Origin of the sequence: Mesorhizobium sp. 113-3-3 (genome assembly GCF_016756495.1) — a bacterium.
In the GTDB taxonomy this organism is placed as follows: domain Bacteria; phylum Pseudomonadota; class Alphaproteobacteria; order Rhizobiales; family Rhizobiaceae; genus Mesorhizobium.
Window position 1 is genome coordinate 3,884,389 of the sequence record NZ_AP023243.1, and the last position, 56,504, is coordinate 3,940,892.

50 protein-coding genes and 1 pseudogene (2 of these 51 only partly in view) are annotated in these 56,504 nt (G+C 63.4%); 28 read left to right on the forward strand and 23 right to left on the reverse strand.

Annotated elements, in window-relative coordinates:
* Positions 1 to 403 carry the final stretch of a hypothetical protein gene (locus JG746_RS18875; protein WP_202354179.1) on the forward strand. The gene continues 599 nt to the left of window position 1, outside the view, so 403 of the gene's 1,002 nt are visible here — the last part of the coding sequence; the start codon falls outside the window, past its left edge; it ends in the stop codon at positions 401 to 403.
* Here the strand turns inward: JG746_RS18875 and JG746_RS18880 are convergent.
* The 7 genes from JG746_RS18880 to JG746_RS18910 form a co-directional block, all read right to left on the reverse strand.
* The gene (locus JG746_RS18880; RefSeq protein ID WP_244730326.1) at positions 400 to 807 is read right to left on the reverse strand and encodes a GNAT family N-acetyltransferase; all 408 of its coding nucleotides are present in this window, start codon (positions 805 to 807) and stop codon (positions 400 to 402) included. The genes JG746_RS18875 and JG746_RS18880 overlap by 4 nt on opposite strands.
* Before the next feature lie 29 nt (positions 808 to 836).
* A complete protein-coding gene (locus tag JG746_RS18885) occupies positions 837 to 1,628 on the reverse strand; it encodes a molybdopterin-binding protein (RefSeq protein ID WP_202354180.1) in 792 nt (263 codons plus the stop codon).
* 1 nt (position 1,629) lies between these two features.
* Positions 1,630 to 2,511 (reverse strand): cytochrome b/b6 domain-containing protein, encoded by an 882-nt coding sequence (locus JG746_RS18890; protein ID WP_202354181.1) that lies wholly within the window; start codon positions 2,509 to 2,511, stop codon positions 1,630 to 1,632.
* A gap of 97 nt (positions 2,512 to 2,608) precedes the next feature.
* Positions 2,609 to 3,286 carry a DUF1345 domain-containing protein gene (locus JG746_RS18895; RefSeq protein ID WP_202354182.1) on the reverse strand — a complete coding sequence of 226 codons (678 nt, stop codon included), beginning with the start codon at positions 3,284 to 3,286 and terminating at the stop codon, positions 2,609 to 2,611.
* A gap of 31 nt (positions 3,287 to 3,317) precedes the next feature.
* Entirely contained in the window at positions 3,318 to 3,785 is a 468-nt protein-coding gene (locus JG746_RS18900; protein ID WP_056572226.1) for a YaiI/YqxD family protein, read from the reverse strand.
* Between the two features lie 62 nt (positions 3,786 to 3,847).
* Positions 3,848 to 4,417 carry an S-(hydroxymethyl)glutathione synthase gene (gfa, locus tag JG746_RS18905; protein ID WP_096446550.1) on the reverse strand — a complete coding sequence of 190 codons (570 nt, stop codon included), beginning with the start codon at positions 4,415 to 4,417 and terminating at the stop codon, positions 3,848 to 3,850.
* A 67-nt stretch (positions 4,418 to 4,484) separates the two neighbouring features.
* A complete protein-coding gene (locus JG746_RS18910; RefSeq protein ID WP_096446548.1) occupies positions 4,485 to 5,612 on the reverse strand; it encodes an S-(hydroxymethyl)glutathione dehydrogenase/class III alcohol dehydrogenase in 1,128 nt (375 codons plus the stop codon).
* Between the two features lie 199 nt (positions 5,613 to 5,811).
* Between JG746_RS18910 and JG746_RS18915 the strand changes: the two genes are divergently transcribed.
* The 3 genes from JG746_RS18915 to JG746_RS18925 all read left to right on the forward strand — a co-directional run bounded on the left by JG746_RS18915 (position 5,812) and on the right by JG746_RS18925 (position 12,374).
* Positions 5,812 to 7,824, forward strand: coding sequence for an acetyl-CoA carboxylase biotin carboxylase subunit (locus JG746_RS18915; RefSeq protein ID WP_202354183.1), 2,013 nt, complete (start codon positions 5,812 to 5,814; stop codon positions 7,822 to 7,824).
* 166 nt (positions 7,825 to 7,990) lie between these two features.
* Positions 7,991 to 11,518 (forward strand): DNA polymerase III subunit alpha, encoded by a 3,528-nt coding sequence (dnaE, locus tag JG746_RS18920; protein ID WP_202354184.1) that lies wholly within the window; start codon positions 7,991 to 7,993, stop codon positions 11,516 to 11,518.
* A gap of 52 nt (positions 11,519 to 11,570) precedes the next feature.
* Complete coding sequence (locus tag JG746_RS18925; RefSeq protein WP_202354185.1) at positions 11,571 to 12,374, forward strand: ion channel; 804 nt, start codon at positions 11,571 to 11,573, stop codon at positions 12,372 to 12,374.
* An 11-nt stretch (positions 12,375 to 12,385) separates the two neighbouring features.
* Here the strand turns inward: JG746_RS18925 and JG746_RS18930 are convergent, their stop codons facing one another.
* A complete protein-coding gene (locus tag JG746_RS18930) occupies positions 12,386 to 13,267 on the reverse strand; it encodes a DMT family transporter (protein WP_202354186.1) in 882 nt (293 codons plus the stop codon).
* 193 nt (positions 13,268 to 13,460) lie between these two features.
* Here JG746_RS18930 and JG746_RS18935 point away from each other — a divergent pair, with 193 nt between their 5' ends.
* Positions 13,461 to 13,967, forward strand: coding sequence for a hypothetical protein (locus JG746_RS18935; RefSeq protein WP_202359402.1), 507 nt, complete (start codon positions 13,461 to 13,463; stop codon positions 13,965 to 13,967).
* A 140-nt stretch (positions 13,968 to 14,107) separates the two neighbouring features.
* Here the strand turns inward: JG746_RS18935 and JG746_RS18940 are convergent, their stop codons facing one another.
* A complete protein-coding gene (locus JG746_RS18940; RefSeq protein ID WP_202354187.1) occupies positions 14,108 to 15,436 on the reverse strand; it encodes a DNA polymerase IV in 1,329 nt (442 codons plus the stop codon).
* Between the two features lie 66 nt (positions 15,437 to 15,502).
* Here JG746_RS18940 and JG746_RS18945 point away from each other — a divergent pair.
* Positions 15,503 to 16,089, forward strand: a pseudogene (locus JG746_RS18945) (N-acetyltransferase family protein).
* A 95-nt stretch (positions 16,090 to 16,184) separates the two neighbouring features.
* Positions 16,185 to 17,780 carry a hypothetical protein gene (locus tag JG746_RS18950; protein WP_244730895.1) on the forward strand — a complete coding sequence of 532 codons (1,596 nt, stop codon included), beginning with the start codon at positions 16,185 to 16,187 and terminating at the stop codon, positions 17,778 to 17,780.
* A gap of 64 nt (positions 17,781 to 17,844) precedes the next feature.
* On the opposite strand, the gene JG746_RS18955 is transcribed toward JG746_RS18950, so the two are convergent.
* A complete protein-coding gene (locus JG746_RS18955) occupies positions 17,845 to 18,498 on the reverse strand; it encodes a hypothetical protein (protein WP_202354189.1) in 654 nt (217 codons plus the stop codon).
* Positions 18,495 to 18,794: a DUF3572 domain-containing protein gene (locus JG746_RS18960; protein WP_027052046.1), complete on the reverse strand. Its 300-nt coding sequence runs from the start codon at positions 18,792 to 18,794 to the stop codon at positions 18,495 to 18,497. The genes JG746_RS18955 and JG746_RS18960 overlap by 4 nt, the downstream gene beginning before the upstream one ends.
* Positions 18,795 to 19,041: 247 nt before the next feature.
* Here JG746_RS18960 and JG746_RS18965 point away from each other — a divergent pair, with 247 nt between their 5' ends.
* From JG746_RS18965 to JG746_RS18975, 3 genes are all read left to right on the forward strand, one after another.
* Positions 19,042 to 19,413 (forward strand): response regulator, encoded by a 372-nt coding sequence (locus tag JG746_RS18965; protein WP_013531932.1) that lies wholly within the window; start codon positions 19,042 to 19,044, stop codon positions 19,411 to 19,413.
* A gap of 33 nt (positions 19,414 to 19,446) precedes the next feature.
* Positions 19,447 to 20,820, forward strand: a complete 1,374-nt coding sequence (locus JG746_RS18970; protein ID WP_202354190.1) for a PleD family two-component system response regulator — start codon at positions 19,447 to 19,449, stop codon at positions 20,818 to 20,820.
* A gap of 512 nt (positions 20,821 to 21,332) precedes the next feature.
* Positions 21,333 to 22,802 carry an FAD-dependent monooxygenase gene (locus JG746_RS18975; protein WP_202359403.1) on the forward strand — a complete coding sequence of 490 codons (1,470 nt, stop codon included), beginning with the start codon at positions 21,333 to 21,335 and terminating at the stop codon, positions 22,800 to 22,802.
* 9 nt (positions 22,803 to 22,811) lie between these two features.
* Here JG746_RS18975 and JG746_RS18980 read toward each other — a convergent pair whose 3' ends face one another.
* On the reverse strand, positions 22,812 to 23,759 hold the full coding sequence (locus tag JG746_RS18980; protein ID WP_202354191.1) for a GlxA family transcriptional regulator: 948 nt from the start codon (positions 23,757 to 23,759) through the stop codon (positions 22,812 to 22,814).
* Between the two features lie 88 nt (positions 23,760 to 23,847).
* Here JG746_RS18980 and JG746_RS18985 point away from each other — a divergent pair, with 88 nt between their 5' ends.
* The 7 genes from JG746_RS18985 (at position 23,848) to JG746_RS19015 (ending at position 30,918) form a co-directional block, all read left to right on the forward strand.
* Positions 23,848 to 24,540, forward strand: a complete 693-nt coding sequence (locus JG746_RS18985) for a DJ-1/PfpI family protein (RefSeq protein WP_202354192.1) — start codon at positions 23,848 to 23,850, stop codon at positions 24,538 to 24,540.
* A 123-nt stretch (positions 24,541 to 24,663) separates the two neighbouring features.
* A complete protein-coding gene (locus tag JG746_RS18990; RefSeq protein WP_202354193.1) occupies positions 24,664 to 25,398 on the forward strand; it encodes a FadR/GntR family transcriptional regulator in 735 nt (244 codons plus the stop codon).
* The gene (locus JG746_RS18995) at positions 25,395 to 26,582 is read left to right on the forward strand and encodes a PLP-dependent transferase (protein ID WP_202354194.1); all 1,188 of its coding nucleotides are present in this window, start codon (positions 25,395 to 25,397) and stop codon (positions 26,580 to 26,582) included. Before JG746_RS18990 ends, JG746_RS18995 begins: the two co-directional genes overlap by 4 nt.
* Before the next feature lie 29 nt (positions 26,583 to 26,611).
* Positions 26,612 to 27,889, forward strand: coding sequence for an ABC transporter substrate-binding protein (locus tag JG746_RS19000; protein ID WP_202354195.1), 1,278 nt, complete (start codon positions 26,612 to 26,614; stop codon positions 27,887 to 27,889).
* A 191-nt stretch (positions 27,890 to 28,080) separates the two neighbouring features.
* Positions 28,081 to 29,004, forward strand: coding sequence for a carbohydrate ABC transporter permease (locus JG746_RS19005; RefSeq protein WP_202354196.1), 924 nt, complete (start codon positions 28,081 to 28,083; stop codon positions 29,002 to 29,004).
* Positions 29,004 to 29,852 (forward strand): carbohydrate ABC transporter permease, encoded by an 849-nt coding sequence (locus tag JG746_RS19010; RefSeq protein ID WP_202354197.1) that lies wholly within the window; start codon positions 29,004 to 29,006, stop codon positions 29,850 to 29,852. The genes JG746_RS19005 and JG746_RS19010 overlap by 1 nt, the downstream gene beginning before the upstream one ends.
* A 4-nt stretch (positions 29,853 to 29,856) precedes the next feature.
* Positions 29,857 to 30,918 carry an ABC transporter ATP-binding protein gene (locus JG746_RS19015; RefSeq protein WP_202354198.1) on the forward strand — a complete coding sequence of 354 codons (1,062 nt, stop codon included), beginning with the start codon at positions 29,857 to 29,859 and terminating at the stop codon, positions 30,916 to 30,918.
* Between the two features lie 98 nt (positions 30,919 to 31,016).
* On the opposite strand, the gene rpmG is transcribed toward JG746_RS19015, so the two are convergent.
* From rpmG to JG746_RS19055, 8 genes are all read right to left on the reverse strand, one after another.
* A complete protein-coding gene (rpmG, locus tag JG746_RS19020) occupies positions 31,017 to 31,184 on the reverse strand; it encodes a 50S ribosomal protein L33 (RefSeq protein WP_006201775.1) in 168 nt (55 codons plus the stop codon).
* A gap of 154 nt (positions 31,185 to 31,338) precedes the next feature.
* Positions 31,339 to 31,797 carry a hypothetical protein gene (locus JG746_RS19025; RefSeq protein ID WP_202354199.1) on the reverse strand — a complete coding sequence of 153 codons (459 nt, stop codon included), beginning with the start codon at positions 31,795 to 31,797 and terminating at the stop codon, positions 31,339 to 31,341.
* A 112-nt stretch (positions 31,798 to 31,909) separates the two neighbouring features.
* Positions 31,910 to 33,088 carry an MFS transporter gene (locus JG746_RS19030; RefSeq protein WP_202354200.1) on the reverse strand — a complete coding sequence of 393 codons (1,179 nt, stop codon included), beginning with the start codon at positions 33,086 to 33,088 and terminating at the stop codon, positions 31,910 to 31,912.
* Positions 33,089 to 33,171: 83 nt separating this feature from the next.
* Positions 33,172 to 33,912, reverse strand: a complete 741-nt coding sequence (locus tag JG746_RS19035) for an NUDIX hydrolase (protein WP_202354201.1) — start codon at positions 33,910 to 33,912, stop codon at positions 33,172 to 33,174.
* A gap of 73 nt (positions 33,913 to 33,985) precedes the next feature.
* The gene (locus JG746_RS19040; RefSeq protein WP_202354202.1) at positions 33,986 to 34,438 is read right to left on the reverse strand and encodes a DUF983 domain-containing protein; all 453 of its coding nucleotides are present in this window, start codon (positions 34,436 to 34,438) and stop codon (positions 33,986 to 33,988) included.
* The gene (gene rnr, locus JG746_RS19045) at positions 34,438 to 36,744 is read right to left on the reverse strand and encodes a ribonuclease R (RefSeq protein WP_202354203.1); all 2,307 of its coding nucleotides are present in this window, start codon (positions 36,742 to 36,744) and stop codon (positions 34,438 to 34,440) included. The genes JG746_RS19040 and rnr overlap by 1 nt, the downstream gene beginning before the upstream one ends.
* A gap of 6 nt (positions 36,745 to 36,750) precedes the next feature.
* Positions 36,751 to 39,372 (reverse strand): type I DNA topoisomerase, encoded by a 2,622-nt coding sequence (topA, locus tag JG746_RS19050; protein ID WP_202354204.1) that lies wholly within the window; start codon positions 39,370 to 39,372, stop codon positions 36,751 to 36,753.
* A 367-nt stretch (positions 39,373 to 39,739) separates the two neighbouring features.
* Positions 39,740 to 40,117, reverse strand: a complete 378-nt coding sequence (locus JG746_RS19055; protein ID WP_202354205.1) for a COG4315 family predicted lipoprotein — start codon at positions 40,115 to 40,117, stop codon at positions 39,740 to 39,742.
* A gap of 177 nt (positions 40,118 to 40,294) precedes the next feature.
* Between JG746_RS19055 and JG746_RS19060 the strand changes: the two genes are divergently transcribed.
* From JG746_RS19060 to JG746_RS19080, 5 genes are all read left to right on the forward strand, one after another.
* The gene (locus JG746_RS19060; protein ID WP_202354206.1) at positions 40,295 to 41,041 is read left to right on the forward strand and encodes a cytochrome c biogenesis CcdA family protein; all 747 of its coding nucleotides are present in this window, start codon (positions 40,295 to 40,297) and stop codon (positions 41,039 to 41,041) included.
* A gap of 33 nt (positions 41,042 to 41,074) precedes the next feature.
* Positions 41,075 to 41,242, forward strand: coding sequence for a hypothetical protein (locus JG746_RS19065; protein ID WP_244730329.1), 168 nt, complete (start codon positions 41,075 to 41,077; stop codon positions 41,240 to 41,242).
* A 124-nt stretch (positions 41,243 to 41,366) separates the two neighbouring features.
* Positions 41,367 to 42,743 carry a bifunctional UDP-N-acetylglucosamine diphosphorylase/glucosamine-1-phosphate N-acetyltransferase GlmU gene (glmU, locus tag JG746_RS19070; RefSeq protein WP_202354207.1) on the forward strand — a complete coding sequence of 459 codons (1,377 nt, stop codon included), beginning with the start codon at positions 41,367 to 41,369 and terminating at the stop codon, positions 42,741 to 42,743.
* A 200-nt stretch (positions 42,744 to 42,943) separates the two neighbouring features.
* Complete coding sequence (gene glmS / locus JG746_RS19075; protein WP_202354208.1) at positions 42,944 to 44,767, forward strand: glutamine--fructose-6-phosphate transaminase (isomerizing); 1,824 nt, start codon at positions 42,944 to 42,946, stop codon at positions 44,765 to 44,767.
* Between the two features lie 91 nt (positions 44,768 to 44,858).
* Positions 44,859 to 45,611 (forward strand): DUF502 domain-containing protein, encoded by a 753-nt coding sequence (locus tag JG746_RS19080; protein ID WP_202354209.1) that lies wholly within the window; start codon positions 44,859 to 44,861, stop codon positions 45,609 to 45,611.
* On the opposite strand, the gene recG is transcribed toward JG746_RS19080, so the two are convergent.
* Positions 45,563 to 47,671, reverse strand: a complete 2,109-nt coding sequence (gene recG / locus JG746_RS19085) for an ATP-dependent DNA helicase RecG (protein ID WP_202354210.1) — start codon at positions 47,669 to 47,671, stop codon at positions 45,563 to 45,565. The genes JG746_RS19080 and recG overlap by 49 nt on opposite strands.
* Positions 47,672 to 47,763: 92 nt before the next feature.
* On the opposite strand from recG, the gene JG746_RS19090 reads away from it, so the two are divergent.
* The 4 genes from JG746_RS19090 to JG746_RS19105 all read left to right on the forward strand — a co-directional run bounded on the left by JG746_RS19090 (position 47,764) and on the right by JG746_RS19105 (position 53,896).
* A complete protein-coding gene (locus JG746_RS19090) occupies positions 47,764 to 48,051 on the forward strand; it encodes a succinate dehydrogenase assembly factor 2 (RefSeq protein ID WP_202354211.1) in 288 nt (95 codons plus the stop codon).
* A gap of 72 nt (positions 48,052 to 48,123) precedes the next feature.
* Positions 48,124 to 51,621: a transcription-repair coupling factor gene (mfd, locus tag JG746_RS19095; RefSeq protein WP_202354212.1), complete on the forward strand. Its 3,498-nt coding sequence runs from the start codon at positions 48,124 to 48,126 to the stop codon at positions 51,619 to 51,621.
* Positions 51,622 to 51,756: 135 nt separating this feature from the next.
* Entirely contained in the window at positions 51,757 to 53,130 is a 1,374-nt protein-coding gene (locus JG746_RS19100) for a class II 3-deoxy-7-phosphoheptulonate synthase (RefSeq protein WP_202354213.1), read from the forward strand.
* 196 nt (positions 53,131 to 53,326) lie between these two features.
* Complete coding sequence (locus tag JG746_RS19105) at positions 53,327 to 53,896, forward strand: DUF4337 family protein (RefSeq protein ID WP_244730332.1); 570 nt, start codon at positions 53,327 to 53,329, stop codon at positions 53,894 to 53,896.
* A 96-nt stretch (positions 53,897 to 53,992) separates the two neighbouring features.
* On the opposite strand, the gene JG746_RS19110 is transcribed toward JG746_RS19105, so the two are convergent.
* Positions 53,993 to 55,063 carry a GGDEF domain-containing protein gene (locus tag JG746_RS19110; protein ID WP_202354214.1) on the reverse strand — a complete coding sequence of 357 codons (1,071 nt, stop codon included), beginning with the start codon at positions 55,061 to 55,063 and terminating at the stop codon, positions 53,993 to 53,995.
* Between the two features lie 417 nt (positions 55,064 to 55,480).
* Here JG746_RS19110 and JG746_RS19115 point away from each other — a divergent pair, with 417 nt between their 5' ends.
* Both JG746_RS19115 and JG746_RS19120 read left to right on the forward strand, forming a co-directional pair.
* Positions 55,481 to 55,897: a GFA family protein gene (locus JG746_RS19115; protein ID WP_202354215.1), complete on the forward strand. Its 417-nt coding sequence runs from the start codon at positions 55,481 to 55,483 to the stop codon at positions 55,895 to 55,897.
* 78 nt (positions 55,898 to 55,975) lie between these two features.
* A complete protein-coding gene (locus JG746_RS19120) occupies positions 55,976 to 56,335 on the forward strand; it encodes a diacylglycerol kinase (RefSeq protein ID WP_010909685.1) in 360 nt (119 codons plus the stop codon).
* Positions 56,336 to 56,364: 29 nt separating this feature from the next.
* Here the strand turns inward: JG746_RS19120 and JG746_RS19125 are convergent, their stop codons facing one another.
* Positions 56,365 to 56,504, reverse strand: the 3' portion of a protein-coding gene (locus tag JG746_RS19125; protein ID WP_202354216.1) for a DedA family protein. It continues 448 nt past the right edge of the window; 140 of the gene's 588 nt are visible here — the last part of the coding sequence; its start codon lies off the right edge, out of view; it ends in the stop codon at positions 56,365 to 56,367.

The window sequence follows — 56,504 nt, forward strand, 5'->3', positions numbered from 1 at the left end:
CGACCTGTTCGTCAAGGCGATCGCCAATTTCGTCATGTGCTCGGCCGGCTATGAAGCGCCGACCCGCGACGTGGCGCTGCGCCAGGAAAACTTCCTCGAACGCGCCGATCCGCAAATCGGCGGCTTCTTCAGCCGTATGGTCTCCGGCGGCCTTGCCGGCATCATCGAGGCCTACCGGTCGCCCGATGACATCGAGGCCGAATGGGAAGCCAAGAACAGGGCGGCCGAGGCCTTGGCCCGCCGTGCCGAGACCATAGATGCCGGCGAAGCCAAATGGCTGGTCGAGCATATTGGGGCGAACCGACCCTTGTATGAGAACGAGCGTGCACTGCTGACCCTGATCAAGCATGCCTCGCCGGAGATCCATCCGGCGCTGAGGCCGCTGCTCGAGAAAGTCGCCTAAAGCGCGCCGTCGGCTGCTATCGTTTTACAAAGGATGATGTTGGAGTGGCCTTCGGGCCATTCCGAGAGTTCGGCGATGCGCTGGAAGCCAGCCTTCTCATAGAGACCCGGCGCCTGGAAGTCGTGGCTGGAGACCCAAATTCTCCTGACGCCGCGATCGATTGCCTCAGCGACAAAAGCGCTGAGCAACTGGCTTGCATAGCCGCGACCTCGATAGGCCTCGTCAATCCACATCAATGTCAGCTCGGACGTATTCGCCCAAGAGTAACCGGCAGCAACGCCGATCGCGTTTCCCGCGCCGTCGCGAATAACGAAAGTCAGCCCCCGGTCATCGGCGCGGTCTGTCGCGCGCCGGTTGTCGTTGTGGAGGCGTTCCTCGAGCCAACTCAACTCGATCGGCGACAAATCGTGCTCGGCGTGTATGCGAGCGGTCATCAAATTCCGCCATACCAGTCGTAGCCATTGTCTTCCCAATAACCGCCGCGGCCGCCGCCGACATTGGCGAAGCCGTCGACCAGTTCGATCTTGTAGAGATATTTCGGCATCTTGTAGCCGAGCTGGCGCTCGACGCGGACGCGCAGCGGCGCGCCATTCTCGACCGGCAAGGGTTTGCCGTTCAGGCCATAGGCGAGGATCGTCTGCGGATGGCGGGCGTCGATCAGGTCGATCGTGCCGTAATATTTGATGTCGCCGGACAGGCTGCGGTCGATCGTGTCGAGGCAATGGAACATGACATAGCGCGCCTCAGGCTTGACCACCGCCTGGTCGAGCACCAGCGACAGCGGCGTGCCCGTCCATTTGGCGATGCAACTCCAGCCCTCGACGCAGTCATGGCGGGTGATCTGGGTGCGGCTCGGCATGTTCTGAAGCTGTTCGCGGCTGAGCGACAGCGGCTTTTCGACGAGGCCCGAGACTTCCAGCCGCCAGTCGGCGAAATTGTTGGCGAGCAGACCCTTGTAGGTGTCATCGTCAGGCGCGGTGACGCCGTTCGGCCGCTGCGGCTGGCGGATATCGGCCTCGGTGAATTCCGGCGCCAGAGCGTCACGGCCGGCAAGCAGGCGCTGCGCGCGATATGTCAGGCCATTGGCGTTTTCGAGGAAGCTGCGCAGGCCGCTGCCGATGCTCAACTGGCTGTCGAAGGCGTCGCAACCCGACAGCATGATGCCGGAGGCGCCAAGGCTGGCTGCGGTCAGGAATTTCCTTCGACTGATCTGGAATTTCGCCATGTCAGGCACTCCTCTCGGTGGTCTTGTCGTCATGCGCGGGAGGGTCGGTGCGGTACCAGCCGGTGATGATCGAGCGCAATTCGTTGATCGGGCCGGCGGCCAGGATCATCAGGATGTGGATGATGAAGAAGCCGACGAGCAGCAGCATGACGGTGAAATGGATGGTCCGCGCCGTCTGCCGTCCGCCGAGCACCTCGTTGAGGAAGGGCAGCACCGAATTCATGCTGGGCGACATGGCAAGGCCGGTGATGATCATCAGTGGCAACAGCACGAACAGCACCCCGCCATAAGCCATCTTCTGCAAGGTGTTGTATTCGCGCGTATGGTGGAATTTCAGCTTGGCATGGTCGACGATGTCGCGTGGCAGCCGCTTGAGCTCGTCGAGGCGCGGGGCGAGATCGCGCCTGATATGGCCATTGACCAGGCCGGCGACCAGCCAGACGAGCAAGGTCGTCGTCAGGATCCAGGCGAAGAAGAAGTGGATGACGCGGGCGGTGCCGAGATCATAGTAGGACGGGATGGTCGCCCAGGACGGGAAGCCGCGCGCCGTCTCGTTGCCTGGCGGACCCGACCAGCCAAGCACGCCGGTCGTGTCGAAGCGGTGCCCGAAGATTGCCGTGTAGCCGCGCGGCCCGGTGCTCGTGTTTTCGGCGCCGATTTCGAAGATGGTGTTGTTGTAGCCGAAGCCGGATTGCTTGCCGATGTAGAGCTGCGGCCGGGCGTTGAAGATCTGCAGGCCGGAAAGCAGCATGAAGAACAGCGAGATGGCCCAGATCCAGTGCGTCAGCCGCGTCCAGCGCGATTGCCGGTAGATCAGCGTGCTGTCGCTCGACACGGGAGCGTCCGGCCCGGTGGCGGATTGGCTTCTGGCAACGGATTCCATCTTGTCTCGTCTCCCGGCGTCACGGCGTGGCCTGCGCGTTCATTGTCCTCCTGATACGTCGCGATCCAAACCGATGTTTCACCCGATCACGGATTTATTACGGACCGCCCAGGCTGACAGCGAGATTGACGGCCGCGGCGACAATGACGGTGTTGAAGAAGAACGACAGGATCGAGTGAACGAGCACGACACAACGCATATGCGTGGTCGATATGTTGGTGTCAGCGGTTTGCGCGGTCATGCCGATGACCGTCGAGAAATAGAGGAAATCCCAGCCTTCCGGGCGCTTGTCGCCTGGAAACAGCAATCCGCCGACCGGGATTTTCGTCTTGGTTTCGGCGTCGACCGCATCGCCGTCCATCCAATAGACATGCGCATAGTGAAGTGCGGCCATGGCATGGATGGTGAACCAGCCGAGCGGGATCGACAGCAGCGCGAAACCGAGCTCGACGGAGTTGCCCCTGTTCTTCTGATTGATCAGGAGGAACAGTGAGATAACTGCGACCACAACGACGACGAACGTCACGGCGAAGATGACCAGCACCGGCTGGTCGGTTGCGCGGGCATTCTTGCTCAGATATTTGCCGGTGAATTTGGGCATCTGGCTGACGACGAGAATGACGTAAGCGGCGAAAAAGGCGTTGGCGCCGATCGAATAGGCCAGCTGGGCATGCAGCAGCAACGCGACAAGGAACGCAAGCGCACCGAAGCACGCCGACATTGCAAACAGCATATGCCGCTGCATGGGTTTTGGGATCGGAGGTTCGGCGGCCATGGCGGTCTCCACCCTGGATGGCGCTCTGTTTCTAGCTGGGTGTGGCGGATTTCAGGGCGCGCCGCAAGATACGGTCGAGTTCGCCGAGGAACCGCGAACGGTCCTGCGGCGCGAAAGAGGCATTGTAGCCCTTGCTCTCGCCGGTTTCGCGCAAATGCTGCTTGAGGTCGCGCATGGCCACCGCCATGCCGATGGTTTCGGGCGTGAATGGCCGTCCGGTTGGCCCGAGCACGTGGGCGCCGAGCGCTACCGCACGAGCGGCGAGCGGAATGTCCGCCGTCACCACGACATCGTTGGATTTGGCGTTCTCGACGATCCAGTCGTCTGCGGCGTCGGCTCCCTTGGAGACCACGACATTGCGGATCATCGGGTCGCGCGAGGGCCGCAAGCCGCCATTGGAGACGTAGGTGACGACGACGCCAAGGCGCTCGGCGACTTTTTCGACCTCGGCCTTGACCGGGCAGGCGTCAGCGTCGACGTAGATGGCAGGTGCGGGCATAGTCTCTCCGAAACGGACAGGGGCCGGAACGTGTCCGGCCCCTGCTTGAAATCTTATAGCGTTCAGGCCGGCAAGGCGCCTGACTTCTTCGCCGTCCAGGTGGCGATATAGTCCATCAGGCCGGGGTTGAGGCAGTCATAGGGTTCGAGCCCGATCGACTTCAACTGCGCCCGGATGCCGTCCATCCGTTTCGGGTCGACGCCGGATTCGATGATCGACGAGACGAAGGCGGTGAAGCCCGGCGGTGACCAGCCATCCTCGACGAAGCGCTCGGGGTGGATGAAGGACAAGCCCTTGAACGGATGGTCGCGCTCGACCGGACCGTGCATATGGACGCCGCAGCCGGTGCAGGCATGGCGCTGAATCAGGGCCGAGGGGTCGACCACTTTCAGCTTGTCGCCGTTCTCGGTGACGGTGACGTCGCCGGTTCCGGCAACGGCCACCACCGAGAATATGGCGCCTTCCGGCTTCCAGCATTTGGTGCAGCCGCAGGCGTGGTTGTGGGCGATCTGGCCCTTGACCTTCACCTTGACCGGCTTGCTGGTGCAGGCGCAGACCAGCGTGCCGCCGGCAAAGCTCGCGCTCTCCTTGGGCAGGCCATTGTCGATTTTCGGATGCAGTTTCTCCGCCATTCTTTTCTCCTCCCAGTTTTGAACCACAGAGGTCGCTGGCCGGTCGGTCGGCGGCGTGTGGCTTGCTTCAATAAACGACGACGCTTCGGATCGACTTGCCCTCATGCATGAGGTCGAACCCCTTGTTGATGTCTTCCAGTTTCAGCAGATGGGTGATCATCGGATCGATCTGGATCTTGCCGTCCATGTACCAGTCGACGATCTTCGGCACGTCGGTGCGGCCGCGCGCGCCGCCGAAGGCGGTGCCCATCCAGGTGCGGCCGGTGACCAGTTGGAACGGGCGCGTCGAAATTTCCTGGCCGGCGCCGGCGACGCCGATGATGACCGACTTGCCCCAGCCGCGGTGCGAGGCTTCCAGCGCCTGGCGCATCACCTTGGTGTTGCCGGTGCAGTCGAACGTGTAGTCGGCGCCGCCGATCTGGTCGGCGCCGCGCTTGGTCATGTTGACGAGGTGAGGGACGATGTCGCCGTCGATCTCCTTCGGATTGACGAAATGCGTCATGCCGAACCGTTCGCCCCATTCCTTCTTGTCGTTGTTAAGATCGACACCGATGATCATATCGGCGCCGGCCAGTTTCAGGCCCTGGATGACATTGAGGCCAATGCCGCCCAGGCCGAAGACCACCGCGGTCGCGCCTTGCTCGACCTTGGCGGTGTTGATGACGGCGCCGATGCCTGTGGTGACGCCGCAGCCGATGTAGCAGATCTTGTCGAAGGGGGCGTCCGGGTTGACCTTGGCTACCGCGATCTCGGGCAGAACGGTGAAGTTGGAGAAGGTCGAGCAGCCCATATAGTGGAAGATCTTGTCCTTGCCGATCGAGAAGCGCGACGAGCCGTCGGGCATCAGGCCCTGGCCCTGCGTGGCGCGGATCGCCGTGCACAGATTGGTCTTGCGGGACAGGCAGGACGGGCACTGCCGGCATTCCGGCGTGTAAAGCGGAATGACGTGGTCGCCCTTCTTGACCGAGGTGACGCCCTTGCCGACATCGACCACCACGCCGGCGCCCTCATGCCCCAGGATCGCCGGAAACAGGCCTTCCGGATCGGCGCCCGACAGCGTGAACTCATCGGTGTGGCAGATGCCGGTCGCCTTGATCTCGACCAGCACCTCGCCCTCGCGCGGACCGTCGAGGTCGACCTCCATTATCTCCAGCGGCTTTCCGGCGGCGACAGCGACAGCGGCGCGGGTTTTCATCAGGCGTCCTCCAATGCGAATTTTTTTCCAAGGTTTCAGGTTTTATCGACACGATCAACTGGAAGCTGGTTCCGAGACTGGGCCACAGCGAAGAATTGGAATCGCAAATCGATTGAAAGCCAGTGATTTGCATGGCCGGCTTGACCCCGCAAGCACAGGTCATAAAAGGAACGACCGACCGGAGGGGAATGACCTCAGCATGTTCACGAAAATCCTGATCGCCAATCGTGGCGAGATCGCCTGTCGCGTCATCAAGACGGCGCGCAAGATGGGGATTGCCACAGTCGCGGTCTATTCCGATGCCGATCGCGATGCCGTGCATGTTGAGATGGCCGACGAGGCGGTGCATATCGGGCCTTCGCCGGCCGCGCAGAGTTATCTTGTCCCTGAGAAGATCATCGCGGCTTGCAAGGAAACCGGGGCTCAGGCTGTGCATCCCGGTTATGGCTTCCTGTCCGAGCGCGCTGCCTTCTGCGAAGCGCTGGAGAAGGAAGGCATCGTCTTCATCGGCCCGAAGCCCAAGGCGATCAAGGCGATGGGCGACAAGATCGAATCGAAGAAGTTCGCCAACGCGGCCGAGGTTTCGACCGTGCCCGGCTGGCTTGGCGTCATCGAGAATGCCGACCACGCCGAAAAGATCGCCGGCGAGATCGGCTATCCCGTGATGATCAAGGCCTCGGCCGGCGGCGGCGGCAAGGGCATGCGCATTGCCTGGAACCAGTCCGAAGTGCGCGACGGTTTTGACCGCGCTCGCTCCGAGGCCAAGAGTTCGTTCGGCGACGACCGTGTGTTCATCGAAAAGTTCGTTGTTGATCCGCGCCATATCGAGATCCAGGTGCTGGCCGACGCGCATGGCAACGCGCTCTATCTCGGCGAGCGCGAATGCTCGATCCAGCGCCGCAACCAGAAGGTGGCGGAAGAGGCGCCGTCGCCGTTCCTCGACGCCAAGACGCGCAAGGCGATGGGCGAACAGTCGGTGGCGCTGGCCAGGGCCGTCGACTACCAGAGCGCCGGCACGGTCGAGTTCATCGTCGACAAGGACAAGAACTTCTATTTCCTTGAAATGAATACACGATTGCAGGTCGAGCATCCGGTGACCGAGCTTGTCACCGGCATCGATCTGGTCGAGCAGATGATCCGCGTCGCCGCCGGCGAAAAGCTTGGCCTGAAGCAAAGCGACATCAAGCTGGATGGCTGGGCGGTGGAAAGCCGGCTCTATGCCGAGGATCCCTATCGCAATTTCCTGCCGTCGATCGGCCGGCTGACGCGCTACCGGCCGCCGGAGGAAGGGCAATTCGGCGATGTCGTCATCCGCAACGACACCGGCGTCACCGAGGGTTCCGAGATTTCGATGTTCTATGACCCGATGCTCGCCAAACTGTGCACCTGGGCGCCGACACGGCTCGAGGCAATCGATGCCATGTCGGAAGCGCTCGACAGCTTTGTCGTCGACGGCATCGAGCACAACATTCCGTTCCTGGCGGCGCTGATGCAGCATCCGCGCTGGCGGGAAGGGGCGATATCGACCGGCTTCATCGCCGAGGAATACCCCGACGGTTTTGCGCCCGTCGTGCCGAGCGGCGAAGAAAAGGCCGTTCTCGCCTCGATCGTGACCGCGGTGGAACTGTTGCGCCGCGACCGGCTCGACCGGCTGGGCGGGCGGCTGGCACCGCATTCGGGCGTGCTCAAGCGCGACTGGGTGGTGAAGATCGGCGAGGACCATCTCCAGGCGTCCATCCTCGAAGGCATGATTTCCATTCCGATGGAGATCGACCTGTCGATCGACGGCGGCAAGGCGCTGACCGTTTCATCCGACTGGCGGCCGGGCGACCTGATCTGGCGCGGCACGGTCGGCAAACGCTCCGTCGTCGCCCAGATCCGGCCCGTCGCCAACGGTCTTCGCATCGCCTGGAAAGGCATGTCGGTGACCGCGCGCGCCATGCTGCCGCGTATCGCCGAGCTCGAAAGACTGATGCCGGAAAAAGTGGCGCCGGACACGTCGAAACTGCTGCTGTGCCCGATGCCCGGCCTCGTCGTGTCGATCGCCGTCGCCGAAGGCCAGGAGGTCAAGGCCGGCGAGACCTTGGCCGTGGTCGAGGCGATGAAGATGGAAAACGTGCTGCGCGCCGAACGCGACCTGGTCGTGTCGAAGCTCAACGCCAAGCCGGGCGACAGCCTGGCGGTGGACGCCGTGATCATGGAATTCGCCTGAGGTCTGTTGATATTCGGGTGAGGCCGGCCTGACCTGAATCTCAACAGACCTTAGCCGGCAGGCCGCAGCAAGCCTGTGGCTGACTGTCGTTTGTGCTGGACTGGTATCGTCGGGTCCCGGACAATACATCTCCATCGACTCAGAGCCTTCGGCAGCGCGAGAAACCATGGCGGATGACAGACTTCCACGCGATCCTCTGAAGCGCGAAGCCGCGATTGCGGCTGCGCGTCCGGAGGTGCCGGCGCGGCCCTTCGTGCATCTGCGCGTGCATTCGGCCTATTCGCTGCTCGAGGGCGCGCTTCAGCTCGGCAAGATCGTTGGTCACGCGGTGAAGGACGAGGCGCCTGCGATTGCCGTCACCGACACCAACAATCTTTTCGGCGCGCTGGAATTCGCGCAGAAGGCGGTCAAGGACGGCATCCAGCCGATCATCGGCTGCCAGATTGCGCTCGCCTTTTCCGGTGAAAACAGCGACGGCCAGCGCGATCGCCGCCGGCAAGGCCCGGAGATGCGGCCGGTCGTGCTGCTCGCCGCGACCGAAGCCGGATATTCCAATCTGGTCAGGCTGGTCAGCCGCGTTTATCTGGAAACGCCGCCCGGCGAGGCCGTGCACCTGACAACCGAGATGCTGGAGGGTAAGGCCGATGGGCTGATCTGCCTGAGCGGCGGGCCGCGCGGCCCGATCGGCAACGCCTTGAAGGAGGATCGCCGCGATCTGGCCGAGGTGCGGCTTTTGGCGCTCAAGGCACTGTTCGGCGACCGGCTCTATGTCGAGCTGGACCGGGTCGCGGGCTACGATCGGGTCATCGAGCATCAGACGATCGATCTCGCCTATGCGAATGAGCTTCCGCTGGTCGCCACCAATGAAGCGTTTTTCTCGTCGCGCGACGATTATGAGGCGCATGACGCGCTGATTGCCATTGCCGAGGGCTCCATTGTTGCCGTCGACACCCGCCGCCGGCTGTCGCCGGACAATTTCCTGCGCAGCCAGGCCGACATGGCAAAGCTGTTCGCCGACCTGCCGGAAGCGATCGACAACACGGTCGAGATCGCGCAGCGCTGTTCCTATTATCCGAAGACCCGCAGCCCGATCCTGCCGCGCTTCACCGGCGGTGATGCCTCCGACAAGGACGCGGCCGAAAAGGCCGAGGCCGCCGAGCTCGCCCGCCAGGCGCGGGAAGGGCTCGACGCGCGGCTCGCCCTGCACGGACCGACGCCGGGCTACACGGTCGAGCAATATCGCGAGCGGCTCGAATTCGAGCTCGGCATCATCGAGAAGATGAAATTCCCGGGCTACTTCCTGATCGTTGCCGACTTCATCAAATGGGCCAAGGCGCAAGGCATTCCGGTCGGGCCGGGCCGTGGTTCGGGCGCCGGGTCGCTGGTCGCCTATTCGACGACCATCACCGATATCGATCCGCTGCGCTTCTCGCTGCTGTTCGAGCGCTTCCTCAATCCCGACCGCGTGTCGATGCCCGACTTCGACATCGACTTCTGCCAGGATCGTCGCGAAGAGGTGATCCGCTACGTCCAGCAGAAATACGGCCGCGACCAGGTCGGACAGATCATCACTTTCGGTACGCTGCAGGCCCGCGCCGTGCTGCGCGACGTCGGCCGCGTGCTGCAGATGCCCTATGGCCAGGTCGACAAGCTGTCGAAAATGGTGCCGCAGAACCCTGCCAATCCGGTCAAGCTCGCGGATGCCATCGCCAACGAGCCGCGTTTTGCCGAAGAGGCCGAGAAGGAGCCGATCGTCCAGACGCTGCTCGACATGGCGCAGAAGCTGGAAGGGCTGTACCGCCACGCCTCGACACACGCCGCCGGCATCGTCATCGGCGACCGGCCACTGTCGGAACTGGTACCGATGTACCGCGATCCGCGCTCCGACATGCCGGTCACCCAGTTCAACATGAAATATGTCGAGCAAGCCGGGCTGGTGAAGTTCGACTTCCTCGGCCTGAAGACGCTGACCGTGCTGGAGACGGCGGTGAAGCTGATCCGCCGGCGCGGCATCGACATCGACCTGGCGACGATCCCGCTCGACGATCCCGAGACCTACGCCATGCTGTCGCGCGGCGAGGTGGTCGGCGTGTTCCAGGTGGAAAGTGCCGGCATGCGCAAGGCGCTGATCGGCATGCGGCCCGACTGCATCGAGGACATCATCGCGCTCGTCGCTCTCTACCGCCCGGGCCCGATGGAGAACATCCCGACCTACAACGCCAGAAAGCATGGCGAGGAGGAGATGGCCTCGATCCATCCGAAGATCGACCATCTGGTGAAGGAGACGCAAGGCGTCATCGTCTACCAGGAACAGGTCATGCAGATCGCGCAGGAGCTGTCCGGCTATTCGCTCGGCGAAGCCGATCTTCTGCGCCGCGCCATGGGCAAGAAGATCCGCGCCGAGATGGACAAGCAGCGCGAGCGTTTCGTCTCGGGCGCTGTCGAGCGAGGCGTCAGCAAGCCGCAAGCCGACTTCATTTTCGACCTGCTGGCCAAATTCGCCGACTATGGTTTCAACAAGTCGCACGCCGCCGCTTACGCCGTCGTCTCGTATCAGACGGCCTATCTCAAGGCGCATTATCCGGTCGAGTTCCTGGCGGCGTCGATGACGCTCGACATGGGCAATACCGACAAGCTCGCCGACTTCCGCCAGGATGCGTTGCGCCTCGGCATCGAGGTGCTGGCGCCGTCTGTTATGACCAGCTTCCGGCCCTTCGAGGTCGGCGAGAACCGGATCTATTATTCGATGGCGGCGCTCAAGGGCGTCGGCGATGCGGCGGTCGAGCACATCGTTGCCGTGCGTGGCGAGAAGCCGTTCAAGAATCTCGCCGATTTCTGCGAGAGGGTCGACCCCAAGATCGTCGGCAAGCGCGTCTTCGAAAGCCTGATCATGGCTGGCGCGCTCGATTGTTTCGGCCACGACCGCGCCCAGTTGCTGGCTGGCGTCGAACGGATGATGGGGCTGGCGTCACTTGCCCAGCAGAATGCCGTTTCCGGCCAGGCCGACATTTTCGGCGCTTCGCTCGGCGCACAGTCGCAGGCGCTGAACCTGCCGGTGACGGATCCATGGCTCGCCGCCGACCGGCTGCACCGCGAATTCCAGGTCGTCGGCTTCTATCTCTCGGCCCATCCGCTCGACGAATACAAGGCGGCTTTGCAGAAGATGCGGGTGCAGAACTGGGCGGAGTTCTCGGCCGCGGTCAAGCGCGGCGCTTCCGCCGGCCGTCTGGCCGGCACGGTGACCAGCAAACAGGAGCGCAAGACGCGCACCGGCAACAAGATGGGCGTGGTGGCCTTTTCCGACACCTCCGGCCAGTACGAGGCCGTGCTGTTTTCCGAGGCATTGGCGCAGTACCGTGACCTTTTGGAAGCCGGCCGATCCGTCGTCATCACCGTTGCGGCCGAGGACAGGCCCGAGGGCGTTAATTTGCGGATCAATTCCGTGCAATCGCTGGAGGAGGAGGCAAGCCGCATCCAAAAGGCGCTGCGCATTTTCGTCAGGAACGATGGGCCCGCCTCGATAATCCAGTCCCAGCTCACCCAGCGCGGCGAAAGCCAGGTGAGCATCATCGTGATCAAGGAAGAGGCGCAGGGCGAGGTCGAGATCGCCTTGCAGGGCGGCTACCGGGTCTCGCCACAAATCGCCTCGGCGATGCGCGCCGTGCCCGGCGTGGTCGAAGTGGAACTGGTGTGACCGGGGCCCCTGGCAGGCGTCGGCACATGCCGCCCATGTCATCGCGATCGGCATGAAGGCCGCGGACAAGCAAGCATCACAGGATCGTTCCGCGATGGCGCGGCTGCGCGACACGCTGCGCAGGCTCTATCATGGGCGCACGCCGGCCGCCTTCCGGTTTCAGGTTGCGGCAATCGTCATCGATCTGGCCATCATCGGCTTCTTCATCGCCACACCCGTCATCCAGCAATCGGCCTCGTTCCTGTGGCTGGATTATGCGGTGGCGGCGCTCGTCGGCGCCGATCTGGTCGCCAGGCTGCTGGCCTCCAACGACATGCTGCGGCTGATGAAGCAGCCGACCTCCTGGGTGGATGTCTTCATCCTGTTGACGCTGCTGATGCCGACGGCGCTCGCCAATCTCGGTTTTCTGCGCATCCTGCGGCTGTGGTCGCTGTCGCGCAGCGGTTCGATCTGGCGGCATTTCGAGATGCGCGGTCTGAGGCCGTGGCGCGAGGCAAGCCACGCGGTCATCAACCTGTTGACGTTTCTGTTCGTCATCACCGGCTTCGTCTACACCTTCTTCTTCCGCAACGGCGCCGGTCTGGAAAACTACATCGACGCGCTTTATTTCACCGTCGCGACGGTGACGACAACCGGCTTCGGCGACATCGTGCTGCCGGGCATGGCCGGCAAGCTGACGGCGATCGTCACCATGATCATCGGCATATCGCTGTTCGTCAGGCTGGCGCAGGCGATCTTCCGGCCGGCCAAGGTTTTCTTCCCCTGTCCGCAATGCGGGCTGCAGCGGCACGAGCCGGACGCGGTGCACTGCAAGGCCTGCGGGCATGTTCTCAACATACCGGACGCAGGCGACTGACTGGCGGACCGCTACGATGCCGCCACTTCAGCCGGCTTTACCGGCTTGCGCTGCAGGTTGAGCAGATTGCCCGTCAGGATCAGCAGCGCGCCGCCGGCGGTGAAGGCGTCGATCTGCTCGTGGTAAAGCAGCCAGCCGATCAGCGCCGACAGCGGTACGCGCAGGAAATCCATCGGCGAAATGACGGTGGCGTCGGCATAGACAAGCGCGCGGGCCATACAGAAATGTGACGACATGCCGGAGAAGGCAATCAGAACGATCCATGGCCACAGCTCCAGCGGCGGATTGCGCCACGTATAGAGCGCCGGAACGAGGCCGACCACCGACTGGATGATCAGCATCCAGAAGATGATGCGCACGACGCTGTCGGTGCGCGTCAGCGACTTGACCATGACCACAGAGATACCGAAGCAGACCGCGGCACCGAGCACGACGAGATGTCCTGGATCGGCCGAGCCGACACCGGGGCGAACGATGACCACCACGCCGATCAGCCCGAGCACGACCGCCGCGAGTTTTGGCCGGGAGAGCCTTTCGCCGAGAAACGTCACCGCCAGGATCGCCGTCCAGATCGGCGTGGTGAATTCGATCGAGATCAGCACCGCCAGCGGGATAAGCGTCAAGGCGTAGAGCCATGCCGCCTGGCCGCTATAGTGGACGACATTGCGGACAATATGGGCAAGGGGACGCTGCGTGCGCATCGCCGCGAAGCCGCCGCTCGTCAGCACCAGCGGCAAGAGGATGAAAAAGCCGATCACCGAGCGCAGTTCCAGCACCTGGAAGACGTTGAGTTCGGCTGTGGTGGCGCGGCCGGCGACCGACATCGCCAGGAAAGAGGTAATCGACAGCGCCATCCAGAACGCGGCCTTGGGGATCGAGGGGGTGGGTGCCATGGCAGCTATCTCGCAGGCCGGGGCTCTCGCCGCAATCGCTAGTCGCTTCATTCTTCTGGGCCAGTTGCAATGGCGTGATGTGCAAACGGTCATGTCGCCAGCGGAACCTGACAGGGCAGTGGGCGTTGAGTCCCGATATTCAGCCGAGCTTCGCAGGACGTCCTGCCTTTCAGCATCGACAAGGAGAACTTCGATGAGACCATTTGCGCAATTCGCGCTTGCCGGCTGCCTCTTGGTCGCGGCAGGCGCGGCACACGCCGACGAGACCAAGTTTCTTCAGTCGTTCAAGGGAAATTTTACCGGCAAGGGCACCGTCCAGGTGACCACGGACGTGCCGAACGTCAGTGTTTCCTGCAGCTTCAAGTCAAATGCGACCTCGACCTCGCTCTCCCTTGATGGCAATTGCCGCGGTCTCGTTGTGGTGTCACGGGCCATCAGCGCCAATCTGAAGGTCACAGGTGCGAAATACAGCGGCGTTTATGTCGGGTCCCGCACGGGTCCGGCACAGTTGAACGGCAGCCGTTCGGGCAACGCGATCAATCTCGGCATCCGCTGGGCCCAGGAGGTCAATGGCGATCGCAAGGCGCGGATGACGGTCGAGAAGCGAGGCGAGAACGGCATCCGGCTGACGGTCACCGACACCGATCCCAAAACCGGCAAGAACGTGGTGACGAGCAGGATCGATCTGACGCGCACCTGACGGGTGTGTCGATATTCAGGTGAGGCCGACCTGCGAACGATGGTTTCCTGCGCTTCCGGTGCTCACGTACTTCAAGTACGCTCCGCTCCTCGGAAACCATCACTCTCGGTTCGGCCTGACCTGAATCTCGACACACCAGGTCAGTCTTCCAGCGGTTCCGGCGGATGAGCGTCGCGGCCCCTGCCGAACGTATAGCCGGTCTCCACCGCCTTGCGGCCGAACTTGTCGCGCAGCGCATCGATGGCGCCTTCGGCCATGGCGCGCTTGCGCGACTGGACGTCGACGAGATCCGGCGGGTCGGCCTTGTCATCGTCGGAGAGGTCGCTGACGCCGATGCCGAGCAATCGAAATTTCGTTCCGTCGGTTTCCTTGCGGAGAAGCTCCACCCCGGTCTGGAAGATACGGTCGGCGAGCCTGGTCGGGTCGCCAAGCTGGCGGTTGCGGGTGCGCAGCTTGAAATCCTGGGTCTTCAGCTTCAGCACCACGGTGCGCCCGGCAATGCCTGATTTTTTCAGCCGCGCCGAGACCTTTTCCGAAAGCCCTCGCAGCACCGAGACCAGCTCGTCCAGCGACGCGATGTCGGTGTCGAAGGTGGTTTCGGCCGATACGCTCTTGGCATCCTGGTCGGGGTCGACGCGGCGAACGTCCTCACCACGCGAAAGCCGGTAGAGCCGGTCGCCCATCACGCCGTAGCGGCGCATCAGGTCGCCACGCTCCATCGTCTGCAACTGGCCGATGGTGCGGATGCCGTCGCGTTCCAGCGTGGCGTTGAACGCCTTGCCGACGCCCCAGATCATGGTCACCGGCTGCGTCGCCAGGAAGCCGACCGCCTCGGCCTCGCCGATGACCGAAAAGCCGCGCGGCTTGCGGAAGTCCGACGCGATCTTGGCGAGGAACTTGCAGTAGGAGAGGCCTGCAGAGACGGTGATACCCATCTCCTTCTCGACGGCCAGCGCGAAGCGCGCCAGCACCACGGCCGGCGGCAGGCCGTGCAACCGTTCGGTGCCGGCGAGGTCGAGAAACGCTTCGTCGATCGACAACGGTTCGACCAACGGCGTCAGCGCCTGCATCATGGCGCGCACCTCGCGGCCGACGCGCACATATTTTTCCATGTTGGGCGGGATCACGACCGCCTCGGGGCAGGCCTCGAGCGCCTTGAACATCGGCATGGCGGAACGCACGCCGCGGATGCGGGCGATGTAGCATGCGGTGGACACGACCCCGCGCTTGCCGCCGCCGATGATCAGCGGCTTGTCCTTGAGCGCCGGGTTGTCGCGCTTTTCGATCGCCGCATAGAAAGCGTCGCAATCGATATGGGCCAGATGCAGCCGGTAGAGCTCGGGATGACGGGCAAGGCGAGGGCTGCCGCAGCGCTCGCAGCGGCGCGTTTCACTGCGCTGAAACGTCAGGCAGTCACGGCAAAAACCGTGATCGGGATTGTTGACAGGGGCCGCCATCACTGCGAACATAAAGAGAACAGAGGCAATGGTACGACAGTGCAGGGTCAGCGACAAGCTTGGCCTGGGGAGAACCGTATGAGCACGACCATAGTGCCGCTGGCGCCTGGGCTCTGGCCTGACTTCGAGGACCTTTTCGGCAAGCAGGGTGCCTGCTACGGCTGCTGGTGCACGCATTTCCGGCTGGCGACGGCGGCGCGGCGCGAGAGCAGCCGCGAACGCAACAAGGACCATATCAAGGCGCGTATCGAAGCCGGCCCGCCGCCCGGGCTGCTGGCCCTTGAGGACGGCAAGGCGGTCGGCTGGATGCAGATCGGGCCGCGCGCCGACGTGCCCGAATGGAACAACAAGGGCAGGGGCTCGGCGCCGATCGACCCCGCCGACGCTTCCGATCCGGCCGTCTGGGCGATCTCCTGCTTCTTCATCCGCGCCAAGGCGCGCGGCCGGGGCATCACGCATCGCCTCGTCGAAGGCGGTATCGATTTCGCCCGCAGCAACGGAGCACGCTCGTCGAGGCCTGCCCGATCGACCTGTCGCGCGATTCGCGCTCGATCGGCCTTTTCGTCGGCTCGTCGGGTGTGTTCGAGAAGGCCGGGTTCGAGAGGCTGGTGGAACGCAAGGCGGGTCGGCCGCTGATGCGGCTGGTGCTGAAGCCGATTGCCTGACTGTCATCATCTTGCAGTTGTGATGGTATTTCCCTACCAGAAGGCAGCGAAACGATTTTTGCCTTTCGATCAAACGGAGACTTCCCGTGAACCGTATGTTGCCATTTGCCTTTGCCGCGCTTCTCATCAGCGCGCCCGCCTTCGGCCAGACCGTCGACAGCAAGGGCGCCAAGCAATTGTCCGACGACCTGTCCCGCTATGTCGGCAAACAGGCGCTCGACAAGGGCATTCTGAAGGTCTCGGTCGAAGGCGACGCCTACAAGGTCGCGTTCGATCTCAAGGCGCTTGCCGCGACATTTCCCGAGCAGGGAAAGGTGAAACTCGACTTCGCGCCCTACGCCGTGCTGGTGAAGCCGCGCAGCGACGGAACCTGGGATGTCTCGATGGATTTTTCGCAAAGCGGATCCTTCGAGTTCAACGGGCCGGAAGGGCTGCAAAGCACGCAGTTCTCGATCAAGGACGGCAAGGGTTCCGGCGTCTATGATCCCAATCTGGCGGCCTTCATCAGCGGTGCCAGTTCGTTGGCCGGCATGACGATGGCATCGAAGGATGCCAAGCAGCAGATGGAGGCCAGCACGGGCGCCGGCACCGCGACGATTGCCGCCACCAAGGCCGCTAACGGCGGCGTCGATTTCACGATGTCGCAAAAGATTTCGAATTTCGTCGAATCGATCAAACTGGACGATCCGGAGAACGGGCTGAATTTTCCGGTCACGATCAAGTCGCCGGAATTGTCGGTGGAAGCCAGCGGCAAGGGCGTGCAGACGAGGCCGCTGCTCGACCTCCTGGCATTTGCCGTGGCCAATGAGGATGAGAAGACGCTGAAGGCAAACCAGGCGCAGCTCAAGTCGCTGCTGCGCGCCGCGCTTCCGGTTTGGGAGCGCATCGACGGCACCTATGGCTTCAAGGATTTCGCGGTCGACAGCCCGATCGGCACTTTCGGGGCAACCCAGCTCAGCACGGCGTTCGGCAGCGACGGCGTTTCCCAGAGCGGCAAGGTCACCTACGGCATCAAGGCGTCGGGTCTCACCGTGCCGCAGCAGCTTTTGCCTAGCTGGAGCGTGGCGCTTCTGCCCACCGACATCGACCTGAACTTCGGCGGCGCCAATATCGATCTCGACAGCATGGCGAAGAAGGCGATCGAAGCCTTTGATCTCAATCAGGATCTGCCGCTGACGGCCGAGTTCGGCGACCAGCTCAAGGCCGACTTCCTGGCCAAGGCGCCGAAGGTCGTCATCGCCCACAGCACCGTGAAGAACAAGGACATGGAGATCGCGCTGGAAGGTGAGATGACAAGCTTCGGCCAGAAGCCGGATGCAAATCTCACCGTCGATGTCGCCGGCTTCGACAAGATCATGGAGCATTTGCAGGAGGCGGCAAAGGCGGAGCCGGAGATCGGGCAGTACGTGCCTGTCGCCCTCATGGCCAAGGGTTTTGCCAAGACGCTCCCGGACGGCCGCCTGGAATGGGCCATCAGCACCAAGGCGGACGGCTCGGTCACCGTCAACGGCGTCATGCTGAAGCCAGCCGACCCGGCGGTGGATGACAGCGTCGACGATGGTGACGGCGCGGGCGAAAGCAACGACGGCGACAATGGCGGCGCCGCCAATAGTGGCGCTGGCGACAATGGCGGTGGCGCTGATAGTGGCGGCAGCGACAATGGCGGGGCCGGTGCGAAGCTCAATCCTTGAGGGTTAGGCTTCCTGCGCCCCCGGGAAGCGCATAGCGCTTTCCCAGGGGCGTCGCGCCTGACGTTTAAAGCCCCAGGGCGCTCACAATCTTCGGCCCGGCTTCGTGCCAGTCCTGGACGACGATGACATCGTGCTGGACCGCCGGCAGGAAGGCGCGCAGCGAATTGTCGGCCATCAGGTGGAAAAGACTGGCGTCGGCGACCTTCTCCCGCACCGAGGCCAGATTGTGCGGCTGATCGTCGACGAAGACCACCGGCCGGCCGCTCTGGCCGCGCAGTCTGGCCACGGCCGGTCCCTTGGCCATCTCGGTGGTCAGAAGCGGGTAGTTCAGCCCGAGCGCATCGAGATGGGCGCGGCGCACGGCGCGATGCCGGTGCGGCATGGCCGTCAGCATGATGATTTCCGCGCGGTCGCCAAGCCTTGCCAGGGCTTCCGCAGCGCCGTCGGTGATGCTCTGCCAATCGGCCTGCGCGTCGAAGAAATCGCCCAGAAGTGCCGTGACTTCGGGCTGTTCGATCAGGCGGCCACTGGCCGTTTCGGCAATGTTGCCGGTCAGCCGGAAGGACGCCAGCGTCAGGCCATAGCCGCGCGACTTGAGGAAATGTGGGAAGGGGCGAATGAATTCGAGTACGACGTCATCGACGTCGAGCACCAGCAGCGGCCGGTCGTCCGCTGAGAGTTCCTCGATCTGGCGCGCGGTCTCCGGATCATCGCTCATATGGAATGCTCGTGGTTGTCGTCGCCGAGCGGCAGTGCGCGCAACGCCTTGCCGACGGCGGCCGGCGGCGTGCCGGTTTCCTCGGCAAAGCGCATCAGGGTCGGCTCATGGGCAAGGATAAATTGCAGCACGCCGGCCAGAAAACCCGGCTCGCCGGCGGCCTTGCGGATCGAATGCGCTTCTATTCCGGTGATCGCCAGAAAGCGTGGCAACAGTTCCGGATCGGAGGCGACGAAGCCCAGCGCCTTCACGGCAATGGTTTCCGCCTCTTCGCGCATTGACGCCGCGTTTGCCATCACTACCTTCGGTACGTGGAATGAGTCTCTTCCGCAGTAATGGCAAGAATTGCTTGCGGCAAGCCTTTACAGCGCCGCGCGCCGTTTGGACGCGCGGTCAGGCGAGGTGGAATTCGCGCTGCTTTGCAGTTCGGGGGTTTCCGTTTCGTCAATCATATTGCCGTATCGTGAAGCAGGGTTTGGTGCGTTCAAGGACGAGCGCATAACGGCCGCCTTCGAGCGGAGCGACGGCCGGGACGGGATGTCGATGCCTAAGAAGGTCATGATCGTCGAGGACAATGAGCTCAACATGAAGCTCTTTCGGGACCTCATCGAAGCAAGCGGCTACGAGACGGTGCGCACCCGCAACGGTCTTGAGGCGCTCGACCTGGCGCGCCAGCACCGGCCCGACCTCATCCTGATGGACATTCAGCTGCCCGAAGTGTCGGGACTGGAAGTGACCAAGTGGCTGAAGGAAGATGACGAGCTGCACGTCATTCCGGTCATCGCCGTGACCGCCTTCGCCATGAAAGGCGACGAGGAGCGCATCCGCCAGGGCGGCTGCGAGGCCTATATTTCGAAGCCGATCTCAGTGCCGCGTTTCATCGAAACCATCAAATCCTACCTGGGCGATGCCTGATGTACCTTTCCAGCCGAGCCGGAGCCTTGTGATATGACCGCGCGGATCCTCGTCGTCGACGACATCCCTGCCAATGTGAGGCTGCTTGAGGTTCGGCTGCTGGCCGAATATTTCGAGGTGCTGACCGCCACCAACGGGCCCGACGCCATCGAGACCTGCGAGAACGGCAAGGTCGATGTCGTGCTGCTCGACGTGATGATGCCCGACATGGACGGGTTCGAGGTCTGCCGCCGGCTGAAGAGCGATCCGGCGACGTCACACATTCCGGTGGTGATGATCACCGCGCTCGACCAGGTCTCCGACCGCGTGCGCGGGCTCGAGGCCGGCGCCGACGATTTCCTGACCAAGCCGGTCAACGACCTGCAGCTCATGACGCGGGTCAAGAGCCTTGTCCGGTTGAAGTCGCTCACCGACGAGCTCAGGCTGCGCGCTTCGACGACGCGCAATATCGGCATCGAGGAGTTGCTCAGCCGCAATTTCGCGTCCGAGGACACGACGCCGAAAGTACTGTTGATCGACGAGCGCAAATCATCGGTCGAGCGCATCCAGAAGATGCTGCGCGACCGCGCCGACCTCGATGTCATCGGCGACCCGCATGCCGGGTTCTTCCAGGCCGCCGAGACGTCCTATGAATGCGTGATGATCTCGACGGCCTTCGCCGATTTCGATCCGCTCCGGCTCTGCTCGCAATTGCGCTCGCTCGACCGCACCCGTTTCGTGCCGATCATCCTTTTGGCCGACGAGGGCGAGGAGGAGCGCATCATCCGCGGCCTCGAACTCGGCATCAACGACTATCTGATGCGGCCGATCGACCAGCAGGAGCTGACGGCGCGGCTGCGCACCCAGGTGCGCCGCAAGCGCTACAATGACCAATTGCGCGCCAGCGTCACCCAGACCATCGAGATGGCGGTCACTGACGGCCTGACGGGGCTGCACAACCGCCGCTATCTCGACAGCCATTTGCAGACGCTGTTCGACCGCGCCGTGGCGCGGCGCCGGCCGCTGTCGGTGATGATCACCGATCTCGACCGCTTCAAGTCGATCAATGACGCGCATGGCCATGATGGCGGCGACGACGTGCTGCGGGAATTCGCGCGGCGGCTGCGCAAGAATGTCAGGGGTATCGACCTTGCCTGCCGGTTCGGCGGCGAGGAGTTCGTGGTGGTCATGCCGGATACCGATGGCGTCGTGGCCGAGAAGGTGGCCGAACGCATCCGCGCCGAAATCGCCCAGAAGCCTTTCGCCATCGGCGCCGACGGCAAGACGATCGAGGTCACCGTCAGCGTCGGTGTGTCGTCGGTGCTGAAGGGCGTGGATACGGTGGCGGCGCTGATGAAGCGCGCCGATCTCGCGCTTTACGAAGCCAAGAGCGGCGGCCGCAACCGCGTCGTTGCCAAGGCGGCGTAAGCGTCCGCGACCGATTCTACGGTCAATCCAACAAGGTTAGCTATTTACCTTAATCCAAGCGATTCGCGAGCCTTGGTTAAGAAACTGTTGATTTTCATAAGCTCTTGAGCAAATGTGCAGGCCAAGACGAAGCCGGCACGAGGGTACATAGCCGGCTCGATCCCTAGAAATACCCCATGATGCTCAGGTCCGCCGCATCTCCTGGGTCCGTGGGGTCGGCCGGCCGGCGCTGGCACATAGTGGCCTCCTCGTACCGCTGCCAAACGCCGACCGGCCCCCTTCTTCCAAACAGACATCAGAACTTCGTGCCAAGGCGCGAAGGACTCTGATTTTTTGCCTGCAGGCGATCCGGGCTCCCGTCTTCGATCCACGGCTGTCAGCCGTTCAAAGCGATCCGAGCAGGAGAGCACCCCTTCCATTTCGTACATATGGCGCACAAGGGGCTTGCGCCAAGACCCGGCCCCTCCCGTAAAAAGCGGCGCAGACCAGGCGTGAAACGGGAGTGACGATTGATGATTTCAGAGCATGCGGTGGTGATCGCCGGGGGCGGTCCGACAGGATTGATGCTGGCGGGGGAACTCGCGCTGGCAGGCGTCGATGTCGCCATCGTCGAGCGGCGCCCGGACCAGCAACTGGTCGGCTTGCGCGCGGGTGGCCTGCACGCGCGCACCATCGAGATTCTCGATCAGCGCGGAATTGCCGACCGGTTTGTGTCGCAGGGGCAAAGCTTCCCGACCATCGGCTTCCACATGATCCGTTTGGACATCAGCGACTTTCCCGGCCGGCACAGCTGTCTCCTGGCGCTGCGGCAAAACCATATCGAACGGATACTGGCCGACTGGATCAACGCGTTGGGGGTGCCGATCTATCGTGGACAGGACGTCACCGGTTTCGCGCAGGATGATGGCGGCGTCGACGTGGAACTGTGCGGTGGCCAATGGCTGCGGGCGCAATACCTCGTCGGCTGCGACGGAGGGCGCAGCACGATCCGCAAGGCGGCGGGCATCGAGTTTCCCGGATGGGATCCGACGATGAGCTGGATGATCGCCGAGGTCGAAATGTCCGGGGAACCGGCATTGGGCTTTCGCAGCGACGCCTACGGAATTCATGCGATAGGCAAAATCGAGGACAGCGACCGGGTGGGTGTCGTGCTGACCGAGAGGCAGTTGACCATCGGAGGTGAACCGACGCTGGTCGACCTCAGCGAGGCGCTTGTCGCCGTCTACGGCACCGATTACGCGGTCCACAGCCCAACCTGGATCTCCCGCTTCACCGATATGACGCGGCAGGCCGCCGCCTACCGCGACAGGCGTGTCCTGTTGGCCGGCGACGCCGCGCATATCCATCCGCCGATGGGCGGGCAGGGGCTCAATATCGGCGTGCAGGACGCGGTCAATCTGGGGTGGAAGCTGGCCCAGGTGGTCAAGCGGACCTCGCCGGAAAGCCTGCTCGACAGCTATCACGCCGAACGTCATCCGATCGCCGCTCGCGTGCTGCGCAACGCGAAGGCGCAGGTTGCGCTGCGTCGCATGGATGCCAGCACCAAGGCCCTGGGCGACATCTTTACCGAGCTGCTCGGTATGGATGAGCCGCGTAAGCGGATTGCCGCGGAGATGTCCGGTCTGGGCATCCATTACGATCTCGGCGAGGGACATCCACTGCTTGGCCGGCGAATGCCCGACCTCGACCTGGTCGCCGCCGGCGGTCCAGTACGGGTCTTCAGCCTGCTGCATGACGCCCGGCCGGTGCTTCTCGACCTCGGCGAACCAGGCGGACTGGACATCGCGCCCTGGGCGGACCGGGTCCGGCAGACCGAGGCTGGATATGACGGCACCTGGGAACTGCCGGTCCTCGGGGCGGTCGCCGCGCCCGCCGCCGTGCTGATCCGGCCCGATGGCTATGTGGCCTGGGTCGGGGACGGAACCCAACAGGGACTGGCCGACGCGCTGACCACCTGGTTCGGGCCGCCTGCCGCGGGTTAGCGACACGCCTTAGAAGCGTTCGCGATAATCGCGCGGGTTGGTGCCGAGGACGCGTAGAAAGCCGCGCCGCATCGTCTCTTCCGATCCGAATCCGCAGCGGCGGGCCGTCTGGTTGACGGCCTGGCCCCGTTCCAGCATCCCTCGCGCCGCCTCGATCCGGATCTCCTCGATGGCGCGCGCCGGTGTGCGGCCCGTTGCCTCCCGATAGTGCCTGGAGAAACTGCGCGGGCTCATATTGGCGCGCTCGGCCAGGTTCGGCAGCGAAAGGTCGCCGTCCAGATTGTCCTGGATCCAGCCATGCAGCCGGTCGAAGCGTTCGTCGCCTTGCTGAAGCTTGAGGGTCTGGCTGAACTGCGCCTGGCCACCGGGTCGTTTCAGGAAGACCACCAGCTCGCGCGCCACGCTAAGCGCCACGCGCCGGCCAAGGTCGGCCTCGACGAAGGAAAGGGCGAGATCTATGCCCGCCGTCACGCCTGCCGACGTCCAGACATTGCCGTCACGGATGAAGATCGGGTCGGGTTCGAGGCGGACCGCTGGAAAGCGCCGCGCCAATTCGGCGCAGCGTGCCCAATGAGTGACCGCACGCCGGCCGTCGAGCAATCCTGCCGTTGCCAGAAGCATGGCGCCACTGCACACCGACGCTGTCCGCGTGGCGTCGTGCGAGCGGCCGACTATCCATTGGACGAGTTCGGGATCCTCGCAGGCCGCGTTGACGCCCCATCCGCCAGGCACGATCAGCGTATCTATCCTTGACCCATGTGGCGGCAGCGCCGCGGTCTCGAGCACGAGGCCGGCGGACGTCCTGATCCGTGGCGAGGCGGCGACGACCGTGACCTCATAGGGAGCCGGTTCACCGGCCTGAGTCCTGAAGTCGTTGGCGCTGGCGAAAACCTGAAGCGGCCCGCTGACATCGAGGAGCTGGATGTCGGGATAGGCAAGGATTTCGATATGGCGCATGGCGATTTGGCTTGAAATGAGGGATGATTGGCATTCGTGCCAAAGCATGATGCCTTAGGTTGGCTGGAGTCAATCCAAGGAGAGTTCCATGACGCTTCGTTTCGGCATCCTCGTCTTCCCCAATCTCCAGCAGCTCGACCTCACCGGCCCTTATGAAGTCCTGGCATCGGCCAAGGGCGCCGAGGTGGAATTGATCTGGAAGGATCGCGATCCGGTGACGTCCTCGACACGACTGTCGCTCAACCCAACGGCAACCTTCGACGATTGCCCGCCTCTCGATGTGCTGTGCATTCCGGGTGGAGGCGGCGTCAACCCGCTGCTGGAGGACCAGGCGGTCCTCGATTTCGTGCGGGAGCGCGCCGCGCGGGCACGCTATGTCACCTCGGTATGCAGCGGCGCCCTGGTGCTCGGTGCCGCCGGCCTGCTCAAAGGCAAGCGGGCGACGACGCATTGGTACGCGCATGATTTCCTCGCCGAGTTCGGCGCCATTCCGGTCGACGAGCGCATCGTCGAGGACGGAAACCTGATAACCGCCGGCGGCGTCACCTCGGGGATCGATTTCGGCCTCCTTCTGGTCGCCAGGCTTCTCGGCCAGGCCGAGGCCGAAACGGTGCAGCTCTCGCTCGAATATGCCCCGGCTCCTCCGTTCCAATCGGGCACGCCCGCACAGGCTTCGCCTTCCGTGCTGGCGGAAGCAAAGAAGCGGCTCGCGGGTTCGAGGCGGATTCGCGAGGAGATGTTCTCGCGCTGGCGCGCCACGCGCCTCGTCACGCCGGCTTGAACTGACGGACCGAACGGCGCCACGGCGCGTCGTTCGGCCCGTCCCCGTTTCGGCGGTTGACACGTCTCTTCGTCCGTGCAGAATTGGTTGGACCATTGGACCACTTCTGCACCGGGAGGACTTGTGGACCAGAACAGCCTGCCACCCATTCAGACGACGGCGCGCGACGACGCCGTTCTGAAGGCGTTGGTGGGCTTTGTCCGCGCCGAGGCGTTGCAGCCCGGTGAGCGCCTTCCGACCGAACGCATCCTGGCCGAGCGGCTGAAGGTCAGCCGCAACACGGTGCGCGAGGCGCTGACGCGGTGGGAGGGGCTAGGTCTCGTCGAGCGCCGGCAAGGCAGCGGCACCTATCTCAAGGCGGCCGTGTCACCCGACATGCTGCACATGCCGCTGACGCTGGCCGGCGGCAACGACTTCACCAGCCTGATGCATACGCTTGAAATCCGCCGCGCGCTGGAAGCCGAGGCAGCGGCCCTTTGCGCCGAACGCGCCAGCCCGGCCGACATTGCCGAGATCGAACGCAAGCTCGACGTCATGGAGCAGGCGTTCCGCACCCGCGACGGCATGTCGTCGGAAGAGGACTGGGAATTCCACCAGGCGATCTACCGGGTCTCCGGCAATCCGCTGTTCGAGCAGATTATCGCCGCCATGCACGAACTGTTCCACCGCTTCTGGGAACATCCGCTGGGCGTGCGCGATTTCGGCCACGCCAGCTTTCCCTATCACCGCACCATCTACGAATGCATTGCCGCGCGCGACCCGCAAGGCGCCCGCGCCGAGGCGCTCAAGCTGATCGCCACCGTCGAGGATGATCTCAAGCGCGGTGCTGCCAAACTCAAACTCTCGAGCCAGACATGAACGAGCATCCCTCAGGTTTCGACCATGATTATCTTGCCGAGGCGGCAACGCTTCTGGCGCATGACGAGCCGTTTCCGGGTGGCGCGGTGGTGCCGCCGATCTACCAGACCTCGCTGTTCACCTTCGCCAACTACGCAGAAATGGCCGACACCTTTGCCGGCAAACGAAAGCAGCCGATCTATTCACGCGGCGACAATCCGACGGTAATGGAGTTCGAGGCGCGCGTCGCCGCACTCGAGGGTGCGGAGGCCGCGCGCGGCTTTTCCAGCGGCATGGCGGCGATCAGCGCCACCGTGCTTGCCTTCGTCGGGGCGGGCGAGCGTATCGTTGCGGTGCGCAACTGCTATGGCGATGCCTACCGGCTGTTCGAGCGGTTGTTGCCGCGGCTCAACATCAAGGTCGACTATGTCGACGGTTCCGATCCGGATGCGGTTGCCGCGGCACTTCCCGGCGCCAAGCTGCTCTACCTGGAAAGCCCGACCTCGATGATGTTCGAGCTCCAGGACATCGCGCATCTGACCCGGTTGGCGAAAGAGCAGGGCATCGTCACCACCATCGACAATTCCTGGGCGACGCCGGTGTTCCAGAAGCCCATCTCGCATGGCGTCGATCTGGTGCTGCATTCGGCCTCCAAATATCTCGGCGGCCACAGCGACACGGTCGCGGGCGTGGTGGCGGGCTCTTCCGCGCACATCAAGCACATCAACGAGCAGACCTATTCCTATCTCGGCGGCAAGCTGTCGCCATTCGAGGCCTGGCTGCTGCTGCGCGGCCTGCGCACGCTGCCGCTGCGCCTGCCGCACCACATGAAGAGCGGGCTCACCATCGCCGAACGGCTGAAGGCGCATGCCCATGTCGAGCGCGTCAACCATCCCGCCTATTCGAACCATCCCGGCAAGGCGTCGCTGGGCGGCTATGCCGGCCTGTTCTCGTTCGAGGTGACGGACGATATCGACATCCCGGTCTTCGTCGACGCGCTGAAATATTTTCGCATCGGCGTCAGCTGGGGCGGGCATGAAAGCCTGGTCGTGCCGGCCAAGGCGTCGCTGGAGCAGACGCCGGGACTGAATTCGATGGCGCGCTTCGGCGTCAGCCCCCGAACCATCCGCTTCAATGTCGGATTGGAAAGTGTCGAAGATCTCTGGGCCGACGTCGCCCAGGCCTTCGAAAAAGCCAGAAAATAACAAGCGGGTTCAAAATGGGAGTCTTGAACATGAAAAAACTGACCATCATGCTTGCCACCGTCGCGGGGCTGGCGATTTCCGCCGGCAGCGCGCTGGCCGATTCGACCCTGAAGATGGTCGAAGTCATCACCAGCCCGCCGCGCACCGAATTCCTGAAAAAGCAGATCGCCGAGTTCGAGGCCGCCAATCCCGGCGTCAAGGTCGAGCTGATCTCGCTGCCCTGGGGCCAGGCCTTCGAAAAATTCCTGACCATGGTGCAGGCCGGCGACACGCCCGACGTGGTCGAGATGCCGGAACGCTGGATGGGCCTCTACGCCAACAATGCCCAGCTCGAGGACCTTGGCCCCTACATGGCCAAATGGGATGACGCCAAGACGCTCGGCGAGCGCGCCAAGCAGTTCGGCTCGACGGTCAACAACACCCAGTTCATGATCCCCTACGGCTACTATGTGAACGCGCTGTTCTGGAACAAGAAACTGTTCAAGCAGGCCGGCCTCGACGGGCCGCCGGCGACGCTCGACGAATTCATCGCCGACTCCAAGAAGATCTCCGCCATTCCCGGCAAATACGGCTACTGCCTGCGCGGCGGACCCGGCGCCTTCAACGGCATGCACATGTTCATGAACATCGCCCAGGGCAAGGGCGGTTACTTCAACGAGGACGGCACCTCGACCATCAACGAGGAGGGCTCGGTCAAGGGCCTGCAGATGCTGGCCGACATGTACAAGGACGGACTGGCGCCGAAGGATGCAGTGAGCTGGGGCTTCAACGAAACCGTGACCGGCTTCTATTCCGGCACTTGCGCCATGCTCAACCAGGACCCGGACGCGCTGCTCGGCATCGCCGACAAGATGAGCGCCGACGATTTCGCCGTGGCGCCGCTGCCGGTTGGTCCGAGCGGCAAATCCTACCCCACGCTCGGCTATGCCGGCTGGGCGATGTTCGCCAACTCGCAGCACAAGGACGATGCCTGGAAGCTGATGGCGACGCTTCTGTCGCCAAAGGACAATCTGGAATGGGCCAAGGAAGTCGGCGTCGTGCCGATCCACAACGGCGCCGACCAGGATCCGCATTTCAAGACCGAGCAGTTCAAGGGCTGGTTCACCGAGCTCAGCGACACCTCCAAATATGAAATGGTGACGCCGCCGACGCATCTGGAAAACCTCGGCAATTTCGTCGACCAGGTGGCGATCAAGAACTTCCAGGAAGTGCTGCTTGGCCAAAAGACCGCCAAGGACGTGGCCGACCAATGGGCTCAATTCCTGACCAAGGAACAGCAGGACTGGCTGGCGAAGAACAAGAAGTAAGCGCAGCGCCTCTTTCCTTCTCCCCGTTTCACGGGGAGAAGGTGGCCCGAAGGGCCGGATGAGGGGCGGCGCGAAGTTTTGAGAAGCTAGCGCCGCCCCTCATCTGCCTGCCGGCATCTTCTCCCCGTTGAACGGGGAGAAGGACGCTGTTTTGCCTTCCCGCACCCATCCTCCACCGTAGAGCCAAATCGATGACCTACGCCGTGTCCGAAATCCGATCCGCCGGCAAGCCGCGACGAAAGCGGCTGTCGCACGCCGCCATCGAGCCCTGGCTCTATCTCAGCCCGGCGATCATCCTGCTGGTCGTGGTGCTTTTGGTGCCGCTGGTCATTGGCATCAGCTACTCCTTCCGCAAATTCTCGGCCTTCAAGTCCGAATATGTCGGGCTCGGCCAGTATCAGGCCATGCTGTCGGACCAGGTGCTGGGGCAGGCGCTGGTCAACACGCTGTGGTGGACGGTCTCCAGCCTGTTCTTCCAGTTCTTCCTCGGCCTTGGCCTGGCGCTGCTGCTCGACAAGCCGTTCCGGGGCCGCAAGCTGGTGCAGGCGCTGGTGTTCCTGCCCTGGGCGGTGCCGTCCTTCCTGTCTGGCCTGACCTGGGCCTGGCTGTTCAATCCGATCGTCGGGCCGCTGCCGCATTGGCTGTTTGCCTTGGGGCTGAAGGCAGAGCCGACCAATGTGCTCTCCGATCCGGCAACGGCGATGTGGGGGCCGATCATTGCCAATGTCTGGTTCGGCATTCCGTTCTTCGCCATCACGCTGCTGGCGGCGCTGAAGTCCATTCCGTCGGAACTGCATGAGGCGGCGGCGATCGACGGCGCTTCGCCCTGGCAGCGCTTCACCAAGGTGACGCTGCCGTTCCTGGCGCCGACCATCGCCATCACCGTGATGCTGCGCACCATCTGGATCGCGACCTTCGCCGACCTGATCTTCGTCATGACCGAGGGCGGACCGGCCGGCTCGACCAACACGGTGCCGGTCTACATCTATGTCAGCGCCTTCAAGTCGCTGGACAAGGGCTATGCCTCGGCGGTGGCCGTGCTGCTGCTCGTCCTGCTGATTGCCTATGCCATCGCTTTGATCGCCATCCGCCGCTCCCTGGTGAGGCACGTCTGATGATCGCGGGACGCTCAACCTCACAACGGTTCTTCGGCGGTGTCGGCCTCTACGCGGCGATCGCTGCCTATGTGGTCTTCGCCCTGTTCCCGATCTACTGGACGCTGAAGATTTCGGTGACGCCGGAACGGCTGCTCTATTCGGAAGGCATCACCTTCTGGCCGTCGCACATGACGCTGCAGAATTTCGTTACCGTGCTCGAGGCCACCGATTTCCCGCGCTATTTCCTCAACAGCGTCATCGTCTCGGTGTCGACGGCGGCCCTGGTGACGATCATCGCCACGCTCGCCGGCTACGCCATGTCGCGCTTCACCTTTCGCGGCAAGGCGGCGCTGGCGCTGATGCTGCTTTTGACCCAGACCTTCCCGCTGGTGATGGTCATCCCGCCGATCTACCGGGTGATGGGGCAGATCGGCCTGATCAACAGCCTGACCGGGCTGATCATCATCTACACCGCCTTCAACACCGCCTTCGCCACCTTCCTGATGCAGTCCTTCTTCGACGGCATCCCGAAGGATCTGGAGGAAGCGGCGATGATCGACGGCTGCACGCGTGCGCAGGCGATGCGCAAGGTGATCGTGCCGCTGACGCTGCCTGGCATGGGCGCAACACTCGGCTTCGTCTTCACCGCCGCCTGGAGCGAGCTTCTGTTCGCGCTGATGTTGATTTCCAGCGACGACCAGAAGACTTTCGCCGTTGGCCTGCTCACCTTCATCGGCAAGTTCGCCGTCGACTGGGGGCAGATGATGGCGGCGTCCATCCTGGCGCTGATCCCGGTCTGCGTCTTCTTCGCTTTCCTGCAACGCTATCTCGTCACCGGCCTGACCGCCGGCGCCGTCAAAGGATAGATCTATGGCTTCTGTTACACTCGACAAGGTCCGCAAGGACTATGGCGCCGTCCGCGTCCTGCACGCGGTCGACCTTGAAATCGCCGATGGCGAGTTTGTTGTCCTGGTCGGCCCGTCCGGCTGTGGCAAGTCCACGCTTTTGCGCATGATCGCCGGGCTGGAGGAGGCTTCCGGCGGTGAGATCCGCATCGGCGAGCGGCTCGTCAATGATGTGGCGCCCAAGGACCGCGACATCGCCATGGTGTTCCAGTCCTACGCGCTTTATCCGCATATGGATGTGTCGAAGAACATCAGCCTGCTTTTGAAGAAGGCGCAGAAGTCCACGATCGATGCCAGGGTGGATGGCGCCGCCAAACGGCTCGGGCTCGACACGTTCCTGGAACGCCTGCCGAGGCAATTGTCGGGCGGCCAGCGCCAGCGCGTCGCCATGGGCCGCGCCATCGTGCGTGACCCCAAGGTCTTTCTGTTCGACGAGCCGCTGTCCAATCTCGACGCCAAGCTGCGCGTGCATATGCGCGCCGAGATCAAGGCGCTGCACCAGCAGTTGAACACGACTTCCGTCTACGTCACGCACGACCAGATCGAGGCCATGACCATGGCCGACCGGATCGTCGTCATGCATGACGGGCTGATCCAGCAGGTCGGTGCGCCGCTTGACCTCTATGATCGGCCGGCCAACATGTTCGTCGCCGGCTTCATCGGCTCACCAGGTATGAACTTTTTGCCGGCGACGGTGGCGAAGGGTGGAAAAGTGGACGCGGTGCTTGCCGATGGCCAGAAGCTGCGGCTGCCGGATGGCCTGCCGCTTGGTGATGGCGACGCGATCACCATCGGCCTGCGGCCCGAACATATAAGGCTGGCCGATGACGGCGCGCTGCGGGGCGAGGTGGTGGTGGTGGAGCCGCTCGGCCTGTCGACGCAGTTCTACGTCAAACTGGCCAATCAGCAGCTCTGCGTCTTCGCCATGGGGCGCGCCGGCGTGAAGCCCGGCGACACCGTGCGGCTGGCGGCCGATCCGGCGGCGCTGCATCTGTTCGATCCGAAAAGCGGCGATCGCATCGGCTGAAGGAAATTCAGCCGGGCCGGGGGGAGCCGGGCCTCTGGCTTGCAAACAAAAACGCCGCCCGATGGGCGGCGTTTTTGTTTGCAGAGGGAAAACCCAGATTACTTGATCTTGGTTTCCTTGAATTCGACGTGCTTCTTGGCGACCGGGTCGTACTTGCGGAACGACAGCTTGTCGGTCTTGGTACGGCTGTTCTTGCTGGTCACGTAGAAGAAACCGGTGTCGGCGGTCGACAGAAGCTTGATCTTGATGTTTGCGGCTTTGGCCATGATCTCAGTCCGTTATGTTCGTGGGGTTTTGGCCGCTGGAGCACGGGAAAACACCCGGACGCGGGAAACTTGGCGCGACACATAAAGAACGTGCCTGGAAAGTCAAGCCCGGCGGAGCTTCTCGGCCCTACCGGAACTGCGCTATAGCCCCAAATCATGCGGTTTCTGTCTCCGGCGCCGCAATCTTTTTCCAGTCCCCGGTGGTGTTCCACCAGCGATTCGGATTGGCACGGTCGTCCAGTCCCTTGGACCGGCTGGCGAGGATCGGCTGGATGCGGATCACCGGCTCCTGATAGGAATGGGCCTGGAAGATCGCTTCGACAACGCGGGCAGCCAGCGCCTGGTCGTCAGGCAGTTCGAAGGACACCTCGACCGTGCCCGGGCGGCGGCGCAATTCGGTTTCGGCGCCCGCCGCTGCCCCTTCAAGCGGCCTGTAGCGCTCGATGCCGTGCGCCGACTGATAGGCGTTGCGGTCATACTTGCCCATCGCCAGCGGGGCGATCGCAACCACCGCGTCCATGATGCGGTCGACATCCGCCGCCGGGGCCTGGAAGGTCACCAGCAGCAGGAGCGTCATGCGCAGGGATGTGGTTTCAAAGCCGCTGTCGATCATGGGAGTGTCCTCAACTTCCGATGTTTTTGGGACGCTCTTTTACCGCGTGGCTCCTGACACGGTTCTGTCAGCAGCCTGCCGCGGGCGTGAACAGAGCCGCCTCCCAGACACCCTATAAGAGGATCTTGCGCACCAGCCTGAAGCAGACCAGGGCAATGTAGGCGCCGAAGAACAAGCCGAGCGACCAGCCGAAGCCGGAAGGCCCGAAACTGTCCATGCCGATGCCGATCGCCTGTGGGCCAAGCACCATGCCGACGCCGTAGCAAAGCACGAAGGCCGCGTTGGCCGATGCCAGTTCGTGGCCGGAAAGCTGCGAACCGAGATGGGCGAGGCCGATCGTGTACATGGCCGCGACGACACCGCCCCAGACGAACAGAAGCGCCGCCATCAAGTGCCAGTCGGCGGCAAAGAAGGGCATGAACAGCGTGCCGGCAAGGCCAACCGTGGCGCAGGCGAGCAGCAGGTAGCGGCGGTCCGAAACGCGGTCGCTGATCATGCCGATCGGGATCTGCAAGAGCACATTGCCAAGGCCGATCATGGTCAGCAGCAATGCGGCGTCGGCTTCGGAATAGCCGATGCGGTTGCCATAGACCGGGAACAGCGCAAAGCCGCCTGTCTCGACCGCGCCAAACACCAGAACGGCAAAAGTCGCGGTCGGCACCAGCCAGATGTAGCGCAGAAAATTGCTGGTTTCGCCATCGGCGACGATGGTGGGGCTTTCGTTGCGCGCGGCCAGCACCGGTATCGCGGCCAGCGTGACCAGTGCGATGATGACGCCGAACGGCCTGAAGCCGGAGCTGCCGAGATGGGCAAACAGCCACGGCCCGGCGGCAAAACCGAGCGATAGGACGGTGGCGTAGATGCCTAGGACAAGGCCGCGCCGATGGGGTGGTGCCGACGTGCTGATCCAGAATTCCGACAGGATGAACAGCACCGTCAACGCGATATGCAGCACGATGCGCAGCGGGAACCACATCCAGAAGTCAGGCGCGAAATGGAAGCCGACGAAGGCCAGCGCGCCGGTGGCAATCATGACGACCATGGTCCAGGCGACGCCAAAGCGCATGGCGAGCGGTGTCGCCAGCGGCGCACCGGCGATCGAGGCCAGGCCGGCGACGGCGGTGTTGAGGCCGATCATCGAGGCCGAGTGGCCGCGCGTTTCCAGGATGACGCTGAGAAGCGGCATGCCGAGACCAATGGCGATGCCGACGACGCTGATCGACGAGATCGCCGCCACCATCGGCAGCCAGTGTACGCGTTCGTCGCCCTGTGGTTGGGTATCGACCGTCATGGGATGCTGAATACTCTGTCTCGTTGATCTTACGCAATTCCGGACGGAAAGCCGCGTCACACTCTTCCTGGAATTGCTTTGCTCTACAGAAGGTCGCGGGTGAAGCGGTTGCGGACAAGCCGGTAGAAGGGCACGGGGCCACCCGGACGCAGCAGCGGATCATGGGCGAGGCGCTTTTCCAGCTCGTCAAGGATCATTCGGGTGATGTCGGGTATGTCGGCTTCGCGGGCTTTCGCAAGGGGCAGCCAGACCAGTTCCTCGAGTTCGTTGGTCGGACCGCCGTCCGGCAGTTCGACGGCCACATCGCTGCGCCAGGTGCTGAAGAAACGCGTGTCGAAGCGGCGCACCCGGTTGGGCGGAGTGATGGCGCGCGCGATGAAGCGTAGCGTTTCGAGCGAAGGTTTCACGCCATGTTCGACAAAACCTTGCCAGTCACGCTTGTCGGTGACAAAGGCGGCCTTCTGGCCGATCAGCAGCCCGGCTTCCTCATAGGTCTCGCGGATTGCGGACAAGGCCACGGCTCGGGCTCGCGCGGCACTGGTGCGGCCGGGACCGGCGAGCAGCTTCGCTTCCTCGTCGCGATGCAATGCGGTGGCCGTCGTCACGCGGCTGTCGGCCGGATCGGTACGGCCGCCGGGAAACACGAATTTTCCGGGCATGAAGGCGTGGCCGGCGTGACGGCGCCCCATCAGCACCAGCACCTCATCGCCCTTGCGGTCGAGCAGGATCAACGTCGCGGCGTCACGCGGACGCAGGGGCCGGCCGCCATGTGCGGCAAGACCCTTGTCGAGCTTGTCGACATCCGCCTTGGTCATTGCTTCCATGCGCTGGACCTAGCGGAAACTTCTTGCAAACGAAAGTGGCCTTTCACGGTCGGTATGTTGCGCCAGTAGCGCTTTAGGCGCCGTGGTGGGAGCCCGTCCCATCCTTTTCACCACCGAATCCGTGCATATAGAACGCCCATTGCAGTCCGATGACGGCGCCTTTGACGGGCTGGAGCAGGGCAACCGACAAGATGATGGTCAGCGGCACCCAGATGAGGATGTGCTGCCAGGTGGAGAGCGTCGACGTCGCTTCGACGCCCATGAAGGCGCCGAGAACGATGTGGCCGACGATGACGATGACCAGATAGGCCGGCAGGTCGTCGGCGCGATGGTGATGGATTTCCTCACCACAGACGCTGCAGGTCTCGACGGTCTTGGTGAAGCCGCGAAACAGCTTGCCTTCGCCGCAGTTCGGGCAGCGGCCCAGGAGGCCGCGCTTCATCGCCGTCCATAGCGGGCGGGCAACCCGGCCCGTGTGATGTTCGCCGCCGAAAACCTGTTCCTGTATCCCTAATTCTTTTGGCATCATCGTCTCCTGCCGCGCGAACCCGGTCGCGATTGCGACGCACGGGCGCGGCCCTTAGCCTTGTGAAACGACCTGGTGGAGCCTGGCAGGGGCTTCGGGTCGGTCAACATCTCGAAGCGCATCGCGCCGGCCATCGGCGCCACCTCGACGAGCCGGACCTCGACATGGTCCGCGAGCTGGTAGCCTTTGCCCGTGCGTTCTCCGAACAGGGAGCGAGCTGTTTCGTCGTATATATAGTAATCGCCGCCCAGAGTTGACACGGGGATGAAGCCATCGGCGCCATATTGCGGCAACTGGACAAATAGTCCTGATTTGGTGACGCCGGAGATGCGGGCGTCGAACCGGTCGTCGATACGCTCGGCGAGATAGGCCGCGATCAGCCGGTCGACCGTGTCGCGCTCGGCCGCCATGGCGCGGCGTTCGGTGCCGGAGATCAGTATCGCAACGTCTTCGAGCCGAGCTGCCTCGTCCTGCGTCAGTCCTCCCGGACCGAGGCCGAGTGCGGCAATAAGCCCGCGATGCACGATCAAATCGGCATAGCGGCGGATCGGCGAGGTGAAATGCGCGTAGCGCCTGAGGTTGAGGCCGAAATGGCCGATATTCCCGGGCGAATATTCGGCCTGGCTCTGCGAGCGCAGCACCACCTCGTTGACCAGCGCCTCATTGTCGGCGCCGCGCACGCGCTCGAGAATACCGTTGAACTGGCTCGGCCGCATCTGCGCGCCGCGCGCCAGCGACAGGCCGAGCGTCTGCAGGAATTCGCGCAGCGATTCCTGTTTGGCGAGCGAGGGCGCGTCGTGCACGCGGTAGACCAGCGCCTGCTTCTTCGCCTCCAGCGTCTCGGCGGCGGCGACATTGGCCTGGATCATGAATTCTTCGATGAGCTTGTGGGCATCGAGCCGTTCCGGCACGACGACGCGGTCGACCGTGCCATCCGGCTTGAGCATGATCTTGCGCTCCGGCAGGTCGAGTTCGAGCGGCTGGCGGCCGGCGCGACCGCGCTTGAGGATCGCATAGGCATCCCATAGCGGCTTCAGCACCGTGTCGAGGATCGGGCCGGTCTTGTCGTCCGGCGCGCCGTCGATGGCTGCCTGCGCCTGCGGGTAGGCGAGCTTCGCGGCGGATTTCATCATCACGCGGTGGAAGGAGTGCCTGATCTTGTGGCCATCGGCGGCGAAGGTCATGCGCACGGCGAGCGCCGGGCGATCCTGGCCCTCGCGCAGCGAACAGAGATCGTTGGAGATGCGCTCGGGCAGCATCGGCACGACGCGGTCCGGGAAATAGACCGAATTGCCGCGCTTCAAGGCTTCGCGATCCAGCGCCGTGCCGTAGCGGACATAGGCGGCGACATCGGCGATCGCCACGGTGGCGATCACGCCGCCCGGGTTCTTTTCGTCGAGATCGGGCGTCGCAAAGACGGCGTCGTCATGGTCCTTGGCGTCGGCCGGATCGATGGTGACCAGCGGCAGGTCGCGCCAGTCCTCGCGGTGATCAAGCGTCGCCGGCTTGACGGCTTCGGATTCGGCGATGACGTCGGCCGGGAAGATGTGCGGGATGTCGTGGGCGTGGATGGCGATCATCGAGACCGCCTTTTCGCTGGTCAGCGAACCCAGCACGTTGAGCACCTTGGCGCGCGGCAGCCCATAGCGGGAAGCCCGCGCCGGCTCGACCTCGACCAGGTCGCCGTTGTTGGCGCCGTTCTGGAATTCCTTGTCGACGATCAACTCGGGCTGGCGCCGTTCCACCGGCTCGATGCGGAAGGTGCCGTCCTTCAGCACACGGAAGACGCCGAGGACGGCATCGGTGCGCTTCTCGAAGATCTTCATCACCCGTCCGGTATAGGCGGGGCCGGACGGATCGTCGGTCGGGAAAGTCTTGGCCAAGACGCGGTCGCCAATGCCCGGCGCCGGACCGTTGCCGCCGCGCGAGACGCGGATCGAGACCACGGGCGGCTCGCCTGTGCCGACGGCCTCAGCCGGATGCGCCAGCAAGATGCCGTCGCCGTCACGGCCGAAAATGTCGAGCACGACGACATGGGGCAGGGCGCCGACGCGGGCCAGCCGCTTGCGCTCCTTGGTGAGCACGCCTTCATCCTGCAGGTCGCGCAGGATGTCTTTCAGCCAGATGCGGTCGTCGCCTCGCAGCGCGAAGGCCTTGGCGATGTCGCGCTTTCCGGCACGGTCGGGATTTTCGGCGATATAGCGCAGGATTTCATCGCGCGAGGGCCGGTAGTCGTCCTTGACCTTGGCCCTCGTGTCGGCGGTGCGTGGATCGCCGTGGCTTCGTCCGGTGATCCTGCGCGCCACGCCGTCCTACCCTTTTTTCTTCGCGGCCGGCTTCTTGGCCGCTGTTTTCTTGGCGGCAGGCGCCTTGGCGGCCGCTGCCTTGCGGAACGGCTTCTTGCCGCCGCCGCCCTTGGCTTCCTTCTCGGCAATCAGCGCCAACGCATCCTCGATGGTCACCGATTGCGGATCCTTGCCCTTGGGCAGCGTGGCATTGACCTTGCCGAAATTGACATAGGGTCCGTATTTGCCGTCGCGCACGACGATCTTGCCGCCACCGTCAGGATGGTCGCCGAGCTCCTTGAGCGCAGCGGCAGTGCCGCCATTGCGGCCGCCCTTGCCCTTCGACTGCTTCTCGGCAATCACCGTGACGGCCCGGTTGAGGCCGATCGAGAACACGTCCTCGATGCTGTCGAGATTGGCATAGGTGCCGTCATGCAGCACGAATGGGCCGTAGCGGCCGAGCCCGGCCGAGATCATCTTGGACGTTTCAGGATGTTTGCCGATATCGCGCGGCAGCGCCAGCAACGCCAGTGCTTTCTCGTGGTCGATGGATTCCGGCGTCCAGCCCTTGGGCAGGCTCGAGCGCTTGGCTTCCTTGCCATCGCCGCGCTGCAGGTAGGGACCGAAGCGACCCGAGCGCAGGGTGATTTCCTCCGCCGTGTAGGGATCCTTGCCGAGCACCTTGGTGCCGTCATCGCCGCCGCCATTCTCGCCATTCGGATTGGCGGCGTCGCCGAGCTGGCGGGTGAAGGAGCATTCGGGATAGTTCGAGCAGCCGACGAAGGCGCCGAACTTGCCGAGCTTCAGCGACAGGTTGCCGGTGCCGCATTTCGGGCAGATACGCGGGTTGGAGCCGTCTTCCCGCGTCGGGAACACCAGCGGCGCCAGTTCCTCGTTCAGCGCATCGAGCACGTCGGTGACGCGCAGCTCCTTGATGTCGGCGACGGCCCCCGAAAAATCCTTCCAGAAATCGCGCAGCACGTCCTTCCAGGCGAGCTTGCCGTCGGAGATCTCGTCGAGCTTTTCCTCGAGCGAGGCGGTGAAGTCGTATTCGACATAGCGCTCGAAGAAGCTTTCGAGGAAGGCGGACAACAGGCGGCCCTTGGCTTGCGGCACCAGCCGGCGCTTGTCGATCGTGACATAGTCGCGGTCTTCCAGCGTCTTCAGGATTGCCGTGTAGGTCGAAGGCCGGCCGATGCCGAGTTCTTCCAGCTTCTTGATCAGCGACGCCTCGGAATAGCGCGGCGGCGGCTCGGTCGTGTGCTGGGTGGCGTTGATCGCCTGGCGGGCAAGCTGCTCGCCGGCGCGAATTTCCGGCAGACGGCGGTTTTCCTCGTCTTCGGCGTCGTCGTCCTTCTGGTCGGTGTAGGCGGCGATGAAGCCGTCGAAGCGAACGACCGAACCGACAGCGCGAAGCTCGGCGGTGCGGGCGCCGTTGACCGCCTCGATCTCGACGGTGGTGCGCTCGATCTCGGCCGGCTGCATCTGGCTGGCGATGGCGCGCTTCCAGATCAGCTCATAGAGCCGCATCTGGTCGGAATCGAGATATTGCCGGACCGAGGCCGGCGTGCGCATGAAATCCGTCGGACGGATCGCCTCGTGCGCTTCCTGGGCATTCTTGGCCTTGGTCGTGTAGAAACGCGGCTTTTCCGGCAGGTATTTCGGGCCGAATTCCTTGGCGATGGCGTCGCGGGCGGCGTCGATCGCCTCCGGCGCCATCTGCACGCCGTCGGTTCGCATATAGGTGATGAGGCCGGTGGTCTCGCCGCCGATCTCCATGCCTTCATAGAGCCGCTGCGCCACCTGCATGGTGCGGGTGGCGGAGAAACCGAGGCCCGAAGAGGCGGCCTGCTGCAACGTCGAGGTGGTGAAGGGCGGGCCGGGGTTGCGCTTGGTGGGCTTGGCTTCCACCGACAGCGCCTTGAAGGTCGCGCCCTCGAGCATCGCCTTGATGTCGTCGGCCTGAGCCTTGTTGGCAATGTCGAGCTTTTGCAGCTTCTTGCGCTCGAAGGCGGTCAGCCGCGCTTCGAAATTCTCGTTGCGCGGCGTGCCGAGGATGGCGGCAATCTGCCAATATTCCTCGCGGATGAAGCGTTCGATTTCGGATTCGCGGTCGCAGACGAGGCGCAGCGCCACGGACTGGACGCGGCCGGCCGAACGGGCGCCGGGCAATTTGCGCCACAGCACCGGCGACAGCGTGAAGCCGACGAGATAGTCCAGCGCCCGGCGAGCGAGATAGGCATCGACCAGCGGCGCATCGATCTGGCGCGGATTGGCCATGGCTTCCAGCACCGAGGACTTGGTGATGGCATTGAAGACGACGCGGCTGACCGGCTTGTCCTTCAGTGCGCGCTTCTGCTTCAGCACTTCCAGCACATGCCAGGAAATGGCCTCGCCCTCGCGATCCGGGTCGGTGGCGAGGATCAGGCCGTCGGCATCCTTGACCGCCTTGGCGATGTCGGCGAGCCGCTTGCCCGAGGCGGTGTCGACCGCCCAGGACATGGCGAAGTCTTCATCCGGGCGCACCGAACCGTCCTTGGCCGGCAAATCGCGGACATGGCCGAACGAGGCCAGAACCTTATAGTTCTTGCCGAGGTATTTGTTGATTGTCTTCGCCTTGGCCGGCGATTCGACGACGACGACGTCCATGAGGTCTCATATCAGCTGTGATGCGCCAGAAGAATTCCGCTGCGCGCGACGAAATCTCGTTCTATTTGCCGCTCACATGGCCGCGCTTTTGCATCCGGTCAAGGGGAAGCGCCCAAATTGCGGAGCTGTTGGCAGCAATACACTCTTAGAGTGTATGGAGAAAATCACAGATTTTGGCCTGGAGAGATGACGCACTTCGCTCGGCGCGAACGGCCCGATTCATTTTTCCGCCGAGTCGGGGAGAATGCGGCCGCGTACGACGGAGTGACGACGAAGAGAAAGGCCGTTGGGGCTGGCCGCCTGCTGCATGGAGGGATGCCTGGCGACCAGCTCTGTCCCGCCGGCAGGCGGGTGAAGGTATCGAGGATCAATCGGCTTTGGCGATGTGCCAGACGCCCGCGACGCCATCGCCAGCCACATCGCCGGCCTTCTTGTCCTTGATGAAGGTGTAGAGCGGCTTGCCGTCATAGGCCCACATCTTGGTGCCGTCGGTACGGTCGACGATCGTCCAGCCTTCGGAGGTCTTCGCGCCGGCGTCGGCCTTCAGCGGCGGCCAGTTGGCGGCGCATTTGTCGTAGCAGTTCGATTTGCCCTTCTCGTCCTTGTCATAGGTATAGAGGGTCATGCCCTTGGCGTCCGTGTAGATCTTGGTGCCGTTGACCTCGGCTTCCTTCCACGCCTCGGCGGCAAAGGATGCGGCGGTGCTGAGAAGCAGTGCGGCCAGCCCTATGGTTATGGTTTTCATGGAAATCTCCCTGGCTGATATCGAGACGCGCGGGAAATCGCGGTCTCTTTGACATCAACGTCCCATGCCGCCGCTTTCGTCCCTAATGTCCGTATGCGGCTGACTTTCCACACAATGGTGATTGGCAGACAGGCCTGGCCGTCGCTATATCCGCCCGGGAGCAGTCGGAGTTTTGGAATGGCACTGGATATCGGCTATGTCAGCGCCGTCGGGGCAGGGGCCATCTCGTTCCTGTCGCCTTGCGTGCTGCCGCTGGTGCCGCCTTATCTCTGCTACATGGCAGGTGTGTCGGTCGACGATTTTCGCGGCGATGCGGGCGTCACAGCACGCGAAGGCACGCGCGGCGCACTGCTTTATTCCTCGATCGCCTTTGTGCTCGGCTTCTCGACCGTGTTTGTCGCGCTTGGCGCCGGTGCCTCGACCATCGGCAGGCTGCTGCGGGTCTGGCAGGAGCAGCTGGCGATGGGCGCCGGCGTGCTGATAATCCTGATGGGCCTGAATTTCCTCGGCATATTGCGCATTCCGCTGTTGTCGCGCGAGGCGCGCTTCCAGTCGCAGGGCAAGCCGGCCAGCGCCATCGCCGCCTATGTTATGGGGCTCGCCTTCGCCTTCGGCTGGACGCCCTGCATCGGCCCGGTGCTGGGGCCGATCCTGACGCTGGCCGGCGGACGCGAAACCGTGGGCGAGGGCGCGCTATTGCTCGCCGCCTATTCGCTCGGACTTGGCATCCCCTTCCTGATCGCCGCCCTGTTTTCCGGCGCCTTCATGCGCTTCCTCGGCAAATTCCGCCTCCATCTCGGCCGCGTCGAAAAGGCCATCGGCGCGCTGCTGGTGGTCGCCGGCGTGTTTTTCCTCACCGGCGGCGTGCAGACGGTGTCCTACTGGCTTCTGGAGAATTTTCCGGTGCTGGGACGGTTGGGGTAAAAGGATGACCTGCAGCCATGTCTCGGTGACATCGTGGCCAAGGTGCAATGGTCGGGCGACTACGAACGGAAGGATGGGAGCGCCTTACCCATCGATTTCAAGGTCGACTACCTCATCGAAAGACGCGACGGTCGGCTAAAGGTATTTGGCTGGATTTCCGGCGATGAACAGGCTGAATTCAGGAAGCACGGCTTGATATAGATGCAAATCCGCTGACTAAGAGTCAGCTTCTCCCACATCTCACCGGAATTTAACCGCATTGGTGCAACATGGCGCCGCTGCTAGCATGATTTGATTCCCAACCCTTTTCACACGGTTGCCTTCCATGAGCCAGAGATCCTGCCTGTCCGTCATCCTCGCCGCCGGCGAAGGCACGCGCATGAAGAGCGCGCTGCCGAAGGTGCTGCACCAGATCGCGGGCCTGCCGATGGTCGCCCATGTGGTGAAGGCGGCCGATGCCGCCGGTGCCACCAGCGATGCCATCGTCATCGGCCATGGCGCGGAAGAGATGCGCAAGGCGGTGGCGAAATTCGCACCCAAGGCCGAGACCTTCGTGCAGGAAAAACGCCTGGGTACGGCGCATGCGGTTCTTGCCGCACGTGAAGCGATATCAAGGGGTTATGACGACATCCTGGTGATGTTCGGCGATACGCCGCTGATCGACGCGGAAGCGCTGAACCTGGCTCGGCTGAAACTCGCCGAAGGTGCGGCCGTCGCCGTGATCGGCTTCCGCCCACCTCTTCCAAACGGCTATGGCCGGCTGGTCGAAAAAGGCGGCAAGCTGATTGCCATCCGCGAGGAAAAAGACTGTTCCGAGGCGGAAAAGAAGATCGGCTTCTGCAATGCCGGCATGATGGCGGTCGCCGGCGCCCACGCGCTGAAGCTGCTCGACGCGGTCGGCAACAAGAACGCCAAGGGCGAGTACTATCTGACCGACATCGTCGAGATCGCCAGCGCGCAAGGTCTCGATGTCGTCGCCACCGAGGCCAGTTTCGAGAATGCGCTCGGCATCAACAACCGCGCCGAGCTGGCGCAGGCCGAAGGCATCTGGCAGGCACGCCGCCGCCAGGAGGCGATGCTGTCGGGCGTGACGCTGCTCGCGCCGGAGACCGTGTATTTCTCGCACGACACCGAGATCGGCGCCGACACCATCGTCGAGCCGAATGTCTGGTTCGGTCCAGGCGTGAAGATCGCCGGCGGCGCCAAGATCCATGCCTTCAGCCATGTCGAAGGGGCCACCATTGCATCGAATTGCGATGTCGGGCCGTTCGCACGGTTGCGGCCGGGCGCCGATCTTCGCAACAAGGCGAAGGTCGGCAATTTCTGCGAGGTCAAGCAGGCTGTTGTCGAGGAGGGCGCCAAGGTCAATCATTTGACCTATATCGGCGATGCCCGCGTCGGCGCGGGCGCCAATATCGGCGCCGGCACCATCACCTGCAATTATGACGGCTATTCGAAATTTTTCACCGATATCGGCGAGGGGGCTTTTGTCGGCTCGAATTCCTCGCTGGTGGCGCCGGTGTCGATCGGCAAGGGCGGCTACATCGCCTCCGGCAGCGTCATCACCGAAAGCGTGCCCGACGATGCGCTGGCCTTCGGCCGCGCCCGCCAGAAGACGATCCCCGGCAAAGGCAAGGAGTTGCGCGAGCGATTTGCCTCGGCCGCGGCGGCGAAGAAGAAGGCAGCCGGCGCAGACCACTGACGGTCAGCCGGCGCGCTTTCCTCCGCCAAAGCAATCGAAAAAACCGAGCAATTGCAGTAACCGGATTGCAAGAGCGGTCCGGCATGATGCATGCGTTGAAAAACGTCCTTTACACCGGACGAAATGCAATGTGACTTTCGCGGCAGGCCGGCCATCCCTAAGTATCGCTGGTTTTCCGTGGGGAATCGGGGGCTATCTGCATGTGCGGTATCGTTGGAATCGTCGGCCACTCGCAGGTTGCGCCGCTCATTGTCGATGCGCTGAAGCGGCTCGAATATCGTGGCTATGACTCGGCTGGCGTCGCCACAATCGAGCGCGGTCAGCTCGCCCGCCGCCGCGCCGAGGGCAAGCTGATCAACCTCGAACGCCGGCTCAAGGAGGAGCCGCTCGACGGCACGATCGGCATCGGCCACACGCGCTGGGCCACGCACGGCGTGCCCAATGAGACGAATGCGCATCCGCATTTTTCCGATGGCGTCGCCATCGTCCACAACGGCATTATCGAGAACTTTGCCGAACTGCGCGACGAGCTGGTCCGTGACGGCTATTCCTTCTCCTCGCAGACCGACACCGAGGTCGTGGCGCATCTGGTGGCGCGCGAGTTGGCCAAGGGGCTGAAGCCGGTCGAAGCCGCGCACCAGGCGCTGAAGCGGCTGCAAGGCGCCTTTGCGTTGGCCATCATGTTCAAGGGCGACGAAGACCTGATCGTCGGCGCCCGCAACGGCCCGCCGCTGGCCGTCGGCCATGGCGACGGCGAGATGTTCTTGGGTTCCGACGCCATCGCGCTGGCCCCGTTCACCAATTCGATCACTTATCTTGAAGACGGCGACTGGGCGGTGGTCCGCCACGACGGCGTCACGATCTTCGACATCGACGGCAAGGAGGTCGAGCGCAAGCGTCAGCAGTCGCTGTCGACCTCCTTCATGGTCGACAAGGGCAACCGCCGCCATTTCATGGAAAAGGAAATCCATGAGCAGCCCGAGGTGATCTCCCACACGCTCGCCCATTACGTCGATTTCGTCTCCGGCGTCTCCAAGCCGCTCGACCTGCCGTTCGATTTCGCCAAGATCGGCCGGCTGGCGATTTCCGCCTGCGGCACCGCCTATCTCGCCGGGCTGATCGGCAAATACTGGTTCGAGCGCTATGCGCGGCTGCCGGTCGACATCGATGTCGCCTCGGAGTTCCGCTACCGCGAGATGCCGCTGTCGGCCAATGATGCCGCCTTCTTCATCTCGCAATCGGGCGAGACCGCCGACACGCTGGCCTCGCTGCGCTACTGCCGCAAGGCCGGCATGAAGATCGGCGCCGTCGTCAATGTGCGGGAATCGACGATGGCGCGCGAATCCGACGTGGTGCTGCCGACATTGGCCGGGCCTGAGATCGGCGTCGCCTCGACCAAGGCTTTCACTTGCCAGCTCTCGGTGCTGGCCTCGCTTGCGGTGCGCGCCGGCGTGGCGCGCGGCACGATTTCGAAGGAGCAGGAGAAGACCTTGGTGCGCGCGCTTTCGGAAGCGCCGCGCTATGCCAACCAGGTGCTCAAGCTCGAAGAGCAGATCGAGCGCATCGCGCGCGAGCTGTCGCGCTACAAGGACGTGCTCTATCTCGGCCGCGACACCAATTTCCCGCTGGCCATGGAAGGCGCGCTAAAGCTCAAGGAAATCTCCTATATCCACGCCGAGGGCTATGCGGCGGGCGAATTGAAGCACGGGCCGATCGCGCTGATCGACGAGAACATGCCGGTCATCGTCATTGCGCCGCATGACCGGATTTTCGAGAAGACCGTGTCGAACATGCAGGAAGTGGCCGCGCGCGGCGGCAAGATCATCCTGATCACCGACGCCAAGGGCGCAGCGCACTCGAGCGTGAAGACGATGGAGACGATCATCCTGCCGGACGTGCCGGAAATCATTTCGCCGATCATCTATGCACTGCCGATCCAGATGCTGGCCTATTTCGCCGCCGTGTTCATGGGCACCGACGTCGACCAGCCGCGCAACCTGGCGAAATCGGTCACGGTGGAGTAGGCCCCAAACAGCCGCTCTTTAAAAACTTCGCAGTTCCAAACGGCGTTCCGGTTCACTAATGTTGCGCTGCAACCCGCGCCCCCGGTGAACCATGTCCGATGCTCCCAAGACCTCCGGCATGACCCGGCTGAGGAACTATTTCCTCACGGGCTTCGTCGTCTGCGCGCCACTGGCGATCACAGCCTATATCGCCTGGTCGTTCATCGGCTGGGTCGATTCCTGGGTGAAGCCCTATATTCCGGCGCGTTACAACCCCGACACCTACCTGCCGTTTCCGGTTCCGGGCTTCGGGCTGATCGTCGCGCTGATCCTGATCACGTTGATCGGTTTCCTCACCGCAAACATTGTCGGCCGCGCCATTGTCGGTTTCGGCGAACGCCTGCTTGGCCGCATGCCGCTGGTGCGCGGCATCTACGGCTCGCTGAAGCAGATTTTCGAGACTGTGCTGTCGAACAAGGGCGACATGTTCCGCCAGGTAGGGCTGGTCGAATATCCGCGCAAGGGCGTGTGGTCGCTGGTTTTCGTCGCCAGCGAGAAAGAAACCGAGATCAATGAGAAGCTCGACCAGGAAGGTGATCCGCTGATCGCCGTGTTCATGCCATGCACGCCGAACCCGACGACCGGGTTCCTGATGTATGTGCTGAAGTCGGACATCGTGCTGCTCGACATGACGATCGAGGACGGCGCCAAGCTGATCGTCTCGGCCGGGCTGGTGGCGCCGGAAGTGAAAAGCAAGATGGTGACGCTGAATGGCGAACCGATCAACGGAACGGTCGCCAATCCGCCGCTAGGGCCTCATCCGGCGCGCAGGAGCCGCACGGCCTCGTCGCGACCGAACAAATAAAGCAGCAGGCGCAGCGCCTCGCCGCGGTCGGATTGCAGTTCCGGGTCGTGTGACAGGATCAGCCTGGCATCGTCGCGGGCAGCCTCCAGGAGATCGGCATGCGCCTCGATGCGCGCTACCTGGAAGCCCGGCGTGCCGGACTGGCGGGTGCCGAGAAGCTCGCCTTCGCCGCGCAGTTTGAGGTCTTCCTCGGCGATCAAAAAGCCGTCTTCGGTCTCGCGCATCACCGACAGCCGGCGCTTTGCCGTCTCGCCGAGCGGATCCTTGTAGAGCAGCACGCAGGAGGAGGGCTTGTCGCCGCGCCCGACGCGGCCGCGCAACTGGTGCAGTTGTGCGAGGCCGAAGCGCTCGGCATGCTCGATGACCATGACTGTGGCATCGGGAACATCGACGCCGACCTCGATGACCGTGGTTGCGATCAGGATACGGGTCTCGCCCTCCTTGAAGGCGCGCATCGCCTCGTCCTTCTCCGCACCTTTCATACGGCCGTGGACGAGGCCGATGCGGTCGCCAAACAGCGGCTTCAGCGAAGCAAAGCGATCCTCGGCCGACATCAGCTTGATCTCTTCGGATTCCTCGACCAGCGGGCAGATCCAGTAGATTTTCTGGCCGCCGGCGACGGCATCCTCCATGCGGCCAACCAGTTCGTCGAGACGCTCCAGCGGCAGCGTGACGGTGCGGATCGGCTGGCGGCCGGCGGGCTTTTCCGTCAGCTTGGAGACATCCATGTCGCCGAAGGCGGTCAGAACCAGCGTGCGCGGGATGGGAGTGGCCGTCATCACCAGCATGTCGGGCGCGTCACCCTTGGCGGTGATGGCGAGCCGCTGGTGGACGCCGAAGCGATGCTGCTCGTCGATGATTGCCAGCACCAGATCGTGGAAGGTCACCGCCTCCTGGAACAGGGCGTGGGTGCCGACGACGATGTCGATCTCGCCGCTGGCCAGGCCGGCCAGTGTTTCGGTGCGTTCGCGGCCTTTTTCGCGGCCGGTGAGGATGGCGGTGCGCAGCCCGACCTTGGCGGCCAGAGGCGTGATCGTTGCCAGGTGCTGGCGCGCCAGGATTTCGGTCGGCGCCATCAGCGCCGCCTGGCCGCCGGCCTCGACGGCGCGCGCCATGGCAAGCAGCGCGACCACCGTCTTGCCCGAGCCGACATCGCCCTGCAGCAGCCGCAGCATGCGCTCGGGGTCGGCAAGGTCGGCATTGATTTCGGCCAGCGCGAATTCCTGACTTGCGGTCAGCGAATAGGGAAGGGCCGCACGCAGATCATCGACGATGCGGCCGTCGCCGACCAGGGGACGGCCGGACAGGCGGCGGATCTTTGCCCGCACCAGCGCCAGCGAGACCTGGCCCGCCAGCAACTCATCATAGGCAAGACGCCGCCACGCGGCGCCGTCGACGGAAACATCGATCGGGTCGGCCGGATTGTGGATGCGCGTAAGGGCGTCGGCAAAGGTGGGAAAGGTGTGCCGGCGCATGAAGGCGCCGTCCTGCCATTCCGGCAATTCGGGCAGACGCGCCAGCGCCTGGCCGATCGCCCGGCGCAACACCTTGCCCGAGAGGCCCGCGGTGAGCGGATAGACCGGTTCGACCAGCGGCAGGTTCTCCGCCTCGCTGGCCAGCGCGATATGGTCGGGGTGGACCATGGTCGGGCGGCCGTTGAACCATTCCATGCGGCCCGAGACCACGACATGCTCGCCCACGGGCATTGCCTTTTCGAGATAGGCGGCGTGCGCATGGAAGAAGGTCAGGCCGATTTCGCCGGTATCGTCATGGGCATAGACCCTGTAGGGCACGGATCTGTTGCCGCGCGGCGGCGGCTGGTGGCGGTCAATGCGCACGTCGAGCGTAACGATCTGGCCTTCCGCGGACCCTGCGATGCCCGGCCGGCTGCGACGGTCGATGACTGTATGCGGCAGCACGAACAGAAGGTCGCCCGCGCGGGCCGCGCGATCACCAAGATCGGCCGTAACGACCTTCTCGATCAGCGTGCCGACCTTCGGCCCGACGCCGGCAAGCGAAGTGATCGGAACGAACAGCGGATCGAGGATGGAAGGACGCATGATGTCAGCTTATGTCGCGACGGCCTCAGCGCAAGGCTGACAGCCCCTTCTATCCACGCTATATGCGCCGCAGCAAGTGAGGATGCGCCACAATGACCGGAACGAAACGATCAAGCGAGGGGCTGGACGCTCACCGCCGCAAGCTGTTGTTCCGCTCCTGGCATCGCGGCATGCGCGAGATGGATCTCATCCTCGGCACCTTCGCCGACGCCGAGATCGGCGCCTTGACGGCTGAGGAAATCGACCAATATGAGAGGCTCCTCGACATTTCCGACACCGAATTCCTGCCGCTGATCACCGGTGAGCGTCCGATTCCGGCGGATATCGATTGTCCTGTCCTGCAAAAGATCCTGGCGTCCCGCCGGACCATGACTTTCTGACCAACAGCAATTCCAGGAAAAGTGCGAAGCGGTTTTCCCACAGGAATTGCGGCAAACAAAGACCGTGATTTGATGAGCCTAATTCCCACCATTGGTCTGCCGAAAGGCCGCGCCGGCCAGTTCATCGTCGACGGTGTCGCCGATGGCTACGAGGCCTTTGCGCTGGTGCAGGCCGCGCTCGAGATCGCGCCCGACAAGCCGGTGCTGTTCGTGGCGCGCGACGGCCAGCGTCTGCCTGTTATCATCGAGGCACTGGCCTTTGCCGCGCCCGGCCTGCCGGTGCTGGAACTGCCGGCCTGGGACTGTCTGCCCTACGACCGCGTCTCGCCCGGCTCGGACGCCGCCGCCAAGCGGCTCGACGCACTGACCGCCATGATCGCGCTGGCGAAGAAGCCGCATCGTGCCGTCATCCTCACCACCGCCAATGCCCTGCTGCAGCGCATTCCGCCGGCCGACCTGGTCGAGGCGCAGACCTTTCATGCCAGGCCCGGCAACCAGATCGACATGAATGCGCTGATCGCGCGGCTGGAAACATCCGGCTTCGAGCGCGTGCCGACGGTGCGCGGCATCGGCGAATTCGCGGTGCGCGGCGGCATTCTCGACCTTTTCGCGCCAGGCTGGACCGAGGCGCTGCGGCTCGACTTCTTCGGCGATACGCTGGAATCGATCCGCGTCTTCGACGCCGCCACTCAGCGCACGACAGGCCAGCGCAAGTCGATGGCGCTGCAGGCGATGAGCGAAGTGGCGCTGACGCCGGAAACCATCAGCCGCTTCCGCCGCTCCTATATCGAAACCTTCGGCGCGCCGCAGCGCGACGACGGGCTCTATGCGGCGGTCAGCGAAGGCCGGCGCTTCGCCGGCATGGAGCACTGGCTGCCGTTCTTCTATGAGCGGCTGGAGACGGTGTTCGACTATCTGCCGGACACGCCCGTCATCTTCGACCATCTGGCGCATGAGGCTCTGGCCGAGCGCCACACGCTGATCCTCGACCATTACGAGGCGCGAAAAAAGCAGGCCGACGCTGCGCTGAAAGATGCCGTGCCCTACAAGCCGGTGGCGCCGGATCTGCTTTACCTGTCGCCGGAAAACCTGATCGCCTCGCTCGGGCCGCGTGAAGCGATCGACTTCACGCCCTTCGACGCGCCCGATGCCGGCGCGAAAAAGGTCTACCACGCCGGCTCGCGCCATGGCCGCAGCTTCGTCGAGGAGCGCGCCGATCCGAACGTCAACGTCTTCGATGTCGTCGTCAGGCATATCGCCGACGAGCGCGCGGCGCGCCGCCGCATCGTCATCGCCGGTTGGACGGAAGGCTCGCTCGACCGGCTCGGCCAGATTCTCACCGAGCATCATCTCGGCAATCTCAAGCAGGTCGAGACGCTGGCCGAAGCCGAACAACTCGAGCCGGGGCAGGCGGCATTGGCCGTCCTGCCGCTCGAATCCGGCTTCGAGACCGAAAGACTGGTCGTCGTTGCCGAACAGGACATTCTGGGCGACCGGCTGATCCGGCGTTCCAAGCGCAAGAAGCGCGCCTCCGACTTTATTGCGGAGGCCTCTGCGCTTTCAGCCGGCGATATCGTCGTCCACACCGACCATGGCATTGGCCGCTTCATCGGCCTGCGCACCATCGAGGCGGTCGGCGCGCCGCATGACTGCCTGGAAATCCATTATGCCGGCGACGACCGGCTGTTCCTGCCGGTCGAGAACATCGAGCTCCTGTCGCGCTACGGCTCGGATAGCGCCGAGGCGACGCTGGACAAGCTTGGCGGCGGCGCCTGGCAGTCGCGCAAGGCCAAACTCAAGCGGCGCCTGCTCGACATGGCCGGGCAATTGATCCGCATCGCCGCCGAACGGCAGATGCGCGCGGCGCCGGCACTGGTGCCGGCCGAGGGCCTCTATGACGAGTTTGCCGCCCGTTTCCCCTATGAGGAGACCGATGACCAGCAGACGGCGATCGACTCGGTGCGCGACGATCTCGGCGCCGGCAAGCCGATGGACAGGCTGATCTGCGGCGATGTCGGCTTCGGCAAGACCGAAGTGGCACTGCGCGCCGCCTTCATCGCGGCGATGGAAGGGTTCCAGGTCGCGGTTGTGGTGCCGACGACGCTGTTGTCGCGCCAGCACTTCAAGACCTTTTCGCAGCGTTTTTCCGGCCTGCCGATCCGCGTCGCCCAGGCCTCGCGGCTGGTCGGCGCCAAGGAATTGGCCGAGACGAAGAAGGCGCTGGCCGAGGGGCAGGTCGACATCGTCGTCGGCACCCATGCGCTGCTCGGTTCGTCGATCTCGTTCAAGAATCTCGGCCTGCTGATCATCGACGAAGAGCAGCACTTTGGCGTCAAGCACAAGGAGCGGCTGAAGGATCTGAAGACCGATGTCCACGTGCTGACGCTGTCGGCGACGCCGATCCCGCGCACGCTGCAGCTGGCGCTGACCGGGGTGCGCGAACTTTCGCTGATCGCCACGCCGCCGGTCGACCGCATGGCGGTGCGCACCTTCATCTCGCCCTTCGATCCGCTGGTCATTCGCGAGACGCTGCTGCGCGAGCGCTACCGTGGGGGCCACTCCTTCTATGTGGTTCCGCGCATCAGCGATCTCGCCGAAATCCATGATTTTCTGAAGGAATCCGTCCCGGAGTTAAAGGTAGCGGTTGCCCATGGCCAGATGCCGCCCGGCGAACTCGACGACATCATGAATGCCTTCTATGACGGCCAGTATGATGTGCTTTTGTCGACCACCATCGTCGAATCCGGCCTGGACATTCCGACCGCCAACACGCTGATCATCCATCGCGCCGACATGTTCGGCCTGTCGCAGCTCTACCAGCTGCGCGGCCGCGTCGGCCGCTCCAAGGTGCGCGCCTATGCGCTGTTCACGCTGCCGGCCAACCGCAAGCTCACCGACACCGCCGAGCGGCGGCTGAAGGTGCTGCAATCGCTCGACACGCTGGGCGCGGGCTTCCAGCTCGCCAGCCATGATCTCGACATCCGTGGCGCCGGCAATCTCCTGGGCGAAGAGCAGTCCGGCCATATCAAGGAGGTCGGCTTCGAGCTCTACCAGCAGATGCTGGAGGAGGCGGTGGCCGAAGTGAAGGATTCCGGCGAGGTCCAGGATGGCGGCTGGTCGCCGCAGATCGCCGTCGGCACGGCGGTAATGATCCCGGAAAGCTATGTGCCGGACCTGCAGCTCCGGCTGGCGCTCTACCGCCGCCTCGGCGACCTCGAGAACACCGAGGAGATCGACGCTTTCGGCGCCGAGCTGATCGACCGTTTCGGCCCGCTGCCGGACGAGGTCAAGCATCTCCTGAAGATCGTCTTCATCAAGGCGCTCTGCCGCAAGGCCAATGTCGAGAAGCTCGACGCCGGGCCGAAAGGCGTCGTCATCCATTTCCGCAAGCGCGAATTCTCCAACCCGGTCGGCCTGGTCAAGTTCATCGGCGAACAGGGCTCGCTGGCCAAGATCCGGCCGGATCACAGCGTCGTCTTCACTCGCGACTGGCCGACAGCCGAGAAACGGCTGGCTGGCTCGGCCGTGGTCATGACGCAGCTCGCGCGGCTGGTGGAGAAGGCGGCGTAGCCCACCCGACCCATTCGCCAGCGCTGAAATTCCAGTCTAGAATAGGAAATCGGCTTCGTGTATGGAGCCGCCAACCCATATAGGGGCGGAAATGGCGGGCGAGGGTGCTCGCCGGAAAGAGTGTTGGGTGCAGCGATGACGAAATGGTCGCCGAATTCGTGGAGAGCAAAGCCGATAAAGCAGGTTCCTGCCTATCCGGACCTTGCCGCGCTGAAGAACACCGAAGCCCAACTCGCCACCTATCCGCCGCTGGTCTTTGCCGGCGAAGCGCGCAAGCTGAAGAAGCAGCTCGCGGCGGTCGCAAACGGCGACGCTTTCCTGCTCCAGGGCGGCGACTGCGCCGAAAGCTTTGCCGAACATGGCGCCGACAACATCCGCGACTTCTTCCGCGTCTTCCTGCAGATGTCGGTCGTGCTGACCTTCGCCGGCGCACAGCCGGTGGTGAAGGTTGGCCGCGTTGCCGGCCAGTTCGCCAAGCCGCGCTCGTCCGACAACGAGACCAAGGGTGATGTGACGCTGCCGAGCTATCGCGGCGACATCATCAACGGCATCGAGTTCGACCAGAAGTCGCGCATTCCTGATCCCGCCCGCCAGGAAATGGCCTACCGCCAGTCGGCGGCGACGCTCAATCTTCTGCGCGCCTTCGCGCAGGGCGGCTATGCCAGCCTGGAGAATGTGCATCGCTGGATGCTCGGCTTCGTCTCCGACAGCCCGCAGGGCGAAAAGTACGAGTCGCTCGCCAACCGCATCACCGAGACGATGGACTTCATGAAGGCTGTCGGCATCACCTCGGAGACCAATTACGCGCTGCGCGAGACCGATTTCTACACCAGCCACGAGGCGCTGCTGCTCGGCTACGAGGAAGCGCTGACCCGCGTCGATTCGACCTCGGGCGACTGGTATGCCACGTCAGGCCACATGATCTGGATCGGCGACCGAACGCGCCAGCCCGACCATGCCCATGTCGAATATTGCCGCGGCATCAAGAACCCGCTCGGCCTGAAATGCGGCCCGTCGCTGACTGCTGACGGCTTGCTGGAACTGATCGACCTGCTCAACCCCGAGAACGAGCCCGGCCGGCTGACGCTGATCGCCCGCTTTGGCTCCGACAAGGTCGCCGACCATCTGCCGAAGCTGGTGCGCGCGGTGCAGAAGGAAGGCCGCAGCGTCGTCTGGTCGTCGGACCCGATGCATGGCAACACGATCGAGGCCGCCGGCTACAAGACACGGCCGTTCGACCGCATCCTGAAGGAGGTGCAGACCTTCTTCGAGGTGCACCGCGCCGAAGGCACGCATCCGGGCGGCATCCATGTCGAGATGACCGGCAAGAACGTCACCGAATGCACGGGCGGCGCCCGCGCCATCACGGCGGAGGAATTGCAGGATCGCTACCACACGCATTGCGACCCGCGCCTCAATGCCGACCAGGCGATCGAACTGGCCTTCCTGGTGTCGGATCTGCTGAAGAAAAGCCACCCCGTGCCGCACAAGCAGGTCGCCAACGGCTGAACCTGCCGCTCCCAAATCGACCAGCATGCGAAGGCGCCCGAGAAATCCGGCGCCTTTTCTTGTTCCAGCAGGATGTTGTCCAGACGGTCGTCACGTCAAACCTTACGAAAATTTATGCTGACGCGACCTCTGCAAAACCAAGATTGAGGTGAAGGTTCGCGGCCGAACCCAATCATCGCGGGCCAGGATTCGACGAATGGCAATGGAAGACGCTACCCAGGAGCACCTCGAGAACGCCGAGCATGCCGAACATGCCGCGCATGAGGGAAATCCCTTTCTGATCACTGTCTCCGTCACCATAGCTGTGCTGGCGGTTCTCGCCGCGACGGTCGGCAGCTTCGAGTCGCTCGAAACCGCGGAGGCGATCAACGACAAGAGCGAGGCGGCCTATCTCCAGAACAAGGCCAGCGATCAGTGGAGTTTCTTCGAGGCAAAGAGCATCAAGAAGAACAGCTATGAGATCGCGGCGGCGATGGGTGGCCACGGAACCGACCAATTCCAGGCAGCCGCGAAGCGCAATGAGGCCGATGGCGCGGACATCCAGGCCAAGGCGACCGAATTTGAAAAGCAGGTCGATGAAAAGCTGCGCGATAGCGACGTGCGCGAACACCGTCACCATGCCCTTACGTTTGCGGTGACGCTCTTGCACATCTCGATCGCCGTCGCGACGCTCTCCATCATCACCCGTGGCAGGCGCTGGCCGTGGATCGGCTCGCTGGCGCTAGGCGCCGTGGGCGTGATCGCGGCCGGCTTCGCCTATGTCTGATTAGGCCCGTGTCAATATCTGATCGAGACGGCACCCAGTCGGGCATTGCCATCCAATTGGAAATTGGCTTGCATTGCCGGTGAACGGCGACCAGCGTCAGTCCTTCTTGTAGAGCAGCCAGCTCTTGCCGGCGCGGCCGGCCATCGTCGAATGCTTGGTGACGCGGTTGCGGCCACTCACTTTCGAACGGTAGAGCGCTCGGTCGGCCTTGGTGTAGAGATCCTCAGGGCCTTCGGCCTCGGATGCCATGCAGATGCCCATCGAGACGGTCACGGTGCCGTAATTCATGCCGGTCTGGCTGCTGGTGAACGGCGTCTGCTCGATCAGGGCGCGAATGCGCTCGGCGACATCGTAGGTGGCGTCTTCGCTGGCGCCTTCGATGATCAGCGCGAATTCCTCGCCGCCGGTGCGGGCGACGAACATGTCGCCGCGAATGCTGGTCTGGAAAATCTCGGCGATGATCTGGATGATCTTGTCGCCGACAGGATGGCCGTAGCGATCGTTGATATCCTTGAACCGGTCGATGTCGGCAAGGATCAAGGCATTGAACAGGATACCCTTGTTGCTGTTATAGATCCGGGTGATTTCCTTGTCGAAGGCGCGGCGGTTCCAGATCTGAGTCAACGGATCCGTATCGGCCAGCCGCTTGTATTCCTCGAGCTTCGACTTGACGCTTTCGAGCTCGGCCGTCTTGTCGCTGAGCGTCGAGGCGATCTGCTTGCCGTGATCGATCGTGGAATTGGTGGCAACGGCCATGGCGTTGGCGATTTTCTGCAGAAGATCCTGGGAGAGCAGGCTGCGGCCGCTCAGGCCGTTCGATGTCTCGTCGAGAATCCTGCCGTATTTTTCGATGTGGCTGCGTTCGCTCCGCAACAGCGCCGCGACCTCCTCGAGTTCCCTGGCAATGACGTCCCTGGCATGCTCGACGATGCCCGGGCCGTGGTTCTGCGCAAAGAAGGCGCGCCCGATCTTATCCAGCTCATCCTGCGTCGGCCGGCTGCTAAGCGACACGACGGCGAGACTGAGCTCGCGATTGGTGCCGCTCAATGCCTCGTAGAAGATCTCGTAGTTGCGCGGCAGGCCGAGGACGCCAAGCTGGCGCATGGTCGTGACAACCGTGGCTGCGATGTCGGTGCTTCGTTCGGTTGTGGCTACTGCCGGCTGCATCTCTGATCCACTCTTCCCCTCGGATCCCGGCGCGGAATTTTCGCGGGTTCCATTGATCGCCGAGCTGGGGAGCGCGACCGATAGTCCAGAACATCTTGCGACGAGACGCGTCCCCACCCGCGACCTTCGCTTGATGGGACCATAAATGCGGTGGCGCTAAAGTTTCCTTAATTCGTACGACTTCCACAGGTCTTTCTCTACCTGTGGCTGTAGTGGCGTAATTTTTGTACCACCCTTGCGGGATAAAACCCGGGTTTGCCGAATTTGACTTCCAAATCCGCGTGTTGTGCTGATGGAAATGAGACTGAATTTGGAATTTTGTCACGCCAATCGATGTCGCATTTGCTTGCGCGCAACCACCGCAAAGCTGGAATCCTGGCAACGATGCTGGACGAGGTTTCTCCAAGGAGCGCCGAAATGAGCGATAATCACCAGGGATCATGCCTGTGCGGAGCGGTCCGCTTCCGGACAAGGGGAGCGCTGCGCGGCGTCGTATACTGTCATTGCTCGCAATGCAGGAAGCAAAGCGGGCATTTCTATGCCGCGACCAATGTCGCCGACGCCGACATCGTGGTCGAAGGCGCGGAAAGCATCACCTGGTATGAAGCGTCGGCTTTCGCCAGGCGCGGTTTCTGCAAGGCATGCGGGTCCGTGCTTTTCTGGAAGCCAAGGGCGCAAGACTATATTTCGGTCATGGCGGGAGCGTTCGACAAGCCGACGGGCCTCAAGGGCGACTGTCATATCTTCGTCGGCGACAAGGGCGACTATTATTCGATCGACGACGGGCTGCCGCAGTTTGAGAAGTCGACGCCCTCGATAGCGGTCGCTGAATGAATTTTGGACGAGACACCTTATTCCCTTGATCGGGCCGTTGCTTTATCTCGTGCCGGTAATCCGGAAAGAGGTTTGGGCATGCAGCGGCTGATCGACGCTTTTTTCAATTCGGTGCGGGCGTTCCGAAAGCTGGCCGCCAGCGAGAAGGCTTTCCAGCAAGAACTGATGCTGCTGGTGCTCGCTCTGCCCGCGGCGTGGTTCGTTTCGGTGTCCTGGCGTGGTTATGCCTTGCTGATCGGGGCGGTGCTGCTGCTGATCATGGTCGAGGTACTGAACACCGGCATCGAGGCGGCTTGCGATGCCTTCAGCCGCGAGTTCAATGTCGACATCCAGTTGGCCAAGGACTGCGGCTCGCTGGCGGTGCTGATCTCGGTTGTCATCGTCGCCGGCGTCTGGGGCATCGCGCTCATCGAGCGGATCACCGGCTTTCCGATCTGACCTCCTGAACGACCAGGACACCGACTGCATCACTGCTCCCGACGACGCTCCCGCTTGGCGACGTGGCGGGCGACAAACCAGGCAAGCACGGCCACGGTGAGGCCGATGCCGAGCCCGATGAACAGCCGCTCGTGGCGCATCAGCGCCTGGCCGACGAAATGCTCGGCGC

What these genes read in the sequence shown, in the direction of transcription:
- JG746_RS18885 (WP_202354180.1), bottom strand. Translation starts at nt 1,628, where the DNA reads ATGGCGAAATTCCAGATCAGTCGAAGGAAATTCCTGACCGCAGCCAGC.
- JG746_RS18890 (WP_202354181.1), bottom strand. Translation starts at nt 2,511, where the DNA reads ATGGAATCCGTTGCCAGAAGCCAATCCGCCACCGGGCCGGACGCTCCC.
- JG746_RS18895 (WP_202354182.1), bottom strand. Translation starts at nt 3,286, where the DNA reads ATGGCCGCCGAACCTCCGATCCCAAAACCCATGCAGCGGCATATGCTG.
- JG746_RS18900 (WP_056572226.1), bottom strand. Translation starts at nt 3,785, where the DNA reads ATGCCCGCACCTGCCATCTACGTCGACGCTGACGCCTGCCCGGTCAAG.
- gfa (WP_096446550.1), bottom strand. Translation starts at nt 4,417, where the DNA reads ATGGCGGAGAAACTGCATCCGAAAATCGACAATGGCCTGCCCAAGGAG.
- JG746_RS18910 (WP_096446548.1), bottom strand. Translation starts at nt 5,612, where the DNA reads ATGAAAACCCGCGCCGCTGTCGCTGTCGCCGCCGGAAAGCCGCTGGAG.
- JG746_RS18915 (WP_202354183.1), top strand. Translation starts at nt 5,812, where the DNA reads ATGTTCACGAAAATCCTGATCGCCAATCGTGGCGAGATCGCCTGTCGC.
- dnaE (WP_202354184.1), top strand. Translation starts at nt 7,991, where the DNA reads ATGGCGGATGACAGACTTCCACGCGATCCTCTGAAGCGCGAAGCCGCG.
- JG746_RS18925 (WP_202354185.1), top strand. Translation starts at nt 11,571, where the DNA reads ATGAAGGCCGCGGACAAGCAAGCATCACAGGATCGTTCCGCGATGGCG.
- JG746_RS18930 (WP_202354186.1), bottom strand. Translation starts at nt 13,267, where the DNA reads ATGGCACCCACCCCCTCGATCCCCAAGGCCGCGTTCTGGATGGCGCTG.
- JG746_RS18935 (WP_202359402.1), top strand. Translation starts at nt 13,461, where the DNA reads ATGAGACCATTTGCGCAATTCGCGCTTGCCGGCTGCCTCTTGGTCGCG.
- JG746_RS18940 (WP_202354187.1), bottom strand. Translation starts at nt 15,436, where the DNA reads ATGTTCGCAGTGATGGCGGCCCCTGTCAACAATCCCGATCACGGTTTT.
- JG746_RS18950 (WP_244730895.1), top strand. Translation starts at nt 16,185, where the DNA reads ATGTTGCCATTTGCCTTTGCCGCGCTTCTCATCAGCGCGCCCGCCTTC.
- JG746_RS18955 (WP_202354189.1), bottom strand. Translation starts at nt 18,498, where the DNA reads ATGAGCGATGATCCGGAGACCGCGCGCCAGATCGAGGAACTCTCAGCG.
- JG746_RS18960 (WP_027052046.1), bottom strand. Translation starts at nt 18,794, where the DNA reads ATGGCAAACGCGGCGTCAATGCGCGAAGAGGCGGAAACCATTGCCGTG.
- JG746_RS18965 (WP_013531932.1), top strand. Translation starts at nt 19,042, where the DNA reads ATGCCTAAGAAGGTCATGATCGTCGAGGACAATGAGCTCAACATGAAG.
- JG746_RS18970 (WP_202354190.1), top strand. Translation starts at nt 19,447, where the DNA reads ATGACCGCGCGGATCCTCGTCGTCGACGACATCCCTGCCAATGTGAGG.
- JG746_RS18975 (WP_202359403.1), top strand. Translation starts at nt 21,333, where the DNA reads ATGATTTCAGAGCATGCGGTGGTGATCGCCGGGGGCGGTCCGACAGGA.
- JG746_RS18980 (WP_202354191.1), bottom strand. Translation starts at nt 23,759, where the DNA reads ATGCGCCATATCGAAATCCTTGCCTATCCCGACATCCAGCTCCTCGAT.
- JG746_RS18985 (WP_202354192.1), top strand. Translation starts at nt 23,848, where the DNA reads ATGACGCTTCGTTTCGGCATCCTCGTCTTCCCCAATCTCCAGCAGCTC.
- JG746_RS18995 (WP_202354194.1), top strand. Translation starts at nt 25,395, where the DNA reads ATGAACGAGCATCCCTCAGGTTTCGACCATGATTATCTTGCCGAGGCG.
- JG746_RS19000 (WP_202354195.1), top strand. Translation starts at nt 26,612, where the DNA reads ATGAAAAAACTGACCATCATGCTTGCCACCGTCGCGGGGCTGGCGATT.
- JG746_RS19005 (WP_202354196.1), top strand. Translation starts at nt 28,081, where the DNA reads ATGACCTACGCCGTGTCCGAAATCCGATCCGCCGGCAAGCCGCGACGA.
- JG746_RS19010 (WP_202354197.1), top strand. Translation starts at nt 29,004, where the DNA reads ATGATCGCGGGACGCTCAACCTCACAACGGTTCTTCGGCGGTGTCGGC.
- JG746_RS19015 (WP_202354198.1), top strand. Translation starts at nt 29,857, where the DNA reads ATGGCTTCTGTTACACTCGACAAGGTCCGCAAGGACTATGGCGCCGTC.
- rpmG (WP_006201775.1), bottom strand. Translation starts at nt 31,184, where the DNA reads ATGGCCAAAGCCGCAAACATCAAGATCAAGCTTCTGTCGACCGCCGAC.
- JG746_RS19025 (WP_202354199.1), bottom strand. Translation starts at nt 31,797, where the DNA reads ATGATCGACAGCGGCTTTGAAACCACATCCCTGCGCATGACGCTCCTG.
- JG746_RS19030 (WP_202354200.1), bottom strand. Translation starts at nt 33,088, where the DNA reads ATGACGGTCGATACCCAACCACAGGGCGACGAACGCGTACACTGGCTG.
- JG746_RS19035 (WP_202354201.1), bottom strand. Translation starts at nt 33,912, where the DNA reads ATGGAAGCAATGACCAAGGCGGATGTCGACAAGCTCGACAAGGGTCTT.
- JG746_RS19040 (WP_202354202.1), bottom strand. Translation starts at nt 34,438, where the DNA reads ATGCCAAAAGAATTAGGGATACAGGAACAGGTTTTCGGCGGCGAACAT.
- topA (WP_202354204.1), bottom strand. Translation starts at nt 39,372, where the DNA reads ATGGACGTCGTCGTCGTCGAATCGCCGGCCAAGGCGAAGACAATCAAC.
- JG746_RS19055 (WP_202354205.1), bottom strand. Translation starts at nt 40,117, where the DNA reads ATGAAAACCATAACCATAGGGCTGGCCGCACTGCTTCTCAGCACCGCC.
- JG746_RS19060 (WP_202354206.1), top strand. Translation starts at nt 40,295, where the DNA reads ATGGCACTGGATATCGGCTATGTCAGCGCCGTCGGGGCAGGGGCCATC.
- glmU (WP_202354207.1), top strand. Translation starts at nt 41,367, where the DNA reads ATGAGCCAGAGATCCTGCCTGTCCGTCATCCTCGCCGCCGGCGAAGGC.
- glmS (WP_202354208.1), top strand. Translation starts at nt 42,944, where the DNA reads ATGTGCGGTATCGTTGGAATCGTCGGCCACTCGCAGGTTGCGCCGCTC.
- JG746_RS19080 (WP_202354209.1), top strand. Translation starts at nt 44,859, where the DNA reads ATGTCCGATGCTCCCAAGACCTCCGGCATGACCCGGCTGAGGAACTAT.
- recG (WP_202354210.1), bottom strand. Translation starts at nt 47,671, where the DNA reads ATGCGTCCTTCCATCCTCGATCCGCTGTTCGTTCCGATCACTTCGCTT.
- JG746_RS19090 (WP_202354211.1), top strand. Translation starts at nt 47,764, where the DNA reads ATGACCGGAACGAAACGATCAAGCGAGGGGCTGGACGCTCACCGCCGC.
- mfd (WP_202354212.1), top strand. Translation starts at nt 48,124, where the DNA reads ATGAGCCTAATTCCCACCATTGGTCTGCCGAAAGGCCGCGCCGGCCAG.
- JG746_RS19100 (WP_202354213.1), top strand. Translation starts at nt 51,757, where the DNA reads ATGACGAAATGGTCGCCGAATTCGTGGAGAGCAAAGCCGATAAAGCAG.
- JG746_RS19105 (WP_244730332.1), top strand. Translation starts at nt 53,327, where the DNA reads ATGGCAATGGAAGACGCTACCCAGGAGCACCTCGAGAACGCCGAGCAT.
- JG746_RS19110 (WP_202354214.1), bottom strand. Translation starts at nt 55,063, where the DNA reads ATGCAGCCGGCAGTAGCCACAACCGAACGAAGCACCGACATCGCAGCC.
- JG746_RS19115 (WP_202354215.1), top strand. Translation starts at nt 55,481, where the DNA reads ATGAGCGATAATCACCAGGGATCATGCCTGTGCGGAGCGGTCCGCTTC.
- JG746_RS19120 (WP_010909685.1), top strand. Translation starts at nt 55,976, where the DNA reads ATGCAGCGGCTGATCGACGCTTTTTTCAATTCGGTGCGGGCGTTCCGA.